Source organism: Deltaproteobacteria bacterium (assembly GCA_016208165.1).
Taxonomy (GTDB): Bacteria; Desulfobacterota; Desulfarculia; order JACQYL01; family JACQYL01; genus JACQYL01.
On the sequence record JACQYL010000020.1, the window covers coordinates 1 to 40584 of the forward strand.

The 40584-nt window shown below is 57.3% G+C and carries 26 protein-coding genes and 1 tRNA gene; 13 read left to right on the forward strand and 14 right to left on the reverse strand.

Annotated elements, in window-relative coordinates; all coding sequences use genetic code 11:
* From HY788_03565 to HY788_03605, 9 genes are all read right to left on the reverse strand, one after another.
* Positions 1 to 1149 (reverse strand): hypothetical protein (locus HY788_03565; GenBank protein MBI4773253.1); only part of this gene is annotated, 1149 nt, incomplete at its 3' end.
* A 405-nt stretch (positions 1150 to 1554) separates the two neighbouring features.
* Positions 1555 to 2010, reverse strand: coding sequence for a hypothetical protein (locus tag HY788_03570; protein MBI4773254.1), 456 nt, complete (start codon positions 2008 to 2010; stop codon positions 1555 to 1557).
* The gene (locus tag HY788_03575) at positions 2003 to 3022 is read right to left on the reverse strand and encodes a hypothetical protein (protein MBI4773255.1); all 1020 of its coding nucleotides are present in this window, start codon (positions 3020 to 3022) and stop codon (positions 2003 to 2005) included. Before HY788_03575 ends, HY788_03570 begins: the two co-directional genes overlap by 8 nt.
* A 508-nt stretch (positions 3023 to 3530) precedes the next feature.
* A complete protein-coding gene (locus HY788_03580) occupies positions 3531 to 4847 on the reverse strand; it encodes a hypothetical protein (protein ID MBI4773256.1) in 1317 nt (438 codons plus the stop codon).
* A gap of 457 nt (positions 4848 to 5304) precedes the next feature.
* Positions 5305 to 7221 (reverse strand): tail fiber domain-containing protein, encoded by a 1917-nt coding sequence (locus tag HY788_03585; GenBank protein ID MBI4773257.1) that lies wholly within the window; start codon positions 7219 to 7221, stop codon positions 5305 to 5307.
* A gap of 482 nt (positions 7222 to 7703) precedes the next feature.
* Positions 7704 to 9227 carry a hypothetical protein gene (locus HY788_03590; GenBank protein MBI4773258.1) on the reverse strand — a complete coding sequence of 508 codons (1524 nt, stop codon included), beginning with the start codon at positions 9225 to 9227 and terminating at the stop codon, positions 7704 to 7706.
* 304 nt (positions 9228 to 9531) lie between these two features.
* Positions 9532 to 11064, reverse strand: coding sequence for a hypothetical protein (locus HY788_03595; GenBank protein ID MBI4773259.1), 1533 nt, complete (start codon positions 11062 to 11064; stop codon positions 9532 to 9534).
* A 475-nt stretch (positions 11065 to 11539) separates the two neighbouring features.
* Positions 11540 to 13108, reverse strand: coding sequence for a hypothetical protein (locus HY788_03600; GenBank protein MBI4773260.1), 1569 nt, complete (start codon positions 13106 to 13108; stop codon positions 11540 to 11542).
* Between the two features lie 430 nt (positions 13109 to 13538).
* On the reverse strand, positions 13539 to 15089 hold the full coding sequence (locus tag HY788_03605) for a hypothetical protein (protein MBI4773261.1): 1551 nt from the start codon (positions 15087 to 15089) through the stop codon (positions 13539 to 13541).
* Between the two features lie 641 nt (positions 15090 to 15730).
* Here HY788_03605 and HY788_03610 point away from each other — a divergent pair.
* Positions 15731 to 16012 (forward strand): integration host factor subunit beta, encoded by a 282-nt coding sequence (locus tag HY788_03610; GenBank protein MBI4773262.1) that lies wholly within the window; start codon positions 15731 to 15733, stop codon positions 16010 to 16012.
* Between the two features lie 145 nt (positions 16013 to 16157).
* Here the strand turns inward: HY788_03610 and HY788_03615 are convergent, their stop codons facing one another.
* The 5 genes from HY788_03615 to fdnG form a co-directional block, all read right to left on the reverse strand.
* A complete protein-coding gene (locus HY788_03615) occupies positions 16158 to 16619 on the reverse strand; it encodes a flavodoxin family protein (protein MBI4773263.1) in 462 nt (153 codons plus the stop codon).
* Positions 16620 to 16820: 201 nt separating this feature from the next.
* Positions 16821 to 18272 (reverse strand): aminotransferase class V-fold PLP-dependent enzyme, encoded by a 1452-nt coding sequence (locus HY788_03620; GenBank protein ID MBI4773264.1) that lies wholly within the window; start codon positions 18270 to 18272, stop codon positions 16821 to 16823.
* Between the two features lie 27 nt (positions 18273 to 18299).
* A complete protein-coding gene (locus HY788_03625; protein MBI4773265.1) occupies positions 18300 to 19127 on the reverse strand; it encodes a formate dehydrogenase accessory protein FdhE in 828 nt (275 codons plus the stop codon).
* A gap of 122 nt (positions 19128 to 19249) precedes the next feature.
* Complete coding sequence (locus HY788_03630) at positions 19250 to 19999, reverse strand: formate dehydrogenase (GenBank protein MBI4773266.1); 750 nt, start codon at positions 19997 to 19999, stop codon at positions 19250 to 19252.
* 12 nt (positions 20000 to 20011) lie between these two features.
* Positions 20012 to 23074, reverse strand: coding sequence for a formate dehydrogenase-N subunit alpha (fdnG, locus tag HY788_03635; GenBank protein MBI4773267.1), 3063 nt, complete (start codon positions 23072 to 23074; stop codon positions 20012 to 20014).
* A 1296-nt stretch (positions 23075 to 24370) separates the two neighbouring features.
* Here fdnG and HY788_03640 point away from each other — a divergent pair.
* From HY788_03640 to HY788_03695, 12 genes are all read left to right on the forward strand, one after another.
* Positions 24371 to 24904 carry a hypothetical protein gene (locus HY788_03640; protein ID MBI4773268.1) on the forward strand — a complete coding sequence of 178 codons (534 nt, stop codon included), beginning with the start codon at positions 24371 to 24373 and terminating at the stop codon, positions 24902 to 24904.
* Between the two features lie 84 nt (positions 24905 to 24988).
* Positions 24989 to 25064, forward strand: a tRNA-Gly gene (locus tag HY788_03645).
* A 57-nt stretch (positions 25065 to 25121) separates the two neighbouring features.
* Positions 25122 to 26627 (forward strand): nicotinate phosphoribosyltransferase, encoded by a 1506-nt coding sequence (locus tag HY788_03650; protein ID MBI4773269.1) that lies wholly within the window; start codon positions 25122 to 25124, stop codon positions 26625 to 26627.
* A 391-nt stretch (positions 26628 to 27018) separates the two neighbouring features.
* The gene (lexA, locus tag HY788_03655; GenBank protein ID MBI4773270.1) at positions 27019 to 27639 is read left to right on the forward strand and encodes a transcriptional repressor LexA; all 621 of its coding nucleotides are present in this window, start codon (positions 27019 to 27021) and stop codon (positions 27637 to 27639) included.
* Positions 27640 to 27740: 101 nt separating this feature from the next.
* Entirely contained in the window at positions 27741 to 28979 is a 1239-nt protein-coding gene (locus HY788_03660; protein MBI4773271.1) for a hypothetical protein, read from the forward strand.
* Positions 28980 to 29218: 239 nt separating this feature from the next.
* Positions 29219 to 32242, forward strand: a complete 3024-nt coding sequence (locus tag HY788_03665; GenBank protein ID MBI4773272.1) for a DNA polymerase III subunit alpha — start codon at positions 29219 to 29221, stop codon at positions 32240 to 32242.
* Positions 32243 to 32257: 15 nt separating this feature from the next.
* Positions 32258 to 34498 carry a TerB N-terminal domain-containing protein gene (locus HY788_03670; protein MBI4773273.1) on the forward strand — a complete coding sequence of 747 codons (2241 nt, stop codon included), beginning with the start codon at positions 32258 to 32260 and terminating at the stop codon, positions 34496 to 34498.
* Positions 34495 to 35814 (forward strand): ATP-binding protein, encoded by a 1320-nt coding sequence (locus HY788_03675; protein MBI4773274.1) that lies wholly within the window; start codon positions 34495 to 34497, stop codon positions 35812 to 35814. Before HY788_03670 ends, HY788_03675 begins: the two co-directional genes overlap by 4 nt.
* On the forward strand, positions 35789 to 38095 hold the full coding sequence (locus tag HY788_03680) for a DEAD/DEAH box helicase (protein ID MBI4773275.1): 2307 nt from the start codon (positions 35789 to 35791) through the stop codon (positions 38093 to 38095). The genes HY788_03675 and HY788_03680 overlap by 26 nt, the downstream gene beginning before the upstream one ends.
* A 262-nt stretch (positions 38096 to 38357) precedes the next feature.
* Positions 38358 to 39245, forward strand: coding sequence for a hypothetical protein (locus tag HY788_03685; GenBank protein ID MBI4773276.1), 888 nt, complete (start codon positions 38358 to 38360; stop codon positions 39243 to 39245).
* An 89-nt stretch (positions 39246 to 39334) separates the two neighbouring features.
* Positions 39335 to 40120 (forward strand): hypothetical protein, encoded by a 786-nt coding sequence (locus HY788_03690; protein ID MBI4773277.1) that lies wholly within the window; start codon positions 39335 to 39337, stop codon positions 40118 to 40120.
* A 158-nt stretch (positions 40121 to 40278) separates the two neighbouring features.
* Complete coding sequence (locus HY788_03695; GenBank protein MBI4773278.1) at positions 40279 to 40494, forward strand: hypothetical protein; 216 nt, start codon at positions 40279 to 40281, stop codon at positions 40492 to 40494.
* The last annotated feature ends 90 nt before the right edge of the window (positions 40495 to 40584 follow it).

The following is a 40584-nucleotide window of genomic DNA, read 5'->3' on the forward strand; positions in this document are numbered from 1 at the left end:
CACCACTTCATCCAGCCGGTGGATGTTCAGCTCGTCCGGTACGAGCAGGGGGAAGGAATGGCAGCCTTCGTCCTCGTCACACACCACGAGCACTACGCTCCGGCCCGTCGAGTTGGTGTCCATCCAGAGCACCAGGCGGTTGTTAAAATTAGAGATGGCGCCGCCGGTGGGATTGCGGAAGAAACGACCGAACAGCATCATGCCGCCGCGATCCTCGTCAATAAAACCTTCGCCGCCGTCGTAGGGCAGTTGGTCACATGACGGATTCCTACCCAGCCAGCTATCGTCGCTGGTCACGGCCTTGCCGGTAGTCAACAGGGACGCGTTCAAACAGGCCGTAGCGTCGAATCGTTCGTACACAAGTCCTTCTAAGAACTCGTCCTGGCTGCAGTCCCAAAGCAATGAGGTATAAGGACCGGCGACATTAGGAGCAGGATCGGACGGGTGTCCAAAAAAATACAACCACCACCAGGGCCGGTTCCAGAAATCGGCGGAAAAGGAGAGCATGAAGGCCAGTTCCATGCTGTTGGCCTCTAAATAGGCGCTTTCCACGGACACCATGGCGTAGCCGTCCGTGCGGCCGTCCAGCAGATCCACTACATAGACCCAACCGCCCAAAACGTTCAGATACGCATGGGGATAGTTCAGTTCGTACGGCTTGGATGAGCCGACGGGGGTCCAAACCACGGTAGCGGTCCAATAACCGCGATAGCGCTCGACTTCGACGCCGTCGACGGTCACTTTTTCCGTAATCTGAGATCTCTGAGCGGAAGCCATGCCGTCACCGATCGTGTTCTCGATAATGTCCCGGATGCTGGCGTCGGACCACACGTCCCAGGGCGAAAGCTGGAGGTTCTTGTCCCACACGTGGTTGCTGTTCACGTCCCAGATGATGAGGTGAACGCGATACGAGTTACCCGGGTCCGCTCCAAGGTCGGTCGTGGACATGTTGACAATGAGGGGCAGCACGTTGTCCGTTCCGTTCTTATCGATGTCGAACCACCCCATCACCATAGAGCCGGTGGTGGGGTCGGGAGAGCCGAAGGCGCCAGAGGCAAGGCCTCCGTAGGCATCGGCACAATGGTTAGCCCCCATGGCGAATGAGGCCAGTAATGCGACGACCGTGAGCGTCTTCTTGATGTTTTTCATAACCACCACCCTAAGTCTCCTTTCTCGAAGTTCAGACGGATGAATGATCAAACAACAACCTTGGCCTCGGGGGCCGGGCCACCAAGCCCTGCCAAAGGGGCGCCTGAACGGCTACGTGCATTCAGTCCCCAAAGCAGGGTAAAACTGCAAGGGACAAGCCTGCATGTGGAGGCTTCCCTGCTCATTCATACTACGGTAAAGGAACTGCTAAAAATATCCGAACTCGGCACCCAACGCCTCGAGAGTGGCCGGGTCGCCGAGAATGCATTTGCGGATCAACGGGGAACTGGCTCCCCAACTCTCGCCGGCCGTCCTCAAACCCCGAATGGGAAACAGAAAGTCTCCCTGGGGAGACTTTCTGTTGGGTTCTAAAGGCTCAGCACCCTTTTCGGTCAGAATTCCAGCCTATTCGTCGGCGGGCAATCTATCGATCCTTGGCACCGCATCCAACACCTCGAGGGTGGCCGGATCGCCCAGAATGCATTTCCGGATCAGCGGGAAGATGGCTCCCCAGCTTTCTTGCGCGGTACCCAGACCTTCGTTGGTGGTCCAGCCCAGAATCTGCAACGCATTGCCGAAAGGAACCGTGTTCTGAAGCCCCGGGTCCGAGCAGTTCGCGTTGACGGGCAGGAAGTTCGCAATGGTGTTGGCGGCGCAGTTATACAGGGCCGAATTGGCCGTGACCACGCTTCTCCAGTAGGCGATCATACGCTGCTTGGCGCCGGGATTTTCGATCTGACGGGTATGGAAGTAGATAAAGCCGGCCAGTACGTCGGCCACCACTTCATCCAGCCGGTGGATGTTCAGCTCGTCCGGTACGAGCAGGGGGAAGGAATGGCAGCCTTCGTCCTCGTCACACACAATTAGAGATGGCGCCGCCGGTGGGATTGCGGAAGAAACGACCGAACAGCATCATGCCGCCGCGATCCTCGTCGATGAATCCCTCGCCTCCGTCATAGGGCAGCTCGTCGCAGGAAGGATTTCGGGCGAGCCAGGTGTCGTCGCTGGTCACGGCTTTGCCCGTACTCAGCAGCGATACGTTCAGACAGGCGGAAGCATCGAAACGTTCGTAAACAGGCGGGAAATCCGTCGTGGTGAGAAACTCGTCCTGGCTGCAATCCCAGAGAATTGAAACATAGGGACCGGGAATATTGGGAGCCGGATTGGCCGGAGGTACGAAGAAATTCAACCACCACCACGGCCGGTTCCAGAAATCGGCGGAAAAAGAGAGCATGAACGCCAGTTCCATGCTGTTGGCCCAAAGCTCGGCGGTTTCCACGGACACCATGGCGTAACCGTCCGTACGACCGTCCAGCAGATCCACCACATAGACCCATCCGCCGAGAATGTTCAGATACGCATGGGGATAGTTCAGTTCGTACGGCTTGGATGAGCCGACGGGGGTCCAAACCACCGTAGCGGTCCAATAGCCGCGATAGCGCTCGACTTCGACGCCGTCTATGGTCACTTTTTCCGTAATCTGAGATCTCTGAGCGGAAGCCATGCCGTCACCGATCGTGTTCTCGATAATGTCGCGGATGCTGGCGTCGGCCCAAACGTCCCACGGCGAAAGCTGGAGGTTCTTGTCCCACACGTGGTTGCTGTTCACGTCCCAGATGATGAGGTGAACGCGATACGAGTTTCCCGGGGCCGCTCCAAGGTCGGTCGTGGACATGTTGACAATGAGGGGCAGCACGTTGTCCGTGCCGTTCTTGTCAATGTCGAACCATCCCATCACCATGGAACCGGTGACAGGGTCGGGAGAGCCAAAAGCGCCGTGTGTAGTAACAAACGGCTGGGCCCAGGCAGTGGTTCCCACTGCGCAAACCGCCGCGAGGACCATAGCAACAAACATGATCTTGGTTTTCTTCATAACTTCCTCCCCACCTCTCCTTTCTAAAAGTTCACACGGACGGACTGCAAAGAAACGACATTGGCCTCGAGGGCCGGTGAAGTGATGCGGGCCGAACACTCAAGAGGGGCTCGGTCCAAAAAAATGGATTGAACAAAATTTTAGCAAATTTTTTTTGCACAGTGCAAGCGAGAAATACGCGGAGGATACGTCTTCGCCCTGAAGACGGGGCGGAAGCGTAAGGAGGTTAGGCCCCCTTGGTGAGGCTATCGCAGCAAACCGGCCGCATCGCCGGATGTCAACGGTTGCCATGCGGCTTTTCAGACAGGGATCGAGGAGAACGGAAAGCCTCCCTCGGGAGGCTTTCCGTCATGTCTAAACTGAGATTTAATCTCGAAGGCACAACCCGTGTCCCGGTTCGGGAACGGGCTAGGCCGTGGCGTGCATTAAAACATTTGCTGCAAGAACAGGATCGGTTCGGCGTCCAACACCTCGAGGGTGGAGGGATCGCCCAGGATGCACTTGCGGATCAACGGGAAGATGGCTCCCCAGCTCTCTTGCGCGGTACCCAGACCTTCGTTGGTGGTCCAACCCAGAATCTGCAGGGCGTTGCCGAAAGGCACGGTGTTGCGATCATGCGCTGCTTGGCGCCCGGATTTTCGATCTGGCGGGTATGGAAGTAAATGAAGCCGGCCAGCACGTCGGCCACTACCTCATCCAACCGGTGGATGTTCAGCTCGTCCGGAACGAGCAAGGGGAAAGAGTGGCAGCCTTCGTCTTCATCGCATACTACGAGTACAACGCTCCGGCCCGTGGAGTTGGTGTCCATCCAGAGGACCAGGCGGTTGTTGAAGTTCGATATGGCGCCGCCGGAAGGATTACGGAAGAAACGTCCGAACAGCATCATGCCGCCGCGGTCTTCGTCTATAAAGGCTTCGCCGCCGTCATAGGGCAACTCGGAGCAAGAGGGATTGCGGGCCAGCCAGGTATCGTCACTGGTCACGGCCTTACCCGTGGTCAAAAGAGATACGTTCAGACAGGCCGTCGCATCGAAACGTTCGTAGACAAAACCGAAGGTAAATTGTTCCTGGCCAAACGGTTCGTCCTGGCTGCAGTTCCAGAGCAAGGAGACATAGGGACCCGTGATGTTGCCCGTCAGATCTCCGAAATTATACGTCGGATCCAGCCACCACCAGGGACGGTTCCAGAAGTCGGCGGAAAAGGAGAGCATGAACGCCAGTTCGATGCTGCCGGCAAGCAGGAAGTCGGATTCCACGGACACCATGGCGTAACCGTCCGTACGGCCGTCCAACAAATCCACTACGTAGACCCAGCCGCCGAGTACGTTCAGATAGGCGTGAGGATAATTCAGTTCATACGGCTTGGAGGATCCCACCGGAGTCACGACCGTGGTAGCGGTCCAGTAGCCGCGATAACGCTCGACTTCCACGCCGTCGATGGTCACTTTTTCCGTGATCTGGGCTCTTTGAGCTGAAGCCATGCCGTCACCGATGGTATTTTCGATGATGTCCCGGATACTGGCGTCGCCCCACACGTCCCACGGAGTGAGCTCGAGGTTCTTGTCCCACACGTGGTTGCTGTTCACGTCCCAGATGATGAGGTGTACACGCCAACCCGTGCTTCCACTCAAATTTGTGGTGGACATATTGACGATGAGGGGCAGCACGTTGTCCGTGCCGTTCTTGTCAATGTCAAACCAGCCCATCACCATGGAACCGGTCGTGGGATCCGGCGAACCGAAAGCCCCGGAACCAGCCCAGCTCGTAGCCCCCATACTGAAAGCGGCCATCACGGCGATGACCCAAAACGCAACCTTCTTTTTCATAACTACCTCCCCAAATGTCCTTTCCTGTAATCCGGGCGGACGGGTGACCCCACTGTCAACCTCGACCTCCGGGTCCGGGCGGGTCAGATGCCGGATACATTCCTTGCAGACCGCCCCGTTTGGAGGCCATCTCCAAACTTGTGTATTCTACGCATTTTCTTCCACTCTATGCAAGGCAAAAATGACTCGGGCGAAGAAGACTCGAAAGCCCTATCTCGGGGAGGGCCTCGTGGGGATAAACTGAATGACCGCCGGACATGTTCAGAACTTCCTCGTACATCGAATGGGTCCGCATGATTGATTCGTCCGTCCTTCCGAACTCTTGGGCAGGCGCATCAAAGGCGTGCGGTTCGCCATGAAGCCCTGACGGTATCCCCGGCTCCGGGGATGTGAAAAGACGCCGGGCCCTTTCGAGGGCCCGGTGCTTGTCTGGCTTTCTGTCTGTCAGTGCGTCCGATTACTTTTTCAGCAGCTCGAGCTTTTCTTGAAGCTCCCTGTTGGTCTTTTCCAACTCCTCGATGCGGGCGGTCTGTGCGTCCAGCTTTCGGTTGAGTTCCTGGATAGCGGCAAATGCCACGCCGCCGGCGTCCACAGCGTGGATGGTCCGATCGTCGCCCAGGCCGAAGGCCGCATGAAAATCCTGGGCCATGGGTCCCATATGCCTGTATCCGGTGCTGTCTTGTTTGTAGTTCCATGTGCTGATGGGCAAATCGGCCACCCTGGCCAGCACGTCTCCACTTTCCACGTTTCCGAAATTCTCTTTCATATTTCGGTCGCTGATGACGATTACGTCCGGAATATGCCTGAGGAAATAAAACAGCTGATCGATATCGGCGTCATACACGGAGTCCAACACCTCGAGGGTGGTGGGATCGCCCAGGATACATTTGCGGACCATGGGGAAGATGGCGCCCCAGGTTTCGGCAGCGGTACCCACACCCTCATTGGTGGTCCAGCCCAGAATCTGGAGGGCGTTGCCAAAAGGCACGCTGTTCTGGCCTCCAGCGTCGTTGCAGTTCACGTTGACGGGCAGGAAGTTCAGGATTCCGTTGACGACACAATTATACAGATCCGAATCCGCAGGCGCTACTCCGGAATCGGCCACGCTTCTCCAGTAGGAGATCATGCGCTGCTTGGCGCCCGGGTTCTCGATCTGACGCGTATGGAAGTACACAAACCCCGCGAGTACGTCGCCCACGACTTCATCCAGCCGATGAATGTTCAACTCGTCCGGCACGATCAAGGGAAAGGAGTGACACCCTTCCTCTTCGTCGCACACCACGAGGATCACGCTGCGGCCGGTCGAGTTGGTGTCCATCCAGAGGACCAGGCGGTTGTTGAAATTGGATATGGCGCCGCCGGTGGGATTGCGGAAGAAACGTCCGAAGAGCATCATGCCGCCGCGGTCTTCGTCAATAAATGCTTCGCCGCCATCATAGGGCAGCTGGTCACACGAAGGATTGCGGGCCAGCCAGGTATCGTCGCTGGTCACGGCCTTGCCCGTGCTCAACAGCGAGGCATTCAAACAGGCCGTGGCGTCGAACCGTTCGTACACGTTTCCGACCTCAACGAAAATCGTGTCCTGAAAGGGGGATGGCGCGAAAAAGACCTCGTCCTGGGCGCAATCCCAAAGAGCGGAAAAATATGCTCCTATCGTGTTGCCCGTAAGGTCGCCAATGCCGTAAGTGGTTCCGATCCACCACCAGGGTCGATTCCAGAAATCGGCGGAGAAGGAGAGCATGAAGGCCGTCTCCATCGTGTTGGCCGCCAGGATCGAGCTTTCGACGGACACCATGGCGTAGCCGTCCGTTACGCCGAGAGGAAGATCCACCACGTAGACCCACCCGCCGAGCACGTTCAGGTACGCATGGGGGTAGTTCAGTTCGAACGGTTTGGAGGATCCTACGGGAGAAAGGACCACGGTGGCGGTCCAGTAGCCGCGGTAGCGTTCGACTTCAACTCCCTCGATGGTTACCTTCTCGGTGATCTGGGCTCGCTGGGCGGAGGCCATACCGTCACCGATGGTATTCTCGATGATGTCGCGGATGCTGGCGTCGGTCCATACGTCCCAGGGAGAAAGCTGAATGTTCTTATCCCATACGTGGTTGCTGTTGACGTCCCAGATAATAATATGCACCCGGTATGGGTTCGCGGGCGCGGTCCCGAGATCCTGCGTGGACATGTTCACGATGATGGGCAGTACGTTCTCCGTCCCGTTTTTGCCAATGTCGAACCAGCCCATTACCATGGACCCCGTGGTGGGATCCGGCGAGCCGAACGCGCCCGACGCCAGCACATAGGCCGAGCTTGTCGATGCCGGTGCGCAAACGGCCAAAACGAAGATGACCATGAGCGAAAGCTTCATCGGTTTCATAGGCTCTTCCCCCTCCCATTCGGTTGCCTGAAACTAGGATGATGTGCGGTGCACCTCCATGCTCGGGCTTGTCTAAGGCAGGACAAACCCCTGAGAGGTCCCCGCAGCCACTTATCCTCACTTATCAAAGTATACCCGGCGACGCCTTGGAAAATCAAGCGCGAATTGTACGACAAATCGCACATCTTGTGCGTGTGTGTAGGGGGAAGGCTCGGGCCGAGAGGGCTGTTGCAGGAATGGTGTATGGGATTCGAATCATCCTATCCGCCGGCGCATCGATCCATGGGCCGCAAGAATACCGTGCATGGGGGGAGAAAAGGAGTCTCGATGGCTTCCTTGGCGATCCTCGCGCCAAGGCGGATACAACGAAATAGAAAAACCGGGGAAACCCCTAAATAAAGGTTTCCCCGGCGATGGATTAAGATCGAGTCATGCGGCCCTTATTGCGCCCGCATGGATCCAGTCGAACTCAGTCGTCATACTCATTCAGGAAACAGCCAAGGTCTGGCGTCCAATACCTCGAGGGTGGACGGATCGCCCAGGATGCACTTCCGGATCAACGGGAAGATGGCTCCCCAGCTCTCGGCAGCCGTTCCCAGACCTTCGTTGGTGGTCCAGCCCAGAATCTGAAGCGCATTGCCGAAAGGCGTCGTGTTCTGAAGTCCCGGGTCCGAGCAGTTTACGTTGACGGGCAGGAAGTTCGCAATGGTGTTGGCGGCGCAGTTATACAGAGCCGAATTGGCCGTGACCACGCTTCTCCAATAGGTGATCATGCGCTGCTTGGCGCCCGGATTTTCGATCTGACGGGTGTGGAAATAGACAAAGCCCGCCAGTACATCGGCCACCACCTCATCCAACCGGTGGATGTTCAGCTCGTCCGGAACGAGCAACGGAAAGGAGTGGCAGCCTTCGTCCTCGTCGCACACCACCAGAACCACGCTCCGGCCCGTCGAATTGGTGTCCATCCAGAGCACCAGGCGGTTGTTGAAGCTGGATATGGCTCCACCTGACGGGTTTCGGAAGAAACGACCGAAGAGCATCATGCCGCCGCGGTCTTCGTCTATAAAGGCTTCGCCGCCGTCATAGGGGAGCTGGTCACAGGATGGATTCCGGGCCAGCCAGGTATCGTCGCTGGTAACGGCCTTGCCGGTGGACAGAAGCGACGCGTTCAGGCAGGCCGTAGCGTCGAACCGTTCATAAAAGTTCCCATTGACATCAAAAATGGGTTCGAAAAAGAACTCGTCCTGGCTGCAGTCCCACAAGAAGCCGACATATGGTCCGGTGATATTTCCCGTGATCGCGTCGGGGGCAGCGGTAAAATCCCACCACCACCAGGGGCGGTTCCAGAAATCGGCGGAAAAAGACAGCATAAACGCCAGTTCGATGCTTCCGGCCCACAGCTCGTCGGTTTCCACGGACACCATGGCGTAGCCGTCCGTACGCCCGTCCAGCAGATCGACCACATAGACCCAGCCGCCAAGAATGTTGGCATAGAGGTGGGGGTAGTTCATCTCGTAAGGTTTGGACGATCCTACGGGGACCGATACTCCCGTGGCGGTCCAGTAACCGCGATAGCGCTGGACCTGGACGCCGTCGACGGTCACGGTTTCCGTGATCTGGGCTCGTTGAGCGGAAGCCATACCGTCACCGATGGTATTCTCGATGATGTCGCGGATGCTGGCGTCACTCCACACGTCCCACGGCGAGAGCTGGAGATTCTTGTCCCAGACGTGGTTGCTGTTCACGTCCCAGATGATGAGGTGCACGCGATAGGGGTTCCCGGGGGCCGCTCCCAGATCCGTGGTGGACATGTTCACGATGACGGGCAGCACATTGTCCGTGCCGTCCACGTCGATGTCGAACCAGCCCATGACCATGGACCCGGTGGTGGGATCGGGAGTACCGTACGAGCCTGTAGCATAATCAAACTGGGCCCAGCTTACGGTTGCCATCGCGCAGGCGAGCAGGATGGCCGTTGTTGCGAACATACACTTGGTCTTTTTCATAGCTTTCTCCCCAAATCTCCTTTCTTCAGTCTAACTCGGCAATTCATACAGGTGAACGACATTCCTCCCCCTGACCGACGTGATCGGTCTCACCCGGCAAGGACGCCGAGAAAAGGGGGCCCCGGCATCGTGCAACTTTAGCGGGTTCATTCCCCGCCTTCAAGTAAAAACGCATCGAGGAAAGATGGTCCCCGAGTGTGCGGTCGTTTCAGGGAGAGAAGAAGAGAGAGCCCCCCGGAGGGAGGCTCTCTTTTGCTATGCGTGTGGGATCGTAAGGGTTGTGATGAAACCCTTGCGATTCAAATCAATCGAAGAACCCAAAGAAGGCAGGAGCAGAGTCCAGCACTTCCAACGTGGCCGGATCGCCGAGGATGCATTTGCGGAGCAACGGGAAGATGGCTCCCCAGCTCTCTTGCGCGGCGCCCAGACCTTCGTTGGTGGTCCAGCCCAGAATCTGCAAGGCATTACCGAAAGGCACCGTGTTCTGGAGCCCTACGTCCGAGCAGTTCACGCTCACGGGCAGGAAGTTCGCAATGGTATTGGCGGCGCAGCTATACAGGGCCGAATTGGCCGTGGCCACACTTCTCCAGTAGGCGATCATGCGCTGCTTGGCGCCCGGATTTTCGATCTGACGGGTGTGGAAGTAGACAAAGCCCGCCAGTATGTCGGCCACTACTTCATCCAACCGGTAGATGTTCAGCTCGTCCGGAACGAGCAACGGAAAGGAATGGCAGCCTTCGTCCTCGTCGCATACCACCAGAACCACGCTTCGACCGGTGGAATTGGTGTCCATCCAGAGCACCAGGCGGTTGTTGAAATTGGAGATGGCGCCGCCGGTGGGATTGCGGAAGAAGCGGCCGAACAGCATCATGCCGCCGCGCTCTTCGTCTATAAAGGCTTCGCCGCCGTCATAGGGCAGTTGGTCACAGGAAGGATTTCGGGCCAGCCAGGTATCGTCGCTGGTTACGGCCTTGCCGGTGGACAAAAGGGACGCGTTCAGACACGCCGCGGCGTCGAATCGTTCGTACACCGTACCGTCAATGCCTTCAATGGGCGAGAAAAACACCTCGTCCTGACTGCAGTCCCAGAGCCAGGAGTCGTACGGACCGGTGATATTACCGGTGATGGTCCCATAGGGGGCGGAGTAATCCCACCACCACCAGGGACGATTCCAGAAATCGGCGGAAAAGGAGAGCATGAACGCCAGCTCCATGCTGTTGGCCCACAGAATCGCGCTTTCCACGGCCACCATGGCGTACCCGTCCGTGCGCCCGTCGGCCAGATCCACCACATAGACCCAGCCGCCGAGAATATTGGCGTACAAATGCGGATAGTTCACCTCAAACGGTTTGGAGGATCCGACGGGTATGGCAACCGTCGTGGCCGTCCAGTAACCGCGATAGCGTTGGACCTGGACGCCGTCGATGGTTACCGTTTCCGTAATCTGAGCTCGTTGAGCGGAAGCCATACCGTCACCGATGGTATTCTCGATGATATCGCGGATACTGTCGTCGGACCACACGTCCCATGGCGAGAGCTGGATGTTCTTGTCCCACACGTGGTTGCTGTTCACATCCCAAATGATGACGTGCAGACGATAGGGGTTCCCTGGGGCCGCTCCCAAGTCCGTGGTGGACATGTTCACGATGAGGGGCAGCACGTTGTCCGTTCCGCCAACGGAAATATCAAACCAGCCCATCACCATGGAACCGGTGGTGGGGTCCGGGGAACCAAATGCGCCGTTGGCGTCATCAAAGACTTGGGCCCAGCCAGCGGTTCCGATTGCACAGATGGCTGCTATAGCCATGGCTACGAACATAAGCTTGGTTTTCTTCATAACTTCCTCCCACATCTCCTTTCTAAGAAAACAGAAGGTTAACGAGAAACACGACGTTCTCCTCACTACCTGCAACCCGACGCGCCAAGAGGCGTCGGATAAAGCCTACTTTTCTTGTACCCTTAAATGGCACCAAGTGTAACAAAAAAAATACGGATAAAGCAAGTCCAAATTGGACAAGAATCCAGCCACTTCATCTCTGTTGCGACTGAAACGAGGTCGCTCGGAAAACACCATATTGGGAGGGCGGAAACAGGGTCCTGACTCCCGGACTTCGCGCCCTCCGGGTTTGTGGCATTAAGCGGGGTTTCGGTGCATGGCTCACGGATTTCGGATAATCCCAAGATGCGATGCGAGTGTAGGAGGGAATAGGACGTGCCTGGAGAGCGGTCCGGTCCGCGGTATCCCGAGAAGGCAAAAAGGGACCGGGGAAATCTCCGATCGGGGATTTCCCCGGCCAAACGGATGAGTCCGTCTACGTGGTCGGCAACAGATAAGGCACGGCGTCCAGGACTTCAAGGGTCGCCGGATCGCCGAGAATGCACTTGCGGATCAGCGGGAAGATGGCTCCCCAGCTCTCTTGCGCGGTACCCAGACCTTCGTTGGTCGTCCAACCCAGGATCTGAAGCGCATTGCCGAAGGGCACGGTGTTCTGGAGTCCTGCGTCGCCGCAGTTTACGTTGACGGGCAGGAAGTTCACGATGCCGTTGGCAACGCAGTTATACAGATCCGAATCCACAGGCGCTACTCCGGAATCGGCCACGCTTCTCCAGTAGGCGATCATGCGCTGTTTGGCGCCCGGATTCTCGATCTGACGGGTGTGGAAGTAGATAAATCCGGCCAGTACGTCGGCCACCACTTCATCCAACCGGTGGATGTTCAACTCGTCGGGAACGATCAGGGGGAACGAGTGGCACCCCTCGTCTTCGTCGCATACCACGAGCACCACGCTGCGTCCCGTGGAGTTGGTGTCCATCCAGAGCACCAGTCGGTTGTTGAAATTGGAGATGGCGCCGCCGGAAGGATTGCGGAAAAAGCGGCCGAACAGCATCATGCCGCCGCGGTCTTCGTCGATAAATCCTTCGCCGCCGTCATAGGGCAATTGGTCGCAGGAGGGATTCCGGGCCAGCCAGGTGTCGTCGCTGGTCACGGCCTTGCCCGTGGTTAGGAGCGACACGTTCAAACAGGCCGCGGCGTCGAATCGTTCGTAGACCACAGGGAACGTCGGACCGCCAAAGAACTCGTCTTGACTGCAATCCCACAGAACGGACAGGTAGGGACCCGGAATGTTGACAAGAGGATTGAACGGGTCTTCCAACTCATTCCACCACCACCACGGACGGTTCCAGAAGTCGGCGGAAAAGGAGAGCATGAACGCCAATTCCATGCTGTTGGCCGCCAGGACGGCGCTTTCCACGGACACCATGGCATAACCGTCGGTGCGGCCGTCAAGGAGATCCACCACGTAGACCCAGCCGCCCAGTACGTTCAGGAAGGCATGCGGATAGTTGAGTTCATACGGTTTCGAGGAACCCACCGGCGCGTAGACGGCCGTAGCGGTCCAATAGCCGCGGTAGCGCTCGACCTGAACGCCGTCGATGGTCACGGTTTCTGTAACCTGGGCTCGTTGAGCGGAAGCCATGCCGTCGCCAATGGTATTTTCGATGATGTCGCGAATGCTGGCGTCGCCCCACACGTCCCACGGCGAGAGTTGGAGGTTCTTGTCCCACACGTGGTTGCTGTTTACGTCCCAGATGATCAGATGCACCCGATAGGAGCCGGTCTCACCGGCAGCGGCTGTTCCCAGATCCGTGGTCGACATGTTTACGATGACGGGCAGCACATTGTCCGTCCCGTTCTTGTCAATGTCGAACCACCCCATTACCATGGAGCCGGTGGTGGGATCCGGAGAACCGAAGGCGCCGGAAGCCCGGCGTACATCGAGGAATGAGTCGAGCACCATGGGCTGGGCCCAACTCTGGGTGGCCATTAAGCAGGCCGCCACGACGGCCATCACAGCGAACATAACCCTGATTTTGTTCATACCTTCCCCCTCATCTCCTTTCTATCGCGTGTCAAACAACCATCGACGAACACCAACAAACGATGTTCACGCTGAGAGCCGGCGCTCTTGTGCCGATGGGATACCGCATAGAGGCCGTTTACTCATTAAGATAGTATAACAAAATTTTCCTACACGGTTCAAGTCTAATCACCCGATATCGAAAGGTTCCACACATCTAACAATAGACTAAATGGTTTTGCCAAAGGATACGTTCGCGAAGCGAAAGGTCTGGGGATCGGATGGAGTTCCCTGTAAAGCGGATCCGGCCGCGGCGGAGTCCGGACATCTTTCGAGGAAGGATGCGGGATGTTGGGATACACAAAATGGACCGGGGAAATCCCCGTTTGGAGATTTCCCCGGTTTTCAAGCTGTCGCCGGAGGAGCCCGAAAGGGTCCCCCGTCAATTCGTTTAATTAAGAATGTTGTCAAAGAAGAACGGAATGGGCACTGCATCCAATACTTCCAGCGTAGACGGATCGCCGAGGATGCACTTGCGGATCAGCGGGAAGATGGCTCCCCAGCTCTCTTGCGCGGTACCCAGACCTTCGTTGGTGGTCCAACCCAGAATCTGCAGGGCGTTGCCGAAAGGCACGGTGTTCTGGAGTCCTGCGTCGTTGCAGTTCACGTTGACGGGCAGGAAGTTCACGATGCCGTTGGCGATACAGTTATACAGATCCGAATCCGCGGGCGCTACTCCGGAATCGGCTACGCTTCTCCAGTAGGCGATCATGCGCTGTTTGGCGCCCGGATTTTCGATCTGGCGTGTGTGGAAGTAAATGAAACCGGCCAGCACGTCCGCCACTACCTCATCCAACCGGTGGATGTTCAGTTCGTCCGGAACGAGCAAGGGGAAGGAATGGCAGTTTTCGGCTTCGTCACACACTACGAGTACTACGCTCCGGCCCGTGGAATTGGTGTCCATCCAGAGGACCAGGCGGTTGTTGAAGTTCGAGATGGCGCCGCCGGAAGGATTGCGGAAGAAACGTCCGAACAGCATCATGCCGCCGCGATCTTCGTCTATAAAGGCTTCGCCGCCGTCATAGGGCAACTCGGCGCAGGAGGGATTACGGGCCAGCCAGGTATCGTCGCTGGTCACGGCCTTGCCCGTGGTTAACAGAGAGGCGTTCAAGCACGCCGTTGCATCGAACCGTTCGTACACATTGCCGGCCCATCCGAAGTCGGGTGAGAAGAAGATCTCGTCCTGACTGCAATTCCAGAGCCACGAAGCGTAGGGGCCCGTAATATTGCCGACCACGCCGAAATTATACGTATAATCGATCCACCACCAGGGACGGTTCCAGAAGTCGGCGGAGAATGACAGCATGAAAGCCAGTTCCATGCTTCCGGCCCACAGCTCGGCGCTTTCCACGGACACCATGGTATAACCGTCGGTGCGGCCGTCCAGCAGATCCACCACGTAGACCCAACCGCCGAGAACGTTGGCGTACAGATGGGGGTAGTTGAGTTCATACGGTTTGGACGAACCCACGGGAACCAGAACCGTGGTGGCGGTCCAATAGCCGCGATAACGTTCGACTTGCACGCCGTCGATCGTTACTGTTTCGGTGATCTGGGCTTTTTGAGCGGAAGCCATGCCGTCACCGATGGTGTTCTCGATGATGTCGCGAATGCTGGCGTCGGCCCAAACGTCCCAGGGAGACAGTTTGAGGTTCTTATCCCATACGTGGTTGCTGTTCACATCCCAGATGATGAGGTGAACGCGATAGGTGTTGCTCGCAGCGGATCCCAGATCCGTTGTAGACATGTTGACAATCAGGGGCAGGACGTTGTCCGTGCCGTTCTTGTCGATGTCAAACCAACCCATCACCATGGAGCCCGTGGTGGGATCGGGGGAACCGAAAGCGCCGGAAGCGTTGTCAAACTGCGCCCAGCTCGTGGCTCCCATTAGGCAGGCGGCCATCACGGCTATCGCCATAAGCGTAACCTTGGTTTTTCTCATGTTTTCCTCCCCAAGTCTTCTTTTCATTCGATCAAACATACCATGAAACACAACAACAGACGAAACTTCAATATGAACGGCTCCTTCTCCTTCCTTGCCTCTCTATCTGCTCCTAACACCCCCCTTCTCCACTTTTTCACTTCTTATATTAAATTCGATGAAAATTCCGTATTCAACACGTTCTTGCCGCCCCTCGATTTGGGCGCAATACTTACTTTATACTACACCATCGGCCCTCCCCCCGGAGGGTCTTGCAGCTATCGGACAAACAAGAATCTGCAATAAATGCAGCATATCGTAACGAATAAATCTCCAGAGATCAAGCCTTTTCTTTAGCCTCTGCTCAAGCCTTTGCCTATCGCCATCCCTCACAAAAGGAGGATCGATGTCGCAAAATGGACGATTGCCCCCCCTAACATCCCAAAAAAAGTTTGTATATTATGTCTTTATCCCATTGACATTCGGGGAATGGAACATTTAAATTGACCCGGTAAGGTTTGAGATCTCGTCGGAATGGGCGTACGGGTGATCGCGAGCGGAGATCTTTTCGGTCATTGAGATCATGACAACGCCTAAGCAATCGGTTCCGGCACGAAACCCGCCTTGCGGGAACGCACTGTCGCGATAGAAAGGGAGGGCACATGAACAAATCGCAACTCGTCGAGAAGCTCGCACGTGAAGAGGGATTGACCATACAGATGGCTGAGGCGGTGGTAAATCAGTTTTTCGGCGGAATCGAAAAGGCGCTCGTCAAAGGAGAAAGGGCTGAAATCAGGGGCTTCGGCAGCTTCAAAGTAAAGGAATACGATGGTTACGTGGGACGAAATCCGAAAACCGGAGACCCTATCCAAGTGGTGGAAAAAAGGCTTCCTTTTTTTAAACCCGGCAAGGACTTGAAGGAACGGGTCGACAGCTACTCCTGAGGGTTCGGATCGCGCTTTTTGCATTCCGCGGTTGTTCATCGCAGGGCGGACGCCATAGCACGCCGGATCGCTTGTGCTCTCGGCGAGAGAAGTCGGCTGGTGTTTTCATGCCGGCGACCCGTTCCAGATGGGGTACCGAAGAGCCCTAATAGATTCCGGCTTCGCATCCGGCGGCGATGGTTTTCCCAAGCGTCTCGCATTCCGACAGGATCTTTTGATTTATCACCCCTCGGGCTATAACAGGGTCCTGCACTTTCCGGAGCGGGTATCCCCTGCAAATCCGCTCGATGCTCGTCAGAGCCCCGGCGCCGTCGTTACCCGCACTAATGAATGCGACGTACGGTTTTTTGAAAATCTCTTTGCGCCCCCGAGCAGCCTCGTACGTTCGGTCGAAGAAATCCTTCATCATACCCGCCATATAGCCGAAATACTCCGGAGAGCCAAAGGCAATGCCTTGGCAGTGGAGCAAATCGTCGACACCCGCGTCCATCGCCTTTTTTAACGACACACGGACATGTTCGATGCACCGGGCCCCCTTGGCAACCGCCTCCGCCATGAGCCGTGTGTTTCCTGTCTGAGTATGGTAAACTATTAAAATAGTGCACAATTTCGAGGCCTATCACCCGGGCGCAGGTTCCTTTTTCAGGAGTAATGCGGGGATGTCGGCGATCCCCGGGAGGGGGAAACGATGCTCCTCTCGCCGGGGAAACGTGAAAGGCGGTCTTCTATCGCATTTTCCGCTTCCCCAGGATTACCAATAGTACGTCATTACATTACACATGCATAATGTCGGATGAACCCATGCGGGTCAAGGCCGGTTTCGTTTGCTGACCACATCGCTTTCCAACAAGGTCCGCCATGCCTCTTCCACGTGTTTTTGACGGGTCTGTGTTTGCCCGACGCACAATCGCAGACAGAACCGGTCCGAGAGCTTGGTGTGCGTCAGGAACATCCTGCCGGACCGGTTCACTTCATCCAGGAGTTTCTTATTCAGTCCATCCAGTTCTTCATCGGATATCCGTGCGTCTCGGGCGGTTTCAGGATGAAAACGGAAACAGATCGTATTCAGGGGGACCGGAGCGAGCAGCTCGAAATACGGATGGTTTTCGACCCATGTTTTAAACTGTTGCGCCAGGGCTATATGTTCACGGACCCGTTCGCGCAGCCCCTCGACCCCATAATGCCGGAGAACGAACCAGAGTTTCAGGGCCCGAAATCGCCGGCCCAGTTGAATTCCCCAGTCCCGAAAGTTGGTGACCTGCCGGTCCAAATCGGTCTTCAGATATTCGGGCAAAATGGAGAACGTTCTGGTGAGTATTTCCGGACGCCTGCAGAAAAAAGCGGAGCAGTCGAAGTTGGTGAAGAGCCATTTGTGGGGATTAAACACAAAGGAATCCGCCCGTTCGATTCCGTCCAGGATCCACCTTTTTTCCGGCAGGATGGCCGCGCTTCCCGCCAGGGCGGCGTCAACATGGAACCAGGCGCCGTAGCGATGCGATATTTCCCCGATGGGTTCGAGTGGATCCAGAGCGGTGGAGGACGTGGTTCCAACCGTGGCTGTGACACAACACGGGATGTAGCCCAGGTCCAGGTCCTTCCGGATGTTCTCTTCGAGGTCCCGAGGATCCATGGCGTAGCGGTCGTCCACGGAAATCGGCACCACGTTATGAGAACCGAAGCCCGCGATTTTGGCTCCCTTTTCGACGGAGGAATGGGCTTCTCTGCTTGTGTACAGGCGCAAAGGGGTTTCGGCCGGCCAGGATTGAAATCCTTCAGCGTTGATCCGGAAGTCGGAAACACGTTCCCGCGCGCACAGGAGAGCGCACAGGGTGGCGGTCGAGGCCGTATCCTGAATTACTCCCCGGAAGTCTCGGGGAAGCTCCAGCATTTTTCGGAGCCACTCCATCACCAGTTCTTCGAGTTCCGTGGCGGCCGGAGAGGTTTGCCAAAGCATGGCGTTAACCCCCAGGCCGGCGGAAAGTAGTTCCGCCAAAATCGAGGGACCGCTGTTGTTGGCCGGGAAATAGGCGAAAAAACCGGGATGATTCCAATGCGTGATGCCGGGTAGGATAATCTCGTTGAAATCCTGAAGGATTTCGGACATGGACTCGCCGGAAAGGGGCGGGTCCGACGGGAGCTTTGCGCGGATTTCACCCGGCGCAACCTTCGAAAGCACCGGGTATTGTTCAACCTGCTGCAGATAGTCGGCAACCCAGTCAATGACCTGGTGGCCGTATGTTCTAAAATGCTCGGGGTCCATTCATCAAGCCCGCCTGGATGCAAAGATTCAGCTGAAACCCCGCTCCACGGCCAGCACATCGAGGTAAATCGTGGACAGGTTCTCCAGCTCCATGGGCGCCGGTTCCTCGACCGAACGCAGGTCTATTACCTTAACATAACGTTCGCAGCCGTGGCAATAGTCCACCCGAACGTATTCCAACCGCTCATCCCGGAAATACCCGAGCTTGGAGTGCTCTTCTTCGGCGCAGAAAGGGCATTTGAGTCTGGGATAGCCCCACTGCGTTCCGCAGAGAGAACAGTGGAGTGCTCGCTTCCCGGACTTGTCGATGGACGAGATAGCGGGCTGAGATCCGCAAAGCGGACAGTAGCCCCGGTCCCAAAGCTTCAGGTCCGGATGCTTGGAGTATGCCCGGCCGCACTGTATCAAGGAAGGCTTCAAAGCGTTCATGGCCAGGAATTCGACGACCTTGAGCTCCAACCCGGTTTCACCGCAAAAAACAGCCATGCCCGGAACGTCTTCCGACAGAAAAGAACGAAGAAGCCGTTCAGCCCCGTCCGGGCGCTCCCGAGCTTTCAGGAGCGCTGTTCCCATGGCCTCCCGATCGGACCTGGACGAATTGGAGAGGTGCTCGAAGAACCGTTCCAGAAGCCTTCGGGATCCTTCGATATCTACCGGAAGTTCGCTCCTCTGGAACAGTGGAAACCCTTGCGTCCGCCGGATCGGTCGCAGCTTTTCGTCCAAAGCGACTTGGGGTGGCGGCGGCTCCGATTCGGTCATGAGGACGACCAACTCCCGATACGCTTCCAGGATCTGTTTCGAGAAAGGGCGTTGAGAGATAAGTCGGTCGATGTGATGAAGCCATTCGCTTGTCATGGGGGCTGTTCCTCGAGTCGCGCGGTTTCGGGCTGCCGGTCGAAGCAACAAACAACGGGGGGATGCCCTTCGGCAGCCCCCGCCGTTGCTAATACAGATGCTTGGCCAACGTCAAGTTTCGTTTATGCGGTGTTCAGAAAGCTCCAATCTCTTGCAAGCTCTTTCAGAGACTTTCCGATCTTTTTCAAGGCCAACTGCCGGTTCATCGGCCCCAGTGAAGGTCTTGCGTCGGCGAATTTGTGGTATTTGATGGAATCGTCCGCCATGAGGAAGATCGCCCGGTTCGAATTCACCCCGCTGACAGTGGCTTTAGGATGAGAGCTTCTGATTTCCGCCAGCCGGTTCCTGGCCATTTCGACCATTTTGTCCCGATCGCCGAAGTTCATGGTCCCTGTGGGACAGGTCTTGACGCACGCGGGGAGCATGCCGTTCACCACGCGATCCACACACATGGTGCATTTGGCCATGTAGCCCGAACCTTCCTGCTCGCGGGGGACGTCGTAGGGACATGCGTCCCGAATGTCTTTGAACTTCAACCCTTTCAGACGATCGGTGAACAACACGGCCCCTGAATAAGGTTCACGAACGATGGTGTCCTCCAACTGTAAATCGGCCGCGTCCTTGCAAGCGGGCTCCAGGCAGTGCCGGCACTGGTCTTGGAAGAAGTACCAGCGCGGTTTGTTGTCCGGTCCCATCTCTTCGTTGAAACGAACAACCTTGAACGTATCAAAGGACAGGTCCTCAGGGTTCTGATAGGATCCATAGTTATGGGATTTTGTCGCCGGGAGTTGGTTCCATTGCTTGCAGGCAATCTGACATCCGCGGCAACCCGTGCACAGTGTCGTGTCGATAAAAAACGCTTTTCCGCTCATCAGATCACCTCCCTACATCTTCCTGACGTTGACCATAAAGGCTTTGGTTTCCGGAATGCGGGTATTGGGGTCTCCTACCGACGGCGTCAGCAGGTTGGCGGAATCACCTCCGTCCTTCGGGTGGACCCAACCATAATGCCAGGGCAGCCCAACCTGATGGACGGTCATGCCCTGGATCTTCAATGGGCGAAAACGAATGGTCACTATAGCCGTGGCCCTGATGCCGCCTCGAGCGGATTCCACAAAGACCAGTTCGCCGTTTTGAATGCCCCGGAGCGTGGCCAACTCGGGACTCATTTCCACGAAGACTTGGGGTTGAGCCTCGATGAGCCAGGGCTGCCAGCGCGTCATAACGCCGGTCTGCCAATGCTCGGAAACGCGATACGTGGTGCCCACGAAAGGATATTTCGGATCGCAGGTTTTGAATATGTCCGCGGCGGTTGTGTACATGGGCGTCACCGGATTCATGCGTTGGGGCGACATCAGATTCTGCTCCACCGGACATTCCAGGGGTTCATAGTGCTCGGGAAAAGGTCCGTCCACGCGTCCCGGGCCAAAGAGTTGAGCAAAGCCATCGGGCCTCATAATGAATGGATATTTGCTCCCGGGGTTGAGGGCGCCGTCGGCGTTTTTCAACGGCGGCCACGGTCCGTCGGGTACGTCTCCGATCCAGCCGCCTTTGCCCCCGCCGGCGTTGGGGTCCCAGGCAATGACCGGATGTTCCGGATCCCAGGGCTTTCCGTATGGATCCACAGAGGCCCGGTTGTATATGATCCGTCGGTTGACCGGCCAGCACCAGGCCCACTCGAGGTTGAGGCCGATGCCGGATTGCTCCTTTGTGCGGCGGGCCGCCATGTTGCCTTTTTCGGTGTAGGAGTTGCAGTAGAGCCAGTTGCCGCTGCTGGTGGACCCGTCATCTTGGAGAAAAGCGAAACTGGGAACCAGTTCGCCTTTTTTGAAGGTCTTGTCCTTTATGGTTATGTCTCTCAAGAAATATCCGTTGATCTCTTTGGCCATTTTGTGCGAGTCGAAACGTCCGTCCGTGGTGTAGTCCCATTTCAGCTTGAGGATGGGTTCGGGAAACACGGCGGATTTGTCGGCCTCGTACAACGAACGAATCCTGGTAAACAGGCCACAGAGGATGTCGCCGTCGGGTCGGGCTTCTCCGGGCGGCTCCGCCGCCTTGTAACGCCACTGTGACCAGCGGCCGCTGTTCGTTATGGACCCTTCCTTCTCGACGGAAACGGCGCACGGGAGCATAAAGACCTCGGTTTTGACCTTCTCGGGATTCATGCCCGGCCCTTTCCAGAAGGATCCGGTTTCGTTGTCGAAGATATTGACACTGACCATCCAGTCCAGTTGCCCGAGGCCCGTGCGCACCTTGTTGGCGTTGGCCCCCGAGCACGCAGGATTCTGACCCCAAGCGAAGAAGCCGGAAAACTCGCCTCTGTACATGGCGTCGAACAGGTCCAACCACGTATAGTTCTTTCCGTCGTCCAACTTGGGCATCCAGGAGTAGCCGAACTCATTTGCCGCGGAGGCATTCTCCCCGAAATAGGATTTCAGGAGGCTCACCGAGTACTTGGGGTAGTTGCTCCACCAATTGGCGCTCATGGGGTCCTTGGTAGCGGGAGTGAACTTTTCGTTGTAGCCCTGAAGGGTCGGCAACGAGGCGCTGGGTGTTGTCAGGTATCCGGGCCAAATATGGAACAGGAGACAGTGGTCCGTAGAACCTTGAACGTTCGATTCGCCTCTCAGGGCGTTGACGCCTCCTCCGGCCACCCCCATGTTGCCCAGGAGTAGCTGGATAATGGCCATGGCGCGTATATTCTGGACGCCCACCGTATGCTGGGTCCAGCCCATGGCGTACATGACGGCGCCGGCTTTTCCTCTTTTCCCCGTGGCTGAGTAGGCCCTGTATACGGCCAGCAAATCGTTTTTCGGTGTGCCCGTTATGGCCGACACGGCGTCCGGGTTGTAGCGGCTGAAGTGTTTCTTCAACTGCTGAAAAACACAGCGAGGATCCTGGAGAGTCTGGTCCTTGAGCGGAATTCCGTTGGCGTCTTTCTTCAAGGCCCAGCTTTTCTTGTCGTATGTGCGTTTCTCAAGGTCGTATCCGGAAAAGAGGCCCTCGCTGAAATTGTAGTCGTCGCTCACAATGAAACTCGCGTTGGTGTACTCAGCGACATATTCTTTGAAGTATTCTTCATTTTCGATGATGTAGTTGATCATTCCGCCCAGGAAGGCGATGTCCGTGCCGCACCGGAGCGGCGCGTAGATGTCCGCCTTTGATGACGTTCGGGTAAACCTTGGGTCAACGCTAATCAGTGTGGCGCCGTTGGATTTGGCCTGCGTCACCCATTTGAAGGAGACGGGGTGGTTTTCAGCCGCATTGGAACCCATGATAAGAATACAGTCACTGTTCTTGATGTCGATCCAGTGATTCGTCATTGCACCACGTCCGAACGACTCTGCCAGAGCCGCAACAGTGGCGCTGTGTCAGATACGCGCCTGATGCTCGATATATACCAGCCCTAGGGCGCGCATCATGGCTTGGAGCACCCAGCACTCCTCGTTGTCCAGGGCTGCGCTTCCAACGCTGGCGATGCCGTTGGTCCGATTGACCACCTGGCCGTTCGAATTCTTCCGGGTAAAACTGGCGTCTCTGCTCTTTTTGACCCGGTCCGCAATCTGCGAAAGGGCCCAGTCCCACGAAACGGCTTCCCACTGGGAGCCGTAGGGCGCGCGGTACAGAGGTCGCGTAAGTCGGTTTTCGTTATTGACCAACTGGCTCAGGGCTGCTCCCTTGGAGCAGAGAGATCCTTCATTGATGGGATGCTCGGGATCTCCTTCGATGTTGATGATTTTTCCGGCGCCCGCCTCCCCGGTGTGAACGATGACGCCGCAGCCGACACCACAGTAGCAGCAGATGCTGGTGCTCTCCCTCGCGAACCGGATTCTTGAAGTCTGAGCGTACGACTTGATGGGTCTCAAATCTACGCCCAGGCCCAAGATGGCTGCGCCCGCGGCAGAAGCGGTTGTGACTTTGAGGAAGTCCCTGCGCGTGACCTTCATAAGCCCTCCTTGCCGTTTGAAGCGGTTGTATGCCGGTTATTCGAATGGATCTAAACGTGCGAGACGATCCAAAACTGGTTCAGGCTCCCGTCCGGCTCTCAGAAAGCGGGCTCTGATCCGGAATATGGTTTTCGTGTGACAGCTGGAGGCGTTGATCAATGGATCGGTGCGAACTCGGAAACGCGCGAATGGGACGCGCGCGGTGCGTTTGGTGTCGGAAAAAAACTCAGCAGTTCTCGTGTTCAGATCCAACGGGGAGCGTACGTACGCAGATTCGCCGCGACAGGGAACAGATCGAGTGTGGGAAACGTATACGGCCTGTCATCCCGACGGTGCCGGGTCGACAAAACATTCATGATTGTTGGTTAGATAATGACCGATGAATCTAATAAAAATCCTAAGAGTCATCTTTCGATCAAAGGCAAACGGTGACCGAATCATATTACGACACATGGTTCTGAGTCAACTACCAAAATAAGCAGGAAACGTCCTTACGGCTTTGTGTCCTTAGAAAACGGGATAGCGAGTCTTATTATCTTTCAGTAAGCGCTTTTCAGACGATTCATGTTGCAGAGGATAGAGGGCGTTTAGTTATATCAAAATAGATATAACCTATTTCTTGTATCGTCCGATGAAACGGTATTGATGTGCTGTCAACATTTGTTGAGCAAAATATATGCGCATGTGATATACCACACTGTGGTACAATCAAACTATCCGTATGAAGTCGGCATCCGCCAAGTATCGAATGAACGACAAGTTCCGGAGAACTATTTGTATGGATTTTGATCTACAAAGGAAGTCCCTTTTCGGCCATAGGAAGGCCGTACGATATACAAGGCATAATAAGACATCCCTCCACCCGAGACCTCCATGGGTTTCGTTTCACTCCTGAACTCTTGCTCGATTCTCTCGATAACGTTGGTCGGAGGGGACAGAGCCATTGCCGGGTTTTCAAAGAAGACCGGGACTGTACTTCGGATTACAGAATTCGTGTTCGGACCAACTCAAAAAAGAGTGTCGCGTCACCGGCCATCCAAGACTCGTGCTCATGTCCTCTGCCCCGAAACTGCCCATTTCCATAGATCCCTTCCACGGTACAGATTTTGCAGAGCCTATTGAAACCAGATCAAACGACTTTCTCCGCGGACGGAAAAACCGGAAAAACCTCGGGCGTGTCGCTTAAGGTTTCCCTGCATCTACCGATGAATAGGATAATCAAGCCGTCACCGGTGATGGATATCGGTCGCCGGCAGGCATGGCGGGTCGTTGCGCACAGTATGGAAGAGGTAAGAAATGAAAAAATGGGTCCTATGTATCGTGCTGTCATCGTTTCTCCCGGTGCTTTTATGGGGGGAGGCCCGAGCCCTGGGCGTGAATGTAACACCGTCCCCGTTCGATCTCGCAGGAGCGGGAAGCACCATGCTGATTCAGGTGAACGTTGAGGACGTGAGCGACCTTGGAGGGCTCGAGTTCAAACTCTCTTTCGATCCTTCGGTCTTGACGATACAGAATCAGTCCAAAGTCGTTGAGGGGGCGTTTCTGTCGGGTGCGCTCGTTTGGCGCAAAGACATCGGCACCCCCGGCCTGCTTAAATACGGGGCCACCGTGGATCCGGGGGCAAACGGTTCCGGTACGCTGGTCCAGATCACGTTTACCGTTTTGGATCACGAAGCCTGCGCGCAGCTTTCGCTTCAAGACGTGGTGCTGGTTGACACCAGTATCCCTCCCAACAAGCTGACCTTGGATTCCGTTCGGAACGCGATCGCTGAGGGATGCGGCCTTGCCAAGACGATCATGACGATCGTACTGAACGTACTGTTGAAATGAACGGTTCGAAGGAATCTCGTTGTGACGGACGTAAAAATATAATTGACAAACGGCGTCAATCCACATAAAGTACCCTGATGTCGGGCGGGAATAGCTCAGTTGGTAGAGCTTCACGTTGCCAACGTGACTGTCGCGGGTTCGAGTCCCGTTTCCCGCTCCATTCCTGATCTATAAACGGGGCGAGCGTTACGGCTTGCCCTTAGTTCTTTTAGGCATCGTGGAAAATCTGACACTCCTTACAGACCTCTACGAATTGACCATGCTCGGGGGCTACTTCGCTCAGGGGAAAACCGAGCAAAAGGCCGTGTTTGATCTATTCTTCCGTCATCCCCCCTTTAATAGTACATTCTGTCTGGCGGCCGGTCTCGAGCAGGCGGTCCAATACGTTCTGAACATACATTTCGGTAAGGAAGAAATCGATTATCTGTGGAAACTTGATCTGTTTCCGGATGATTTTCTGGATTACCTGAAGGGATTCCGCTTTACGGGCGACGTCTACGCGGTTCCGGAAGGCAGGCCCGTTTTTCCCAAAACTCCCATGGTCGTGGTCAAGGCGCCTATCGCCGAAGCGCAGTTCGTGGAAACGGCTCTGTTGAATTTCATCAATTTCCAGACCCTCATCGCCACAAAAGCATCAAGGGTCTATCGGGCGGCTGAACACGGCAATGTCATCGAGTTCGGTACTCGTCGCGCTCATGGTCCCGATGGGGCCGTTTCCGCCACACGAGCCGCGTACATAGGGGGATGCAGCGCCACGTCCAACGTGCTGGCCGGAATGAAATTCGGCATCCCCGTAAAGGGGACCATGGCTCATAGCTGGGTCATGAGTTTCGAGAAAGAGATTGAAGCATTTCGTACGTATGCGGAAATCTATCCTCGTGCATGCCTGCTTCTGGTGGACACTTACAATACGCTGGCCAGCGGTTTGCCCAACGCCGTCATTGTGGGCAAGGAACTCGAGCGGAGGAATTTCAAGTTTCTCGGGATTCGCCTGGACAGCGGGGATCTGGCTTACCTCGCCACGGAAGCCTCCATCGAGCTGGACGAAGCGGGGCTCGAGGACGCTAAGATCATTATCAGCAACAATCTGGACGAAGAAGTCATCAGCCAGGTTCATGCCGATATCCGGTCCATGGCGCGCCTCAAAGGGATCGACGGCGAGCGGATCATCCGGCGTCTGATCTATGGGGTGGGAACCCACCTAGTGACCTCCCGCGGCTGGAGCGCTCTGGGAGGCGTTTACAAGATGGCGGCCATAGAGGTGGACGGCCGCATGGAGCCCAAGATCAAGATTTCCGACAACCCGGACAAGACGACCGATCCCGGATACAAGAAGCTGTATCGCTTTTATGAAAACGGCGACATGCAGTTGGATCTTTTGACGTTGTCCGACGAAGACATGCGCGCGGGTGAATCCCGAACGGCCTTCCATCCCCAGTTTCCGTGGAAGCGGATGTCGCTTCCCGCGGGGAGCGACTTCGAGCCCATGCATGAAACCATCATCAAGAACGGCGAACTGGTGTGCAAGCTGCCGAGTCTGGCGGAAATCCAGCAGCGGATGAAACACGATCTCGAGCGGATGCACATCACCTACAAACGAATGACCAACCCTCACCTCTACAAGGTGAGCCTTTCCGCAAAGCTTTCCAACCTGAAGCAGCGCCTGCTGCATGAACAACGCGCGGAAATGAACAGCTTCCACGATCCGGCCGTCAATATCTAGACGGGTTCCGGCCGGAAAGATCCGGACCTCTCAGTGTGGACTCCTGCGGCCTGCGTGCGGCGACCGGTGGATTACGCCGTTTTCCGACTCCTTTCCGGCCGTAGGGGTGGGTTTCAAAGGCGCTCCGTCTCGGTTTACCATTGTGAAGCGGCGCCTTTTTCATATTCTGTTCATATCCTGCTTAATATCCCGCCCTTTTATGCATGGGGCATCCCACAGAGACAAAACATGCCGGGGTGCGCGTGTCGCCCGTTTCCGGTTCTCCGGATGGAAGGGACGATGTTCTTGACTTTCACCTTTTATTCACTTAATATAAACATACACTCGCTGTTTCCGGCCGGATACTCACCCGGATTCCGGCCGGAGGCGGCTTCATGCGGAAGGAAACAACGTGAACCTCACTCCGGCGCAAATGCGCGTGTACGAGTTTTTACAACACTACATGCAACAGAACGGGTATGCGCCCAGCTACGATGAAATCCGGCGACGTCTGGGATTCCGGTCCCTGAACGCCGTTTACAAGCATTTGAAGCAGCTGGAAGAACGGGGAATGATCCGGAGCCCCTTGAAAAATCGAAAACGGGCCCTGGAACTTCTGCGGGTGCGCACCGGCGCCGTTTCCATTCCTTTTCTGGGGATTGTGGCTGCCGGAACGCCCATCGAACCCATGGAAGAACCGGAATCCATCGAGGTCCCGGAAAGTCTTCTCGGAAGCGGCAGCAACTTCGCGCTCCGGGTTCAGGGTGAATCCATGATCGAAGAGGGAATCCGGGAGGGGGATCTCCTTATCGTCAGCCGGCAGGCGCGGGCGGAAAACGGACAGACCGTGGTGGCTCTGGTGCGCGGCGAAGCCACCGTCAAGAAACTTTACCAGCACGATAACGAAATCGAACTGAGACCGGCGAACAGCCGGATGGAACCGATTCGCGCTCCGGCGGCCGAAGTGGAAATCGTGGGGGTTGTAGTTGGACTGCTGCGGCACTATCGGCCGCGTCGTCTCCGGAACGATTAACCCGGATCATTCATTAAATCTTTCAATAGTATCAATATTAAAAGATTAAATGGAATGCTTCCGACGGTGGGGGAAGCGCGATTTTTCCCCGTATGGCGCCTATGGCTGAAATCATTCGACATATTGTCCATCTGGACGTTCCCGACTTCTGTGCGGCCCTCGAGCAGCTTCGCCGGCCGGAGTTGAACCGGCGGCCTCTGGCCCTGGCGGAACCCGGCGCCCGAAGCATCATCCAGGGTGTCAACGCCATGTCCCGCAGCGAAGGCGTGCAGGAAGGCATGCCTCTGGTCCGGGCCCGGCGGTTGTGCCGCCGGCTCGAGGTGGTTCCGCCGGACCTGTTGTTTTATAAGCAGCAGCACCGGCGCATCGTGCAGGATTTGATCCGGTTTTCGCCCCGGGTGGAGGGAACCCTGCCGGGCCGCTACTTTATCGATCTGACGGGCACCGGACGGCTCTGGGGTGCGCCTTCGGATATGGCCTGCCGCGTGGAAGAACGGTTGGCGGAGGATATGCGGTTGCAAGGGAGGGTGGGTCTTGGAGGGAACAAACTGATCAGCCAGGTGGCGGCCAACTCGGTTACTTTGGGCGACCTGTGTCATGTGTTTCCCGGCGGAGAGACAACGTTTCTGAACCCTCTGCCGGTAACGTTGCTTCCCGGAGTGGGGTTCAAAACGGCCCTGCGTCTGGCGGATTTCAATATTCAGCAGGTGGGTCAACTGGCCGGCATATCGCCGGGGGATCTTTCCGTGGTTTTCGGTTCCATGGGAAATCGTCTCGCCCGGTTGGCCCGGGGCTTCGATCCCACGCCGGTGGTGCCGTTTCAGGAGACCCCCAGACTGTCTCTGGTACGGAATCTGGACCGGAGGGAGATGGACCGGGAGCGGCTCGAGTCTTTTTTGTTTCAACAGGTGGAAGAAGCCGGATGGGCCCTTCGCCGCCACAACCGGTATCCGGGACGGGCGATGATCGAGGCCCGGTATGCGGACGGAGTTACGGCTCAGGTCCGTCGGAAGCTTTCGCCGGTCGTGGCGCATGTGGACCGGCGTCTGTTTTCCGTAATGCGGCCCGCGCTGCATCAGCTCATGGAACGCAGGGTGGCTTTCAGCCGAATGGCGCTCGAGCTTTCCCGTTTCACCATGCCGTTGCGGCAGAGGTCCCTGTTTTCCTGGGAAGAACCGGAAGACGGACGGGACGGGGATCTTCAGGGGGCCCTCGACGAGGCCCGCCGGCGTTTCGGCCGAAACGCCGTGTTTTGGGGACGGGCTTTTGCATCGGATCCGGAAAAGGCCGAGGGTACGGACTCTTCTCCCCGGAATCTGGAAATCACGTTTCGATTTTGACGGCTCGATATTGGGGACGGACAGGGTCTGCGGAAACGGGGTGGGGTCTCCGGAGAATGGCTCAGGAACCACCATCATGCGGCGATGGTCCCGTGGGCGCCTCCCGCGGGAGCCTGCCCTGAGCTTGGTGAAAGCCGTGAGCCTGTCGAACCGGTCGAGGGGTGGCGCGGCCTAAAAAGTCTTGAAAAGGGGGCGCGGGGGATCCGCCGGAGGCGGATTTCAAAAGCTTTCCCCTGTGAGTGATTGCGATAAAAGCGTCTTTCGTACATCTGCACGTGCACTCCCATTATTCGTTCATGCGGGGCGTGAGTTCCGTGGACGAATTGTGCCGGGCCGCTGCGAAGAGGGGCATGGATACGCTGGCCCTCACGGACACCAACGGTTTTTACGGGCTGGTGAATTTTCTGGAGGCGGCCCGGGAGCACCACATTCATCCATTGGTGGGAGCGACGTTTGAAACCGACGCCGAATCCGCCGTGGTGCTGGCCAAGACGGGCCGGGGATACGAACTGCTGAGCCGCCTGTTGACCCGCCGGCACCTCGAGACGGACGTACGTCTGGCCCGTGAATTGCCTCGATGCGCCGAAGACCTCGCTGTGCTGAGTTCGGATCCGGAACTGCTCGGGGCGCTGCGTACGCGCGCGGAATGCTTTGTGGAAGTGGTTCCGGGGGCTTTCGCCCGCCGGGCGTTGAGTGTGGCCCGCGAACTGAACATACCTCCCCTGGCCGCCAATGCCGTGTATTTTGCGGATTCCGATGATCACCCGCTGCACCGGCTGGTTCGGGCCATTGACCTCAACCGGACGTTCAGCACGCTTCCCGAGGAGGAAACGGTGTCTCCGGACCGTTGGCTGAAACCGCCCGAAACCATGGCGGGTCATTTTCCCCATTGCCCTGAAGCCTTAACGAACACCATGGAGCTGGCCCGGAAGTGCCGTACGGACTGGTACGAGTTCCGGCCGGTGTTTCCCCACTATCAGGACCGGAAAGAAGATCATTTCGTCCTGCTCCTCGAAGGGTGCCGCAAAGGGATCGAATGGCGATACGGCCGCACCAACGCAACCATTGAAGCCCGCCTGGAAGAAGAGCTGGACCTTATACGAGCCAAAGGATACGTGGACTACTTTCTGGTGGTGGAAGACGTGGTGCGGCGGCGGCCGATTCACTGTGGCCGGGGCAGCGCCGCCGCCAGTCTGGTGAGCTACCTCCTGGGCATCACCCACGTGGATCCTATCCGGCATCGGCTGGTGTTCAGTCGCTTTTTAAATCCCAAACGCAAAGACTATCCGGATATAGACGTGGATTTTCCATGGGACGAGCGTGACGATCTGCTCGATGAACTCAGCCGGCACTACGGCCCGGAACGCATGGCCATGGTGTCCAATCACATCGGATTCGGGGCCCGGGCCGCCATTCGGGAAGTGGCCAAACTGTATGGAATGCCGGCGGCTGAAATCAAGGAAGTCACCCGTCGCATGAGTTTTTGGACGCATCCCGACCACGTTCAGGAGCGCGTCCGCTCCCATCCCAGGTTCCGGGGTGTTCCCATGGACGAGCCCTGGCCGGAAATCCTTCGATGGGCCGCCCGTCTGGAAGCGGTTCCCCGTCACCTGGGAACCCATTGTGGAGGCGTGATTCTGGCGCCGGACCGGGTTTCGCGGTATGTGCCCGTGCAGCGGAGCCCTAAGGGTGTCCGGGTCGTCCAGTGGGAAAAGGACCAGTCGGAACAGGGAGGGCTGGTAAAGATCGATCTCTTGGGTAACCGGTCTTTGGCCGTGATACGCGACGCCCTGGCGGCTGTCGAGCGGAATACGGGACGCCGCCTGGAATACGCCGACCTGGATCCTCTGGACGATCCGGACACGCTGGATCTGCTCGGCCGGGGCGACTCCATGGGCGTGTTCTATGTGGAATCGCCCGCCATGCGGCAGTTGCAGCTCAAAACCCGCCGGGGGGACTTCGAGCATCTGGTCATCCATTCATCCATCATCCGTCCGGCGGCCAACCGGTATATCCGGGAATACATCCGGCGTCTGCACGGTGCGCCTTACCTTCCGTTGCATCCGTGCCTCGAGGACGTGCTTTCGGAAACCTACGGCATCATGGTGTACCAGGAACACGTGGTGCTGGCGGCCATGGCCCTGGCCGGATTCGATTGGTCCGAAGCGGACGGCCTCCGCAAGGTTCTCAGCAAGAAAAGCGCCAAGAAACTCGAACACTACAGGCAGCGATTCTACGAAGGGTGCGCACGCCGGCAAGTGTCCCGCGAGATCGCGGACGAGGCGTGGGACATGTTCACGTCCTTTGCCGGCTATTCCTTTTGCAAGCCCCATTCCGCGTCTTACGCCCTGGTGAGCTTCAAGTCCGCCTTTTTGAAAGCCCACTATCCGGCCGAATTCATGGCCGCCGTCATCAGCAACGGCGGCGGTTACTATACCACTTTTGCCTACGTTTCCGAGGCGCGGCGCATGGGTCTCGATGTACTGGGGCCGGACATCAATAAAAGCGACTGGAGCTATCGGGGACAGGGCGCCTGCATCCGCATGGGGTTCCGGCAACTGGAACAGATCCGGCGGGACACCCTGGAAGCCGTTCTTGAAGAACGGTCCCGGAACGGACGATTCCAATCCATCGAAGATCTGTTACGGCGCGTACGCTTGCATCCCTCGGACGCGGCCGTTCTCGTTAGAAGCGGAGCCCTGGGCGCCCTGGCGGGATCCCTCAATCGTCCCCAACTCCTCTGGACATTGGAGGCGGCTCTGCGGAGACACCGGTCCCACGGACAGCGCCTGCTGGAGGCGACGACTTCTCGTTTGGAGGATTCGGCGCCGAACCTTCCGGATCTGTCCTTCCGGCAAAAACTCGACCACGAAATGGAAACCCTGGGGTTCGTGCTGTCCGTGCATCCCATACGGTTGTACGACGCCCGTTGTTTGCCCAAAGACGTGATCCCGGCCGCTCAGCTTGACCGCTACGTGGGCCGGAACGTACGGGTGCTGGGATGGCCCATCACGCGCAAGGAAGTGCTCACCAGGGCCGGCGAACCCATGGAGTTCGTTTCCTTTGAAGACGAACACACGTTGTTTGAAAGCGTGTTCTTTCCGGAAGCGTTCCGGCGCTACTGCCGGCATGTGGATAGAAGCCGGGCCGTGCTCCTGTCCGGCCGCGTGGAAAGCGATTTCGGAGTGGCGAGCCTTACGGTGGATCAGGTGCAAAAACTGCCCTTGGGGAAAGGGCGCGAAAGCAACAGAGAAGCGGCTTAATCCGGGAGGCGTGACATGACAGGTTTGCTGGTGCTGGCCGCCTGGGCGTTTTTGGCCTGGCTGATCGTCAAGGCGCTTCGAAATGGATTCATCGGTCGGAAAGAAAAGACGCCGGCCGGACCCGAACCGGACGACGATATCCTTATCCGGGTGAGCGCCGGCTCGGGCGGCGACACCTACCGGATTCCGCCCGAGCCCGGGATTTCCGAGGAGTGTTGGATGTCTCCCGGCCGCGAGGTGACCGTCCAAGGCTACTCCATTCCCGGCGGAATGATCTATGTGGGCGAGCGGTTGACCTCCCTGAACGGACATATGATCGAACCTGCTCTGATCAATCCGGCTTTACCGGTTGACGATCGTGTTTCCGATCCGGAAGGATCGTCGTTCGGCTATTGGCCCTCCTACAGTCGTATTCCTCCGCATGCGCGCGCCACGTATCTCGGGTGGCTCGCCCGGGGACGCAAGGATCCGTATATAGGAATCGGTTATGTCTTTCTGTTTTTCTACGGCGTCGAAAGGCGATGCCTGGCGGACGCGGGGAAGTCGGAACACGCTGGGGGCGAAAGGGAGGCGCTCGGAAAGGAAGTCGAACGGCTTTTGAGTATCTATGGCAACCACCATGCGTTTCGCCGTTACGCATCCTCTTTTCTGGATTATTTGGATCTGTCTTCCGCTGCCGGTGAGAAGCCCGTAGCCCGGCAACCTCCTTCGATGCAAACTTTCCGGGAAATGCCCGCAAGACTGAAGTTCGGTCTTGCCCGGATGGCGGCCGAACGTATTCCGGTTCCCGCGGAGTGGGCCCTGACCTGGGTCCTGTCCCATCAGGAAACGAAACTGCGAACTCCCGCCAAGCGGTGCGAAGGAGAATTCCGGGCTCTTTTCAAGATCCGATATGAGGAGCGATTCGGCGAGGGGATGATGCTTGAATCCACCGGACCTCCCCTGACGCTCACGTATAAACCCGCCAGTGCGTCGTTTGGACGGGAGGTCGCCGCATCCACGCCGTTCTGTGACGTAAGTACGGCGAAGGCGCCGATTCGACCACTCGCGGAACTCGTGACGAGCTGCCAGGAAGAACTGGACGGCTACAGCCGTTTGCTGGGGAGGGAACCGGATGCCGGGGGCGGTCTTCCGGCGCTGGCTCTGTTGCCGACGCCCCTGCTTTCCCGAGCGGACATGGAGGAATCCTCCGAATTCAGAGGTTGGCTCGATGAACAGCTTGGTGGAAAGGACCTCATAGCCGCGGATGCGAGGGAATTCGTCCGGCGTTGGCCTGTCCGGCAGGCTGATCGAATGCTCAAAAGGGAACATGTGCTTCTAGTTCAACTACTCGAGAAATGGCGTCTGGGCCTGGAACCGGATCCCCGTTTCGCGGGGCCCTGCCTGCGAGCCAAAGGGAGAGTCATGCTTTTCAGGGTAGGGGATAACGGCTCCCATGCTCCATCCGAAGAGTATCTGTCCGCCCGGATGCTGCTACATCTGGCGGTCTTGGCTTTCGGCCCGGCCGGAGGGGCTTCGGAGGATGACATGCGTTCCCTCGAGGGTTTTCTCAGCCGGTCTCTGGGATTGACCTCCGGTGAAGAGATTCGTCTGTGGGCTCATTATAAGTGGTTGCTGGATGATCCGTCGGTTTTCGGGAGAATAAGCAAGCGCGTGGAAACCCTTCCGGAGCCCGACCGCCTGAGGATCGGGCGGGCTCTAGACTCCCTGGCGTCGAGTGACGGAGGGGTTCGTCCGAGCGAGGTTTGCGTACTGACCCGGATCTACCATGTGTTGGGGCTCGACCCCGGTAAGTTCCGAATTCGAACCGATGCGCCGGCGCATCCCATCGTTCCCTGCGAGGGGATGGCGGACCTTCGAACAGCCGAGATTCCTGCCGTGCAAAGAGAAGAGACGAACGGCATCCTCCTGGACATGCATCGGTTGCGCATGATCAGGGAGGATACGGCCAAGGTTTCGGCTTTGCTTGCCGATGTGTTTTGCGAGGAAGAAGATGTCGTCACGCCGGTCGCATCACAGGAACAACTCGTCGCCGGATTGGACCTCGCCCATTCGGCCCTTCTGAAAGCGCTTGCCGATAAGGAGTCATGGCCCCGTGAGGAATTCGAGGATCTGGCCGCCCGATGGGGCCTGCTCCCGGAAGGAGCCCTTGAAATCCTCAACGAGGCCGCCTGGGACAGCGTGGGCGAAGCCTTGTGCGGGGATGAGGACCCGATCCGGCTCGATCGAACCGTACTCGAGGAGATGTTTACATGAATAGCGCCCGTCAGATTCGACCCAGAGACCGGGACGTCGTTTTACAGTCGCTTCGGGCCGGGCTGGTACCCCGCAGAGGACTTCAGCACATACAGGTGGGACGCGCCGGCGAGGTCGAGGCCCTTCTATGCGACATCGAGCGGATTGCCGACGGTGGATCGGCCATCCGTTTTATCATCGGCGATTATGGTGCGGGCAAAACGTTCTTTCTGAACCTTGTCCGGTCCGTAGCACTGGAAAAGCAACTCGTTACGGCTCATGCGGACCTGACTCCCGACCGTCGCCTGCAATGTTCGGGGGGGCGGGCCCGGGCCCTGTACGCCGAACTGATGCGGAACCTATCGAGTCGCAGTAAGCCGGAAGGGGGCGCGCTTTCCGCCGTGGTGGAACGGTTCGTATCCTCGGCTCTGGGTCAGGCGCGAACCGAAGGAAGAAGGCCGGACGCAGTCATTCAGGAGCGCCTGGAAAAATTGGGCGAGATGGTGGGAGGATATGATTTCGCCCAGGTGGTGTCCGCCTATTGGAAAGGTCACGACACGGGAAACGACCGGATCAAAAGCGACGCGGTGCGGTGGTTGCGAGGGGAATTCAACGCCAGGAGCGATGCCCGCACCGCTTTGGGGGTGCGCACCATCATTGATGACGCGGGTTTCTACGACTATCTCAAATTGATGGCTCTTTTCGTGCGTCTGGCCGGCTACCGGGGGCTCCTGATCACCCTGGACGAAATGGTGAATCTGTACAAAATAAACCATTCCGGATCCAGAAACAGCAATTACGAGCAGGTCCTTCGCATTTTCAACGACAGTCTTCAGGGAATCAGTGTGGGATTGGGTTTTTTGATGGGGGGCACTCCGGATCTTCTTTTGGATACGAGACGCGGACTTCACAGTTTCGAGGCCTTACGGTCGCGGCTGGCGCAGACGGGGTTTGTACGAGAGGGGCTGGTGGATTTCAGCGGGCCGGTATTGAACCTGGCTTCTCTCACCCAGGAAGAGATTTTCCTGCTCTTGTCCAAATTACGCGTTGTGTACGCCGCCGGCGACGAGACGAAATGCCGGTTGCCGGACGAGGCTCTGTATGCCTACATGGAACACTGCAATCGCCGCCTGGGGGAGGCCTATTTCCGCACTCCGCGCGCCACGATAAAGTTCTTTCTGGACCTGTTGTTTATCCTGGATCAGAATCCCGGGGTTTCCTGGCGGGAATTGTTGGGCCGGCTGGAGATTCATCCCGATCCCGGACCGGCGGACGGAACGAACGAACCGGAGGAAGCGCCAAAGGAAGACGATGAGCTTGCGACCTTCAGACTCTGACAGCGGGGGAGGGGGAAGAAGATCTTCGGCCTTCGGACTTCTGCATCCGGACGTTCGGCGCTGGATTTGGCGGCAGGGGTGGACGGAGCTGCGGGGAGTTCAGGAAGCGGCTATCGAACCCATCATCGAAGGCCGCGAGGATGTATTGATCTCAGCGGCTACGGCCGGGGGCAAGACGGAGGCCGTCTTTCTCCCGATATCCAGCCGGCTGGTTTCCGAAGCGGAGACGCGCGGCCTGCGTGTGATTTGCATAAGCCCGCTCAAAGCATTGATCAACGATCAGTATGAACGGTTGAATCGGTTCTGCGGGCATCTCGATATCCCCGTGCATCGATGGCATGGCGACGTCGGGGCGAACCGGAAGCGGGCCCTGATCCAACAACCTTCGGGCATCCTGCTGATCACTCCCGAGTCTTTGGAAGCCGTTTTCGTGCTTCACGGCTCCGGCGCTCGCCGCCTTTTTTCCGGATTGGCCTATCTCGTGGTGGACGAGTTGCACGCCTTCATAGGCTCCGAACGCGGCCGGCAAGTACAGTCGTTGCTGCACCGCGTTGAAACGGCGATCGGTGGGACCCGGCCCAGAATCGCGCTGAGCGCCACGTTCGGAGACATGAAACGGGCGGCGGATTTCCTGCGTCCGGGAAGGGGCGAGGCCGTGCGCATCATCGCGTCCCGGGACGGCCGTCAGGAGATCAAGCTTCAGGTTCGAGGGTATCTTGGCGGTTCCCCGATGCATGGAGGGAAACAAGCAGAGAACGAACTTCGTCCTGGAAGGATTGGCCGCGGCGAAGATCCGACCGACACCGGCGTCTCGGAAATAGCCGCGCACCTGTTCCGGACCCTTCGCGGCAGTGACAATCTGATTTTCACCAACCAACGCGCGGACGTGGAAATCTTTTCGGATCTGTTGAGGCGGACCGGCGAGAGGAAAGGTTTACCCAACGAATTCCGGCCCCACCACGGCAGTCTTTCGAAGGAACTTCGGGAAGAGGTCGAGGATGTGCTGAAGAAACGCGGGCGGCCCACCAGCGTGGTCTGTACGAGCACGTTGGAAATGGGCATCGACGTCGGCAGCGTGGTCAGCGTGGCGCAGATCGGAGCCCCGCCGTCGGTCGCCGCCATGCGCCAGCGCCTCGGTCGTTCGGGCAGAAACGAGGGCGATCCCGCCATTCTCCGCCTTTACATCCGGGAGGCCGAACTCACTTCAAAGAGCCACGTGATCGATCAACTTCGTACACAATTGGTGCAGACCGTCGCCATGGTGGATCTGATGCTGGAAGGTTGGTACGAACCCCCGTCCATCGAGGCCCTGCACCTTTCGACGTTGATTCAGCAGATCTTGTCCATGGTCGCTCAGTACGGGGGCGTCCCGCCGTTGAAAGCCTGGCGCACGCTGTGTGGAGACGGCCCTTTTTCGGGGGTGGACCCATCCATGTTCGGGCGTCTTCTTCGTTGTCTGGGAGACCTTCGGGTAATCGAGCAGGCGGCGGATGGAACGTTGTTGCTGGGTGAGGTGGGGGAGCCTATTGTAGGGCATTATACGTTCTTTGCGGCCTTTACGGCTTCCGATGAGTATCGCGTGGAGTGCGATGGAAAGAAGCTGGGAAGTCTGCCGGTGTCCTTTGCGCTGGTGCCCGGCGGTTTTCTCATCTTTGCCGGCCTCCGGTGGAAGATACATTCGGTGGATGATCGGCAGAAAGTGGTGGTGGTGTCCCCGGCGCCGGCAGGGCGGCCCCCCTTGTTCGCCGGAGGGGCCGGGGCCCTGGTTCATGACCGCGTGCGCAGCGAAATGTACGGTATATACGCCTCTTACTCCGTTCCGGCCTATCTGAACGGAAATGCCCGGAACATGCTCGAAGAGGCCCGCTTGGCCTTCCATCGGCTGAAGCTGGATTCCCGGCGAATACTTGCGAACGGCGACAACACGACGCTGTTTTTCTGGACGGGGGACCGGGTGCTGAACACCATCCTGGTTCAGCTTCAATCCTTGGGCCTCGAGGTGGCCAAGGAGGGCCTGGTCCTCACCGTACACGGAAGTACGGAAAAGGACGTGTGGAACTGCCTGAAGCGATTGGCGGAGGCGGGTCCGCCCGACGCCAACGCTCTGGCCGCGCTGGCGCCGAATAAGCGGCAGGAGAAGTACGATCGCATGCTCGATGAGGAACTGCTGAACGCGGATTACGCCTCGAAATGCCTGGATCCCGTGGGGAGTTGGGAGGCGATCGCAGGCCTCACCGCTTCCGGCGGAGAGGCTGGGGCAGAAATGGATTTCGGGGCGTGAGACTCTAACCCTGGGCCACCCCTTTTTAATACGGTAGGGGCAGGCTCCCATGCCTGCCCGAAAAAAATTCCGAAAATCTTTATGTTTCCATGCCATCTTTGAAGTTGGAATCGCTCGACCGAGGTTAATGAAGACGCCGACGCCGGGTTATGTTACTATGATTATGTTCGGGATACGGGTCGCCGGGAAGACGTCGGCCGCAATAGGCGTGGCCCTTGCCGTAGCCTTGGCAAGCGACCGGAGGGAGACATCAGAATTCGCCATGAGAACAACATCCATGATTGGTCTGGTGTTCGTTTTTATCGCATGCGTGGGAGACGGCATGGCGGGATTTCAGGAGTCTATTCCAGGCGAAATTCAGGGTTGGAAAGCGCAGGGAGAAGACGAGACCTACAATTCCGAGACACTGTTTGCGCTCATCAACGGCGGCGCGGAGCTGTATCTGAGTTACGGGTTCAGGGAAGCGTGGGTGCGGCGCTATATGGGACCGGAAAAGCGGGAGATCTCCCTCGAGATCTACGACATGGGGCGTTCCGAGGATGCATTCGGCGTGTTCAGTTCGGAGCGGCAGGACGAGGACATCGGCATCGGTCAGGGATCGGAATACGGCGGGGGCCTGCTGCGCTTCTGGAAGGACCGTTTTTTCGTTTCGCTGACCACCACCGGGGAGGAAAGCCGGGTCCGGGATGTCATGATCCGACTGGCCGAGGAAACGGCCAAAGCCATCGGCAAGGAAGGTTCAAAGCCTCGCCTGGTGTCGCTGCTGCCGGAACGAGGACTGCAGAGGGATTCCATACGGTTTTTCCACACCGCCGCCATCCTGGACCGGCAGTATTTTTTATCGAACCGGAACATCCTTCATCTCGGCAAAGATACGGACTGCGTACTGGCGAAATACGCGGACGGCTACCGGGCGGCGCAGTTGTTGCTGGTGCGGTACGCCGGAGCGGAGGCGGCGCGAGAGGCGCTCGATGACTTCGTTTCATCGTACGTGCCGGAAGCCCGGAACAAGGGGAAGGCCCGGATGGAGAACGGGGCGTGGGTTTTTGTGAGAATAGAAGGAACTCTGTTGATCGTTGTGCTGGATGCAACCAGCGAGTCTTTGGGGCAAAGGCTCGTGTCGATGCCGATAAATACGGGGAAAAAGTAGGGGCGTATTGCAGTACGCCCCTATGGTCTCGATAAGTTTAGAAAGGGGGGCCTCGGGGGGAAAACGTTTCCCCCCCGTAAGGAACTGCAATGGAATGGACGATCACCAGAAGAGATTTCATGCGCGGAACGGCTTTTGCCGCTTTAGGGGCCGCCTTGCCGCTGCGCGTGCAGGCGGAGACCACCACTCGGGTTGTGCTGGTGCGGGATAAGGACGTGTTCGATGAGAATGGCCGAATCGACGGCGGCATTGTGCAGCGCATGCTCGATGACGCGATGACGGCTGTGACGCAAAAAGCGAATCCGGCGGAAGCTTTTGCCGCATTGATACGGCCCGAGGATATTGTGGGCGTAAAGAGCAACGGCTGGTCCTACATGCCCACGCCCCCGGAACTCGAAGCAGCCATCGAGCGACGCTTGCTGGATGTGGGAGTTAAGAAAGACCACATCAGCATCGATGACCGGGGCGTGCTGACGAATCCCGTTTTCAAGCAGTGCACGGCGATCATCAACGTGGGCCTTGTGTGCAACCTGCCCATGGTCAAGGGCAAACTGCGATTGCACATCCTGAGCGCCCTCGGCCCGCTTTTTCACGGCCGGGGACCGCACCATTACGACCAGCGGTACGTGTGGAAATACAATGGCATCATCGTTGGGACGGATCCCGTGGCCGTGGATGCGGTGGGCCTGGAACTCATCCGGCAAAAGCGAAGGGAGCATTTCGGCAAGGAGTTGGCTTTCCCGACCATTCCCAAACATGTGGCCCTGGCCGACACCCGGCACCACATGGGCATCAGCGACTTGAACCGGATCGAACTGGTGAAGGTGGGATGGGAGGAGGGGAGGCTGATTGCTTGCGGGGAAACCGAATCTTGATGGTCTCGTAAAAACCCCGAAAAGGCCAGTTTTTGCGTCCCTAACGTATTGATTTTCTTAGGTGCCACATTGATCAAAAAAGATTCTTACGAATTCATCAATCTTGAGTAAACCTATTTTGCGTTCTTGACAGAAATCGCCTTACATGGAGGGTGACCATGCATGATGATCACATCTTAGTAAGAAAAGCCTTCGTCTATAATATGGCAAGAAAGCTAAACGCTCTCGAAAACTGCAGATATCAAAATGATAGGGGATTTTGGATCTGGGAAGAGACAAATGAGCCTCTAGTAAAATCAAAACACCCTAATAGGCCTACTCCTGGAACGAAAAAAGAAGACATTGAGACCGGTGAGGATTTAAAGGGTGAGTAGTAAATCTGTTCGTCCTCAGATACTTATAATTTCGAACAAGCATGATTATTCTTCGGATCATGTTACTTTCCAACTAGACAAGTTGGGTGC

What these genes read in the sequence shown, in the direction of transcription:
- HY788_03690 (MBI4773277.1), top strand. Translation starts at nt 39,335, where the DNA reads ATGGAATGGACGATCACCAGAAGAGATTTCATGCGCGGAACGGCTTTT.
- HY788_03605 (MBI4773261.1), bottom strand. Translation starts at nt 15,089, where the DNA reads ATGAGAAAAACCAAGGTTACGCTTATGGCGATAGCCGTGATGGCCGCC.
- HY788_03590 (MBI4773258.1), bottom strand. Translation starts at nt 9,227, where the DNA reads ATGAAAAAGACCAAGTGTATGTTCGCAACAACGGCCATCCTGCTCGCC.
- HY788_03660 (MBI4773271.1), top strand. Translation starts at nt 27,741, where the DNA reads ATGGCTGAAATCATTCGACATATTGTCCATCTGGACGTTCCCGACTTC.
- HY788_03695 (MBI4773278.1), top strand. Translation starts at nt 40,279, where the DNA reads ATGCATGATGATCACATCTTAGTAAGAAAAGCCTTCGTCTATAATATG.
- HY788_03600 (MBI4773260.1), bottom strand. Translation starts at nt 13,108, where the DNA reads ATGAACAAAATCAGGGTTATGTTCGCTGTGATGGCCGTCGTGGCGGCC.
- HY788_03680 (MBI4773275.1), top strand. Translation starts at nt 35,789, where the DNA reads ATGAGCTTGCGACCTTCAGACTCTGACAGCGGGGGAGGGGGAAGAAGA.
- HY788_03670 (MBI4773273.1), top strand. Translation starts at nt 32,258, where the DNA reads ATGACAGGTTTGCTGGTGCTGGCCGCCTGGGCGTTTTTGGCCTGGCTG.
- HY788_03610 (MBI4773262.1), top strand. Translation starts at nt 15,731, where the DNA reads ATGAACAAATCGCAACTCGTCGAGAAGCTCGCACGTGAAGAGGGATTG.
- HY788_03640 (MBI4773268.1), top strand. Translation starts at nt 24,371, where the DNA reads ATGAAAAAATGGGTCCTATGTATCGTGCTGTCATCGTTTCTCCCGGTG.
- HY788_03685 (MBI4773276.1), top strand. Translation starts at nt 38,358, where the DNA reads ATGAGAACAACATCCATGATTGGTCTGGTGTTCGTTTTTATCGCATGC.
- HY788_03630 (MBI4773266.1), bottom strand. Translation starts at nt 19,999, where the DNA reads ATGAGCGGAAAAGCGTTTTTTATCGACACGACACTGTGCACGGGTTGC.
- HY788_03585 (MBI4773257.1), bottom strand. Translation starts at nt 7,221, where the DNA reads ATGAAACCGATGAAGCTTTCGCTCATGGTCATCTTCGTTTTGGCCGTT.
- HY788_03575 (MBI4773255.1), bottom strand. Translation starts at nt 3,022, where the DNA reads ATGAAGAAAACCAAGATCATGTTTGTTGCTATGGTCCTCGCGGCGGTT.
- HY788_03595 (MBI4773259.1), bottom strand. Translation starts at nt 11,064, where the DNA reads ATGAAGAAAACCAAGCTTATGTTCGTAGCCATGGCTATAGCAGCCATC.
- HY788_03625 (MBI4773265.1), bottom strand. Translation starts at nt 19,127, where the DNA reads ATGACAAGCGAATGGCTTCATCACATCGACCGACTTATCTCTCAACGC.
- HY788_03620 (MBI4773264.1), bottom strand. Translation starts at nt 18,272, where the DNA reads ATGGACCCCGAGCATTTTAGAACATACGGCCACCAGGTCATTGACTGG.
- HY788_03580 (MBI4773256.1), bottom strand. Translation starts at nt 4,847, where the DNA reads ATGAAAAAGAAGGTTGCGTTTTGGGTCATCGCCGTGATGGCCGCTTTC.
- HY788_03675 (MBI4773274.1), top strand. Translation starts at nt 34,495, where the DNA reads ATGAATAGCGCCCGTCAGATTCGACCCAGAGACCGGGACGTCGTTTTA.